Source organism: Mesorhizobium sp. LMG17149 (genome assembly GCF_024518695.1).
Lineage (GTDB): Bacteria > Pseudomonadota > Alphaproteobacteria > Rhizobiales > Rhizobiaceae > Mesorhizobium.
Genome location: NZ_JANIFL010000009.1, coordinates 222,334 through 277,352 on the forward strand (window position 1 = coordinate 222,334; position 55,019 = coordinate 277,352).

At 63.2% G+C, this 55,019-nt stretch carries 59 protein-coding genes and 1 pseudogene (2 of these 60 only partly in view); 34 read left to right on the forward strand and 26 right to left on the reverse strand.

Annotated elements, in window-relative coordinates; all coding sequences use genetic code 11:
- Positions 1-74 carry the beginning of a DUF3775 domain-containing protein gene (locus tag NP945_RS22215; protein ID WP_013530064.1) on the reverse strand. It extends 352 nt beyond the left edge of the window, so the window shows 74 of its 426 coding nt (coding positions 1-74); it begins with the start codon at positions 72-74; the stop codon falls past the left edge of the window.
- A gap of 141 nt (positions 75-215) precedes the next feature.
- On the opposite strand from NP945_RS22215, the gene NP945_RS22220 reads away from it, so the two are divergent.
- Together NP945_RS22220 and greA are read left to right on the forward strand one after the other, a co-directional pair.
- Entirely contained in the window at positions 216-755 is a 540-nt protein-coding gene (locus NP945_RS22220) for a tetratricopeptide repeat protein (protein ID WP_127270421.1), read from the forward strand.
- A 271-nt stretch (positions 756-1,026) separates the two neighbouring features.
- A complete protein-coding gene (greA, locus tag NP945_RS22225; RefSeq protein ID WP_013530066.1) occupies positions 1,027-1,500 on the forward strand; it encodes a transcription elongation factor GreA in 474 nt (157 codons plus the stop codon).
- Between the two features lie 241 nt (positions 1,501-1,741).
- Here the strand turns inward: greA and waaC are convergent, their stop codons facing one another.
- The 3 genes from waaC to rfaD are packed head-to-tail and all read right to left on the reverse strand — an operon-like array spanning position 1,742 to position 4,676.
- Positions 1,742-2,731, reverse strand: a complete 990-nt coding sequence (waaC, locus tag NP945_RS22230; protein WP_256747521.1) for a lipopolysaccharide heptosyltransferase I — start codon at positions 2,729-2,731, stop codon at positions 1,742-1,744.
- Positions 2,728-3,735, reverse strand: coding sequence for a lipopolysaccharide heptosyltransferase II (gene waaF, locus NP945_RS22235; protein ID WP_256747522.1), 1,008 nt, complete (start codon positions 3,733-3,735; stop codon positions 2,728-2,730). The genes waaC and waaF overlap by 4 nt, the downstream gene beginning before the upstream one ends.
- The gene (gene rfaD, locus NP945_RS22240) at positions 3,708-4,676 is read right to left on the reverse strand and encodes an ADP-glyceromanno-heptose 6-epimerase (protein ID WP_128309789.1); all 969 of its coding nucleotides are present in this window, start codon (positions 4,674-4,676) and stop codon (positions 3,708-3,710) included. Before rfaD ends, waaF begins: the two co-directional genes overlap by 28 nt.
- Before the next feature lie 149 nt (positions 4,677-4,825).
- Here rfaD and NP945_RS22245 point away from each other — a divergent pair, with 149 nt between their 5' ends.
- The 6 genes from NP945_RS22245 to NP945_RS22270 all read left to right on the forward strand — a co-directional run bounded on the left by NP945_RS22245 (position 4,826) and on the right by NP945_RS22270 (position 9,006).
- Entirely contained in the window at positions 4,826-5,062 is a 237-nt protein-coding gene (locus NP945_RS22245) for a type II toxin-antitoxin system Phd/YefM family antitoxin (RefSeq protein ID WP_127269900.1), read from the forward strand.
- The gene (locus NP945_RS22250; protein WP_236382885.1) at positions 5,055-5,468 is read left to right on the forward strand and encodes a hypothetical protein; all 414 of its coding nucleotides are present in this window, start codon (positions 5,055-5,057) and stop codon (positions 5,466-5,468) included. Before NP945_RS22245 ends, NP945_RS22250 begins: the two co-directional genes overlap by 8 nt.
- A 36-nt stretch (positions 5,469-5,504) precedes the next feature.
- A complete protein-coding gene (locus tag NP945_RS22255) occupies positions 5,505-6,137 on the forward strand; it encodes a LysE family translocator (RefSeq protein WP_256747523.1) in 633 nt (210 codons plus the stop codon).
- Between the two features lie 143 nt (positions 6,138-6,280).
- The gene (rfaE1, locus tag NP945_RS22260; RefSeq protein WP_256747524.1) at positions 6,281-7,774 is read left to right on the forward strand and encodes a D-glycero-beta-D-manno-heptose-7-phosphate kinase; all 1,494 of its coding nucleotides are present in this window, start codon (positions 6,281-6,283) and stop codon (positions 7,772-7,774) included.
- 7 nt (positions 7,775-7,781) lie between these two features.
- Positions 7,782-8,354, forward strand: coding sequence for an SIS domain-containing protein (locus NP945_RS22265; protein ID WP_127270425.1), 573 nt, complete (start codon positions 7,782-7,784; stop codon positions 8,352-8,354).
- The gene (locus NP945_RS22270; RefSeq protein WP_256747525.1) at positions 8,347-9,006 is read left to right on the forward strand and encodes an HAD-IIIA family hydrolase; all 660 of its coding nucleotides are present in this window, start codon (positions 8,347-8,349) and stop codon (positions 9,004-9,006) included. The genes NP945_RS22265 and NP945_RS22270 overlap by 8 nt, the downstream gene beginning before the upstream one ends.
- Positions 9,007-9,010: 4 nt before the next feature.
- On the opposite strand, the gene NP945_RS22275 is transcribed toward NP945_RS22270, so the two are convergent.
- Both NP945_RS22275 and NP945_RS22280 read right to left on the reverse strand, forming a co-directional pair.
- On the reverse strand, positions 9,011-9,805 hold the full coding sequence (locus NP945_RS22275; protein WP_127318541.1) for a glycosyltransferase family 2 protein: 795 nt from the start codon (positions 9,803-9,805) through the stop codon (positions 9,011-9,013).
- A gap of 250 nt (positions 9,806-10,055) precedes the next feature.
- The gene (locus NP945_RS22280) at positions 10,056-10,535 is read right to left on the reverse strand and encodes an Lrp/AsnC family transcriptional regulator (protein ID WP_013530077.1); all 480 of its coding nucleotides are present in this window, start codon (positions 10,533-10,535) and stop codon (positions 10,056-10,058) included.
- A gap of 247 nt (positions 10,536-10,782) precedes the next feature.
- On the opposite strand from NP945_RS22280, the gene trxB reads away from it, so the two are divergent.
- Both trxB and NP945_RS22290 read left to right on the forward strand, forming a co-directional pair.
- Positions 10,783-11,757 carry a thioredoxin-disulfide reductase gene (gene trxB / locus NP945_RS22285; RefSeq protein WP_127267436.1) on the forward strand — a complete coding sequence of 325 codons (975 nt, stop codon included), beginning with the start codon at positions 10,783-10,785 and terminating at the stop codon, positions 11,755-11,757.
- 79 nt (positions 11,758-11,836) lie between these two features.
- Entirely contained in the window at positions 11,837-12,733 is an 897-nt protein-coding gene (locus NP945_RS22290; protein ID WP_023809733.1) for a LysR family transcriptional regulator, read from the forward strand.
- Between the two features lie 24 nt (positions 12,734-12,757).
- On the opposite strand, the gene NP945_RS22295 is transcribed toward NP945_RS22290, so the two are convergent.
- Together NP945_RS22295 and NP945_RS22300 are read right to left on the reverse strand one after the other, a co-directional pair.
- Positions 12,758-13,255, reverse strand: a complete 498-nt coding sequence (locus tag NP945_RS22295; protein ID WP_256747526.1) for an isoprenylcysteine carboxylmethyltransferase family protein — start codon at positions 13,253-13,255, stop codon at positions 12,758-12,760.
- 720 nt (positions 13,256-13,975) lie between these two features.
- Positions 13,976-16,027 (reverse strand): elongation factor G, encoded by a 2,052-nt coding sequence (locus NP945_RS22300; RefSeq protein ID WP_256747527.1) that lies wholly within the window; start codon positions 16,025-16,027, stop codon positions 13,976-13,978.
- A 310-nt stretch (positions 16,028-16,337) separates the two neighbouring features.
- On the opposite strand from NP945_RS22300, the gene NP945_RS22305 reads away from it, so the two are divergent.
- Complete coding sequence (locus NP945_RS22305; RefSeq protein WP_256747528.1) at positions 16,338-16,742, forward strand: cupin domain-containing protein; 405 nt, start codon at positions 16,338-16,340, stop codon at positions 16,740-16,742.
- Between the two features lie 68 nt (positions 16,743-16,810).
- Here NP945_RS22305 and NP945_RS22310 read toward each other — a convergent pair whose 3' ends face one another.
- A complete protein-coding gene (locus tag NP945_RS22310; protein WP_256747529.1) occupies positions 16,811-17,854 on the reverse strand; it encodes a hypothetical protein in 1,044 nt (347 codons plus the stop codon).
- Positions 17,855-18,074: 220 nt separating this feature from the next.
- Here NP945_RS22310 and NP945_RS22315 point away from each other — a divergent pair, with 220 nt between their 5' ends.
- Positions 18,075-19,592 (forward strand): MFS transporter, encoded by a 1,518-nt coding sequence (locus NP945_RS22315; protein WP_256747530.1) that lies wholly within the window; start codon positions 18,075-18,077, stop codon positions 19,590-19,592.
- Positions 19,593-19,653: 61 nt separating this feature from the next.
- On the opposite strand, the gene NP945_RS22320 is transcribed toward NP945_RS22315, so the two are convergent.
- Complete coding sequence (locus NP945_RS22320; RefSeq protein WP_127270426.1) at positions 19,654-20,856, reverse strand: pyridoxal phosphate-dependent aminotransferase; 1,203 nt, start codon at positions 20,854-20,856, stop codon at positions 19,654-19,656.
- A gap of 207 nt (positions 20,857-21,063) precedes the next feature.
- Here NP945_RS22320 and NP945_RS22325 point away from each other — a divergent pair, with 207 nt between their 5' ends.
- From NP945_RS22325 to NP945_RS22335, 3 genes are all read left to right on the forward strand, one after another.
- Entirely contained in the window at positions 21,064-21,957 is an 894-nt protein-coding gene (locus NP945_RS22325) for an EAL domain-containing protein (protein WP_256747531.1), read from the forward strand.
- Entirely contained in the window at positions 21,954-22,802 is an 849-nt protein-coding gene (locus NP945_RS22330) for an EAL domain-containing protein (protein WP_127270428.1), read from the forward strand. Before NP945_RS22325 ends, NP945_RS22330 begins: the two co-directional genes overlap by 4 nt.
- Positions 22,803-23,094: 292 nt before the next feature.
- The gene (locus NP945_RS22335) at positions 23,095-23,703 is read left to right on the forward strand and encodes a glutathione S-transferase family protein (RefSeq protein ID WP_127270429.1); all 609 of its coding nucleotides are present in this window, start codon (positions 23,095-23,097) and stop codon (positions 23,701-23,703) included.
- Positions 23,704-23,734: 31 nt separating this feature from the next.
- Here NP945_RS22335 and NP945_RS22340 read toward each other — a convergent pair whose 3' ends face one another.
- The 3 genes from NP945_RS22340 to NP945_RS22350 all read right to left on the reverse strand — a co-directional run bounded on the left by NP945_RS22340 (position 23,735) and on the right by NP945_RS22350 (position 24,668).
- A complete protein-coding gene (locus NP945_RS22340) occupies positions 23,735-23,989 on the reverse strand; it encodes a hypothetical protein (protein WP_127270430.1) in 255 nt (84 codons plus the stop codon).
- Positions 23,986-24,186, reverse strand: a complete 201-nt coding sequence (locus tag NP945_RS22345) for a hypothetical protein (protein WP_027039317.1) — start codon at positions 24,184-24,186, stop codon at positions 23,986-23,988. The genes NP945_RS22340 and NP945_RS22345 overlap by 4 nt, the downstream gene beginning before the upstream one ends.
- 269 nt (positions 24,187-24,455) lie before the next feature.
- Positions 24,456-24,668: a cold-shock protein gene (locus NP945_RS22350; protein ID WP_010910991.1), complete on the reverse strand. Its 213-nt coding sequence runs from the start codon at positions 24,666-24,668 to the stop codon at positions 24,456-24,458.
- Positions 24,669-24,965: 297 nt separating this feature from the next.
- Here NP945_RS22350 and NP945_RS22355 point away from each other — a divergent pair, with 297 nt between their 5' ends.
- On the forward strand, positions 24,966-25,295 hold the full coding sequence (locus NP945_RS22355) for a hypothetical protein (protein WP_023809723.1): 330 nt from the start codon (positions 24,966-24,968) through the stop codon (positions 25,293-25,295).
- A 34-nt stretch (positions 25,296-25,329) separates the two neighbouring features.
- Here NP945_RS22355 and NP945_RS22360 read toward each other — a convergent pair whose 3' ends face one another.
- Positions 25,330-25,899: a methylated-DNA--[protein]-cysteine S-methyltransferase gene (locus NP945_RS22360; RefSeq protein ID WP_127381720.1), complete on the reverse strand. Its 570-nt coding sequence runs from the start codon at positions 25,897-25,899 to the stop codon at positions 25,330-25,332.
- A gap of 181 nt (positions 25,900-26,080) precedes the next feature.
- Here NP945_RS22360 and NP945_RS22365 point away from each other — a divergent pair, with 181 nt between their 5' ends.
- From NP945_RS22365 to NP945_RS22385, 5 genes are all read left to right on the forward strand, one after another.
- Positions 26,081-26,986, forward strand: a complete 906-nt coding sequence (locus NP945_RS22365) for a lytic transglycosylase domain-containing protein (RefSeq protein WP_256747532.1) — start codon at positions 26,081-26,083, stop codon at positions 26,984-26,986.
- A 5-nt stretch (positions 26,987-26,991) separates the two neighbouring features.
- Positions 26,992-27,480: a GNAT family N-acetyltransferase gene (locus NP945_RS22370; protein WP_256747533.1), complete on the forward strand. Its 489-nt coding sequence runs from the start codon at positions 26,992-26,994 to the stop codon at positions 27,478-27,480.
- A gap of 285 nt (positions 27,481-27,765) precedes the next feature.
- Complete coding sequence (locus NP945_RS22375; protein ID WP_256747534.1) at positions 27,766-29,034, forward strand: ABC transporter substrate-binding protein; 1,269 nt, start codon at positions 27,766-27,768, stop codon at positions 29,032-29,034.
- A gap of 116 nt (positions 29,035-29,150) precedes the next feature.
- Complete coding sequence (locus NP945_RS22380; protein ID WP_256747558.1) at positions 29,151-30,023, forward strand: carbohydrate ABC transporter permease; 873 nt, start codon at positions 29,151-29,153, stop codon at positions 30,021-30,023.
- A gap of 1 nt (position 30,024) precedes the next feature.
- Positions 30,025-30,849, forward strand: coding sequence for a carbohydrate ABC transporter permease (locus NP945_RS22385; RefSeq protein WP_256747535.1), 825 nt, complete (start codon positions 30,025-30,027; stop codon positions 30,847-30,849).
- Between the two features lie 11 nt (positions 30,850-30,860).
- Here the strand turns inward: NP945_RS22385 and NP945_RS22390 are convergent, their stop codons facing one another.
- Positions 30,861-31,196 carry a hypothetical protein gene (locus tag NP945_RS22390; protein ID WP_127399076.1) on the reverse strand — a complete coding sequence of 112 codons (336 nt, stop codon included), beginning with the start codon at positions 31,194-31,196 and terminating at the stop codon, positions 30,861-30,863.
- A 145-nt stretch (positions 31,197-31,341) separates the two neighbouring features.
- On the opposite strand from NP945_RS22390, the gene NP945_RS22395 reads away from it, so the two are divergent.
- Entirely contained in the window at positions 31,342-32,085 is a 744-nt protein-coding gene (locus tag NP945_RS22395) for a DUF899 family protein (RefSeq protein WP_256747536.1), read from the forward strand.
- Between the two features lie 211 nt (positions 32,086-32,296).
- Positions 32,297-32,851, forward strand: coding sequence for a DUF4142 domain-containing protein (locus NP945_RS22400; RefSeq protein ID WP_256747537.1), 555 nt, complete (start codon positions 32,297-32,299; stop codon positions 32,849-32,851).
- 290 nt (positions 32,852-33,141) lie between these two features.
- Here the strand turns inward: NP945_RS22400 and NP945_RS22405 are convergent, their stop codons facing one another.
- Entirely contained in the window at positions 33,142-33,462 is a 321-nt protein-coding gene (locus tag NP945_RS22405; protein ID WP_128309148.1) for a DUF1476 domain-containing protein, read from the reverse strand.
- A 221-nt stretch (positions 33,463-33,683) separates the two neighbouring features.
- On the opposite strand from NP945_RS22405, the gene NP945_RS22410 reads away from it, so the two are divergent.
- From NP945_RS22410 to NP945_RS22425, 4 genes are all read left to right on the forward strand, one after another.
- Positions 33,684-34,073, forward strand: coding sequence for a DUF6152 family protein (locus tag NP945_RS22410; protein WP_256747538.1), 390 nt, complete (start codon positions 33,684-33,686; stop codon positions 34,071-34,073).
- Positions 34,074-34,529, forward strand: a complete 456-nt coding sequence (locus tag NP945_RS22415; RefSeq protein ID WP_256747539.1) for a DUF6644 family protein — start codon at positions 34,074-34,076, stop codon at positions 34,527-34,529.
- Positions 34,530-34,755: 226 nt separating this feature from the next.
- Entirely contained in the window at positions 34,756-35,148 is a 393-nt protein-coding gene (locus NP945_RS22420) for a Rid family hydrolase (RefSeq protein WP_256747540.1), read from the forward strand.
- 164 nt (positions 35,149-35,312) lie between these two features.
- Positions 35,313-36,101: a type I restriction enzyme HsdR N-terminal domain-containing protein gene (locus NP945_RS22425; protein WP_256747541.1), complete on the forward strand. Its 789-nt coding sequence runs from the start codon at positions 35,313-35,315 to the stop codon at positions 36,099-36,101.
- A 147-nt stretch (positions 36,102-36,248) separates the two neighbouring features.
- Here the strand turns inward: NP945_RS22425 and carB are convergent, their stop codons facing one another.
- The 4 genes from carB to NP945_RS22445 form a co-directional block, all read right to left on the reverse strand.
- Complete coding sequence (gene carB, locus NP945_RS22430) at positions 36,249-39,740, reverse strand: carbamoyl-phosphate synthase large subunit (RefSeq protein ID WP_256747542.1); 3,492 nt, start codon at positions 39,738-39,740, stop codon at positions 36,249-36,251.
- A 270-nt stretch (positions 39,741-40,010) separates the two neighbouring features.
- Positions 40,011-40,805, reverse strand: coding sequence for an SH3 domain-containing protein (locus NP945_RS22435; RefSeq protein WP_306283247.1), 795 nt, complete (start codon positions 40,803-40,805; stop codon positions 40,011-40,013).
- A 300-nt stretch (positions 40,806-41,105) separates the two neighbouring features.
- Positions 41,106-41,870, reverse strand: coding sequence for a metallophosphoesterase (locus NP945_RS22440; RefSeq protein ID WP_256747544.1), 765 nt, complete (start codon positions 41,868-41,870; stop codon positions 41,106-41,108).
- A 76-nt stretch (positions 41,871-41,946) separates the two neighbouring features.
- On the reverse strand, positions 41,947-42,303 hold the full coding sequence (locus NP945_RS22445; RefSeq protein ID WP_127260980.1) for a helix-turn-helix transcriptional regulator: 357 nt from the start codon (positions 42,301-42,303) through the stop codon (positions 41,947-41,949).
- Between the two features lie 199 nt (positions 42,304-42,502).
- On the opposite strand from NP945_RS22445, the gene NP945_RS22450 reads away from it, so the two are divergent.
- Positions 42,503-43,681, forward strand: a complete 1,179-nt coding sequence (locus NP945_RS22450) for an MFS transporter (protein WP_256747545.1) — start codon at positions 42,503-42,505, stop codon at positions 43,679-43,681.
- Between the two features lie 24 nt (positions 43,682-43,705).
- Here NP945_RS22450 and NP945_RS22455 read toward each other — a convergent pair whose 3' ends face one another.
- Complete coding sequence (locus tag NP945_RS22455; protein ID WP_256747546.1) at positions 43,706-44,161, reverse strand: MarR family winged helix-turn-helix transcriptional regulator; 456 nt, start codon at positions 44,159-44,161, stop codon at positions 43,706-43,708.
- A gap of 207 nt (positions 44,162-44,368) precedes the next feature.
- On the opposite strand from NP945_RS22455, the gene NP945_RS22460 reads away from it, so the two are divergent.
- Positions 44,369-45,163, forward strand: coding sequence for an SDR family oxidoreductase (locus NP945_RS22460; RefSeq protein ID WP_128363756.1), 795 nt, complete (start codon positions 44,369-44,371; stop codon positions 45,161-45,163).
- Positions 45,164-45,483: 320 nt separating this feature from the next.
- On the opposite strand, the gene NP945_RS22465 is transcribed toward NP945_RS22460, so the two are convergent.
- On the reverse strand, positions 45,484-46,083 hold the full coding sequence (locus tag NP945_RS22465; protein WP_256747547.1) for a LysE family translocator: 600 nt from the start codon (positions 46,081-46,083) through the stop codon (positions 45,484-45,486).
- 98 nt (positions 46,084-46,181) lie between these two features.
- On the opposite strand from NP945_RS22465, the gene NP945_RS22470 reads away from it, so the two are divergent.
- Positions 46,182-47,051, forward strand: a complete 870-nt coding sequence (locus tag NP945_RS22470; protein WP_256747559.1) for a LysR substrate-binding domain-containing protein — start codon at positions 46,182-46,184, stop codon at positions 47,049-47,051.
- A gap of 346 nt (positions 47,052-47,397) precedes the next feature.
- Here NP945_RS22470 and NP945_RS22475 read toward each other — a convergent pair.
- From NP945_RS22475 to NP945_RS22485, 3 genes and pseudogenes are all read right to left on the reverse strand, one after another.
- Positions 47,398-48,047, reverse strand: a pseudogene (locus NP945_RS22475) (dihydrofolate reductase family protein).
- 108 nt (positions 48,048-48,155) lie between these two features.
- Positions 48,156-48,998 carry a protein-L-isoaspartate O-methyltransferase gene (locus NP945_RS22480; RefSeq protein WP_256747548.1) on the reverse strand — a complete coding sequence of 281 codons (843 nt, stop codon included), beginning with the start codon at positions 48,996-48,998 and terminating at the stop codon, positions 48,156-48,158.
- 81 nt (positions 48,999-49,079) lie between these two features.
- Complete coding sequence (locus NP945_RS22485; protein WP_127271218.1) at positions 49,080-50,444, reverse strand: Nramp family divalent metal transporter; 1,365 nt, start codon at positions 50,442-50,444, stop codon at positions 49,080-49,082.
- A gap of 232 nt (positions 50,445-50,676) precedes the next feature.
- Here NP945_RS22485 and mntR point away from each other — a divergent pair, with 232 nt between their 5' ends.
- Together mntR and NP945_RS22495 are read left to right on the forward strand one after the other, a co-directional pair.
- Positions 50,677-51,126, forward strand: a complete 450-nt coding sequence (gene mntR, locus NP945_RS22490) for a manganese-binding transcriptional regulator MntR (RefSeq protein ID WP_127271216.1) — start codon at positions 50,677-50,679, stop codon at positions 51,124-51,126.
- 90 nt (positions 51,127-51,216) lie between these two features.
- Complete coding sequence (locus NP945_RS22495; RefSeq protein WP_127321885.1) at positions 51,217-51,405, forward strand: hypothetical protein; 189 nt, start codon at positions 51,217-51,219, stop codon at positions 51,403-51,405.
- A 157-nt stretch (positions 51,406-51,562) separates the two neighbouring features.
- On the opposite strand, the gene NP945_RS22500 is transcribed toward NP945_RS22495, so the two are convergent.
- Positions 51,563-53,632 (reverse strand): hypothetical protein, encoded by a 2,070-nt coding sequence (locus NP945_RS22500; protein ID WP_256747549.1) that lies wholly within the window; start codon positions 53,630-53,632, stop codon positions 51,563-51,565.
- Between the two features lie 187 nt (positions 53,633-53,819).
- Here NP945_RS22500 and NP945_RS22505 point away from each other — a divergent pair, with 187 nt between their 5' ends.
- Both NP945_RS22505 and NP945_RS22510 read left to right on the forward strand, forming a co-directional pair.
- On the forward strand, positions 53,820-54,719 hold the full coding sequence (locus NP945_RS22505; RefSeq protein WP_256747550.1) for a neutral zinc metallopeptidase: 900 nt from the start codon (positions 53,820-53,822) through the stop codon (positions 54,717-54,719).
- A 156-nt stretch (positions 54,720-54,875) separates the two neighbouring features.
- Positions 54,876-55,019: the beginning of a TCR/Tet family MFS transporter gene (locus NP945_RS22510; RefSeq protein ID WP_127809605.1), read on the forward strand. It continues 1,122 nt past the right edge of the window; the window shows 144 of its 1,266 coding nt (coding positions 1-144); its start codon is at positions 54,876-54,878; its stop codon lies off the right edge, out of view.

Genomic DNA, 55,019 nt, shown 5'->3' on the forward strand with positions numbered 1-55,019 from the left:
GCCTTGAGGATGAACAGGCGCACAGTGTCGGGGCCGATCGAAAGCTCCCAGTCCTTTTCAAGCCGCCGCTGCAAGGGCCGTCTCCCTCAGGTCGTTTGCCGGATGATAGCGGATTTGCGGCATCCGTCACCTGATGTTCTCCGCACGCAATTTTCCGGGATGAAACGCAAGCCGACCGGCGTTAGTGTTGCATTCTCACCCTCCAGGAGGCTTCGATGCATAAAAGAGTGCTGATCCAGGTGGCGACTGCCCTTGTCGCGCTGCAGTTCCTTGCCGTTCCGGTGTTCGCCGCCGGCGGTGACAGTGGCGGCAGCGATCAGACGGTCACCCAATGCAAGAAGGGCGAAGTCTGGGACAAGAAGAAGAAAAAGTGCGTCGCACCCCAGGAGGGCATGCTCGACGACGACAGCATCTATGATGCTGGCCACGCGTTGGCGATGGCCGGGCGCTATGACGAGGCGATCGCCGTGCTCAGCCTTGCCGCCAACAAGCAGGATCCGCGCATCCTCAACTATCTCGGCTATTCGCACCGCCATTCCGGCCGCGTCACCGTCGGCCTCGGCTATTACGAGGAAGCGCTGCGCATCGATCCGAACTACACGCTGGTGCGCGAATATCTCGGCGAAGCGCATCTGCAGATCGGCGATCTGGCCGGCGCCCGGCAACAGCTGATGGAAATCGAGAAGCGGACCGGCAAGGGTTCGCGCGAATATGGCATGCTGGCCGAGCAGATCGACCATTTCATGAGAAGCTGAAAAGATCCCAGGGCTCTTCCAAGCGGCCGCGAGCGATCGCGGCCGCTTTTTGTTGCCCCCAGCCTCATTCACCGCCCTGGCTGATGAAAACGGGGATGATTTTAGCAAAACCGATTTTTGGGCGTGAAAAACCCGCTGACATTGCTATATTCAGGGAAATTGCGGTGAAACGGTTCCGTTAGCCCGAGGCTGCCGGACCCGTTTTCTTTTTGTACCCATCGACAAGGCTTTCCCCGAAACGCGGGGGTGGCAGCAGGAAAGGTCAGGCATCATGAACAAGGTCCCGATGACAGGCGAGGGGTTCGCGTCATTGAAGGAAGAACTGCGCTGGCGCCAGCAGGAAGAGCGGCCGCGCATCATCGAGGCGATCTCCGAAGCGCGCTCGCATGGCGACCTGTCCGAAAATGCCGAATATCATGCCGCCAAGGAGGCGCAGAGCCTCAACGAGGGCCGCGTCAACGAGCTTGAAGATTATATCGCGCGGGCCGAAGTGATCGACGTCAGCAAGCTCAGCGGCGACAAGATCAAGTTCGGCGCCACCGTGGTGCTGGTCGACGAGGACACCGAGGAAAAGAAGACTTACCGGATCGTCGGCGACCAGGAGGCGGACGTGAAGTCCGGCCGCATCTCGATCTCCTCGCCGATCGCGCGTGCGCTCATCGGCAAGGAAGTCGGCGACGCCATCGAAGTCAATGCGCCTGGCGGTGCCAGGGGATATGAGATCGTCCAGGTGCAGTTCATCTAGGGGATTTGAGGGGGCGCGGCTGCGATTTTTAAGCTGAGGTTTGCGCCGCCCCTCATCGCCCTGCCGGGCATTTCTCCCCGTATAGTGACGGGGAGAAAGATGCTCTCATCGACGATTTCGCCAATTTTCAACGTAGCAGAATAGACGCTGGCCTTGCGTTCAGCTCTCTTCTCCCCGTCGTTATACGGGGAGAAGGTGCCGGCAGGCGGATGAGGGGCAGCGCCAGCCTTTCCGATTGACTTCAATTCTTGCCAGCGTTGGCCTTACCAAGGACCTGGAGTCCCGCCAGCCTTTCTGCCTCCGCCACCACCTCCACCGGCATCACACGCTTCCCGGGCGCGGCCAAAAGCGTCGACGCATATTGCCCGCGCGGACCCGTCAACCCGGGCTCGGTCGCCAGGAACACCGCAACCGTTGGCAGGCCGAAGGCGCTGGCGAGATGGGTCAGCCCGGTGTCGGCGCCGATGACCAGTTCCGAGCGGCCGATGAACGCAGCGATGTCGGCCAGCGGTGACTTTGGCACCACAACTGTCGATGGCACTGCCTTGGCAATGGCTTCGGCCACGGCCTTCTCGCGCTCGTTCGACCAGGTCGTGACCGGCGTTATCCCCCGCTCAATCAGGAGGCGCGCGGTTTCAATCCAGTCTTCGGCCGGCCATTTCTTGTCTTCGCGGCTGGTGCCGTGCAGCAGGAAGGCGGTTTTTCCGGCGATGCCCGCCAGAGTGCCGACGGGCGGCACGATGCCGGAGTCCAGGGTCGAAAGATCGGGCTGATAGCCGAGCGCCAGCCCGAACAGCCGCCGTATCCGTTCGATGGCGTGCAGGTCGCGCGGCACGGGATAAGTGGCATCGTAGAACAGCGTCGCAGAAGGTTCGCGCGCGCTCGAACGGTCGAAGCCGGCAATGGGGGAGCCCGCCTGTCTTGCAACCAGAGCCGATTTCAGGAGGCCTTGCGCATCGACGACGAGGTCGTAGCGGCAATCTCGCAAGGTGCGGCGCAGGGCGGCCGCCTCGCGCCAGGTGCCGCCATCGAGCAGCGCCTTGCGCCAGCGCCGGATCGCCACCGTGTGGATACTGTCGATCGCCGGGTGAAGCGCGGCGATACCGGCAAATGCCTCTTCGACGCACCAGTCGAAGGACAGGTCCGGGCGGTGGCAACGGGCATCCTCGACGGCCGGAAAGGTGTGAATGACATCGCCCATCGACGACGTCTTGACGATCAGCACCTTCATGCCGCTGCCGGGATGTCCAGCAGCCGGTCCGCCGCTGCCGCGACTTGGCCGACTTCCAGCGTCTTCAGGCAGTTGAGGTGGCCGAGCGGGCAGACCTTCTGGTGGCATGGCGAGCACGACAGGCCAAGCCAGACCAACTCGCGGCGTTCCCCCAGCGGCGGCGTGTTCTCGGGCGAGGTCGAGCCATAGACGGCGACGATCGGCGTGCCGACGGCGGCCGCGACATGCATCAGCCCGCTGTCGTTGGACACGGCCAGCCTTGCGGCTGATATCAGATCGATGGCGTCCTCCAGCCGCGTCTGTCCGGCGAGATCGACGACGCCGGGGGCCAGGGCCGCGATCTCCGCCGTCACGTCGCGGTCGTTCTTCGAGCCAAACAGAGCAACCTTCAAGCCTTTGCCCATGAAATCGCGGGCAAGCCCGGCATAGCTTTCGCTGGGCCAGCGCTTGGCCGGGCCGAATTCGGCGCCTGGCATCAGGGCCACGAATTTCTGCGGCGCCAAGCCGAAACGGCCGAGCAGGTCGACCTGGTTTTTCGTGTCCACGCTAAGCCGTGGCGCCCGGAAACTACCGCCCTGGGCAAGGCCGAAATAGGCCTGCGCGGTGCGTCGTTTGATGCTGTCGGGCAATGGCACGATGTCGGTCAACAGGCCATAGCGCATCTCGCGCAAATTGCCGACACGGCGCGGAATACGGGCAAAGAACGGGATCAGCGCCGACTTCCAGCTGCCCGGCAGGATATAGGCCATGTCGTAGCGGCCGCGCAGCAGGCGGCCGAAGCGGCGGCGATGGGTGAATTCGAGCGCGCCGGGTTTGAGCGGAAAGTCGATCTGCTGGCGGATCTCGGGCATGCGCTTGACCAGCGGCGCGGCCCAGGCCGGCGCCAGCACATCGATAGCGGCGTTGGGATGCAACTCCTTCAGCGCCGAAAACAGGCACTGCGCCATCACCATGTCGCCCACCCAGCGTGGGCCGATCACGAGGATCGTTGGGCTTTCAGCCATTCGACATAGTCTCTGACACCGGTTTCCACTGTCCGGAATTGGCCGTTATAACCGGCCGCGCGCAAACGGGACATATCAGCTTGCGTAAAGCTCTGGTAGCTGCCCTTGAGATGGTCGGGAAAGGGGATGAATTCAATCTCCCCTTTCCCCAACGTGTCGATCACCGTTTCGGCTATGGCGCGGAAGGGCTGGGCACGGCCGGTGCCGCAATTGAAGATGCCGCTTGAGCCCCGTTTCCACAGCCACAGATTGACGTCGGCGACATCGCCGACATGGATGAAGTCACGGCTTTGTTCGCCGGGTCCGAACCCGTCATAGGCGCCGAACAGTTTCGGGTTCTCGCCTCGCTCGACCTGGTTGAACAGATGGAAGGCGACGGAGGCCATGGCGCCCTTGTGCGCCTCGCGCGGGCCATAGACGTTGAAGTAGCGCAAGCCCACGACCTGTGAATGGTCGGTATCGAAGGCGGTGCGCCCGGCGAACACGGTTCGCCTGACGTAGTCGTCGAACAGCTTCTTGGAATAGGCGTACACGTTGAGCGGCCGCTCGAGCGCGGGATCCTCGCGAAACTCCGAGCCGCTGCCATAGACGGAAGCCGAGGAGGCATAAAGGAAAGGCACGCGCAACGCCTGGCTTGCATGCAGCAGCCGTTTCGAGAAGGCGTAATTCACCTCCATCATGAATTTGCCGTTCCATTCGGTGGTGGTCGAGCAGGCGCCCTGGTGGAACACGGCCTCGATGCGGCCGAGCGAGCCGGCCTCCATGCGGTCCAGGAAATCGTTCTTGTCGAGATAGTCGGCGATCTTGAGATCGGCAAGATTGGCGATCTTGTGACCGTCGGTAAGGTCGTCGACGACCAGGATGTCGTCATGCCCTTCGGCATTCAGCGCGGCGACGATGTTGGAGCCGATCATGCCGGCGCCGCCCGTGACGATGATCATGAAGGGCCTCTGGTTGCTTGCGATTCCGGTCCTTATAGGGGAGGCTAGGCGGGCTGTCGACAAAGCCAGGCGCATGCGCCTGTCCTGCCACTTTTATGCGCTTGTCTGTTTTGTCTGTTTTGTCTATTATGGACAAAACAGGGTGTCCCATGAAAAACTATCCATCGACCGATCTGAAACAGAATCTTGGAGATGTGCTTGCAGCTGCCAGCCAGCAGCCGGTCTCCATCACTCGCCACAACAAGCCGAGATACGTCCTGATGAGCATCGAGACCTACGAAGCGCGCTTCGGCAACGACAGCCGCCGCGTCTACGCTGCGGAGGATGCCCCGACCGAACATGTCGAGATGCTCGAGGAGTACGCCGCGGAATTGGACCGTGATTAAACCCGCCGCTGCGGACGTCTGGCGATATCCATATCTTTGGCATCGTCAACACGGAGACGGCGAGACCGAAGGCCGGAAGTCACGGCCTGTGGCCTTTGTGGCTGTCCTTCCTGGGAAAGCCGGCGGTACGAACCTCTTCATCCTTGCAATCACTTCCACGCAGCCGGGCCGTGATCGCGTTGCCGTCAGCATCCCGGAAATTGAACGCCACCGTGCGGGCCTCGACCCTATGCCCCTTTGGGTCATGGTCGATGAGTACAATCATGATATCCTGGAAGCGTCGGCCTATTTCGAGCCGGGTGCGCGAATCGGCGCGTTCAGCCCGTCATTTCACAAGAAAATTATGTTCGCTTTTACTGCGGTTGTCCGCACGGGTCAGTCCAAAGCCATCCCGCGCGCGGACTGAATCGACAGAACAGAGCACGATCGTGAGGGACCAAAAATGCCATCGACCGAACTGCTCATCGCGTTTTTCGCCACCACGGCGATTTTCGCCTACATTCCAGGCCCGGCCATGCTCTATGCCGCCGCGCAGACGATGGCGCGCGGCCGCTGGTCCGGCCTGACGGCGGCACTTGGCATTCATCTGGGCGGCTACGTGCATGTTTTCGCCGCGGCTGCCGGGCTGTCGATGCTGTTTCATGCCGTGCCGACGCTGTACCTGGCGGTCAAGCTGGTCGGCGCGCTCTATCTGATCTGGCTTGGCGTCTCGCTGTTTCGCAAGCGCGTGGAGGGCGATGCGGCGCTGCCCGCGCTCGAGCGCAAATCGGCACGGCGTGCCTTTTTCGAGAGCATCACCGTCGAGGTGCTCAATCCGAAGACAGCGATCTTCTTCATGGCGTTCCTGCCGCAATTCATCGACGCCTCGGCGGCGTTTCCGGTCTGGCTGCAGTTCGTCGTGCTCGGCACGATCGTCAATCTGATGTTCTCTTCGGCCGATATCGTCTGTGTGTTCCTGGCGGGCGCCGTGATCGGCCGTTTGCGGCGTTCGAGCCGCGCACAGCGGCTGATGCAACGGGCGGGAGGGGCTGTGCTGGTCGGGCTGGGCGTCCATGTCGCCCTGCAGAAGAGCTGACCGCCCGAGCCTGCCGGGATCATGCCCTGCCGTTGCGCTGCGTGAATTTGCGGTATATCGGCTTTGGCCATGAACGATCCGACCAGTCGATTGATGAGCACTTATGAGTTTGAAATCGGCCTTTTCCCTGTGTTGCCAGTGACATGATCAAGCACAATCCGCCTTCTCCCGAACCGTTGCACCGCGCCATTGCGCGGTTCGGCCAGGCCACTGTGCTGGTGGTCGGCGACTTCATCCTCGATCGTTTCGTCAACGGCGTCATCGAGCGGATCTCGCCGGAGGCACCGATCCCGGTGCTGCACGGGCGCGGCGAGACCTCGACCATGGGCGGCGCCGGCAATGTCGTGGCCAACATCGTTTCGCTCGGCGCTGCCGCTATTCCCGTCTCGGTCATAGGCACCGATGTGGCAGGCGATAGCCTGGTGCGGATGCTCGGCGAGCTTGGCGCCGATACGGCGGGCCTCGCGCAGGAGCGTGGTCGCATGACCTCGTCCAAAAGCCGCTTCAGCGCGCTCAACCAGCAGGTGCTGCGTTTCGACGAAGAGGAGATCAAGCCGCTCGGCGCTGCGGAGCGAGCCGGCCTGATCCGGCATTTCCGCGCCGCGCTGGCGCATGCCGACATCGTCATCCTGTCCGATTACGGCAAGGGCATCCTGCTCGACGGTGTCGCCGGCGACTTGATCGCCATCTGCCGCGAGGCTGGAAAGCCGGTGCTGGTCGACCCGAAAGGCCGCGATTACGCGCGCTATGCCGGGGCGACCGCCATTACCCCCAACCGCAAGGAACTCGGCGAGGCCGTCGGCCATGCGGTGTTCGCCGATGACGAGATCGTAGGTGCCGCACGCGAGCTGATTTCGGCACATGGTTTCGATTTCGTGGTCGCGACGCGCAGCGAAAAGGGCATGAGCGTGGTCGGCCCCGACGAGGCGCGCCACATCGCCACCCAGGCGCGCGAAGTGTTCGACGTTTCGGGCGCCGGCGACACGGTGATCGCGAGCTTCGCGCTGGCGCTGGCCGTGGGCGCCGATACGGTCATGGCCGCTTCGATCGCCAATGCCGCTGGTGGCGTCGTGGTGGGAAAACGCGGCACCGCGCGGCTGACGGTCGAGGAACTCACCGGCGCGCTGTTCCGTTCGCATGGGCCGACGGCCCACAAGGACGCCATCCTCGACGCCACGTCGGCCGCGCGCATGGTGGCGGCGTGGAAGGAAGAGGGCCTGAGCGTCGGCTTCACCAATGGCTGCTTCGACATCCTGCATGCCGGCCATGTCAGCTTGCTGCACGCGGCGCGCAGCCAATGCGACCGGCTGGTGCTCGGCCTCAACAGCGATGCTTCGGTGCGGCGACTGAAGGGCGCCGGGCGCCCGGTCAACGACCAGCACGACCGCGCCTGCGTGCTGGCAGCACTTGCCTCGGTCGATGCGGTCGTGGTTTTCGAGGAAGATACGCCGCTGGCGCTGATCGAAGCGCTGCTGCCCGACATACTGGTCAAGGGGGCCGATTACACGGTCGACACCGTGGTCGGCGCCGATGTGGTGCAGAAGGCCGGCGGACGCGTCGTGCTGGTCGATCTGGTCGCCGGAAAAAGCACCACCAACACCATTGGCAAATTGCGCGCCGGCGGCACCACAAACTGAGGGTTTCATGTCCGAGTTGAACGATTACCTTGTCCGCTCCGTGGCTGCCATATCAGCCATGGTCGAACGGGACCTGACCGGTGAGATGGAGCGGGCAGCGAGCGCCGTGGTGACTGCGCTTTCGTCGGGGAAAGCTTTGCTCATCGCCGGCAATGGCGGCTCGGCCAGCGACGCCATCCACATTGCCGGCGAACTGGTCGGCCGCTTTCTCAAGGAGCGCAAGGCCTACAATGTCATCGCGCTGCCGGCCAATGCAGCGGTGCTGACCGCCTGGGGCAACGACTATGGATTCGACACGGTGTTTTCGCGCCAGGTCGAGGCGCATGGCGCTGCCGGCGGCGTGCTCCTGGCGATCTCGACCAGCGGCAATTCGCCGAGCATCCTTGCCGCCGCCGAACAGGCGCGGAGGATGGACATGACGGTGATCGGCATGACCGGCGACACCGGCGGCAAGCTGAAGCCTCTGTCCGATATCCTGCTCAACGTGCCGTCGACCTCGACGCCGATCATCCAGCAGGGGCATCTGTGCCTTTACCATCATCTGTGCGAGGTGGTCGAAGCGCGCCTCAGCAATGGCTGATCCCACGACCTCTGGCCGCTATCCGCTGGCGGAGCCTGGCCTATGGGTCGAGCAGGTCGGCTCACGGGTGTTCGCCGCCGGCTCGCCGGCGCTGTTCCTCGATCGCGACGGCACCGTCAATGTCGATACGGGCTATCCGGATGATCCTGCCGAAATGGTGCTGCGCGCGGACATAGCCGCGGTGATAGCCGCCGCCAACCGGGCTGGCATTCCGGTCATCATCGTCACCAACCAGTCGGGCATCGCGCGTGGCTATTTCGGCTGGGGCGATTTCGCCGCCGTCAATGGCCGCGTGCTCGAGCTGCTGCGCGCCGACAATGCGTTCGTCGATATGGTCGTCGCCTGCGCCTATCACCAAGCTGGCTCCGGTGTGCTTGCGGTTGCCGATCATCCGATGCGCAAGCCCAATCCGGGCATGCTGCTGGAGGCGGCAAGGCGCCTCGGGCTCGATCTGCGGCGTTCGCTGATCGTCGGCGACAAGGAGGCCGACATGGAGGCGGGACAACGCGCCGGCCTCGCGCAGGGCTGGCTGGTAGATGGGCAAGCAGCTGTCCGATCGGGCTTCACAATTCGGCCTTGGTGCGAGCGCGCGGATTTGGACGGCCTGCTCGCCGCAATAGGTGCACTTGGCGCCGCCTCGGGCGCGCCGTAACGGCTTACATCCGATCTTTGTCTCGCCAGGCTTCATAAAGCTTGGCCTCTGTCGCGAACGAATACAGCATCACCAGCATCGAATAGACGAACCCGTGCCGCCCGCACAGGAAGTAGCGCTTGGCCAAGTAGAACTTCAGGAAGTTGCCGAGCGGCGACAGCACCAGTCTTATCAGGCCGGGCTTCTTGGCTCGTTCGACCAGCGTGGCAACCTTGAGGCTGGAGTAGGTGTTGGCCCTTGCCAGATCCTCGGCAATAGTCATTTCGCGGCGATGCAGCAGCACGCCATTTTCTATCGTGCCGGTTTCGCCTGGCACCTCGAACGACTCATGGACCCGCAGATTGAGGTCCATCGTGGCCTTGTCGCGGCGGAAAAGACGCAGCAGCCTGTTGTGAAGCACCCAGCGGTGCGCATAGCCATAGCCCTTCAGCTTGTCGCGGCGTCTGATGTACCATCCGTCGAAGGCGTCATTCCCAAGCTGGGTCACATTCATGATTGACTGCCTGAGCACGTCGTCGATGGCCTCGTCGGCTTCAATCGAAAGGCACCATGGTTGCGTGGCCTGATCGAGCGCGAATTGCCGCTGACGAGGAAAGCCCGGCCAATCGTTGTGAAACAGCCTTATCGGGTAGCCTTTGGCGATGTACCCGTTGACGACGTCCAGAGTGCTGTCCGTCGAGCCCGAATCGACGACGATGATCTCGGCGCAGAAATCGACGCTTTCCAGGCACTCGCCGATCATGTCGGCCTCGTTCATGCAGATGACCAGCGCCGAAACCGGGCTAGAAAATCGAGTCATCGTCCCACCCCACGGCACACTGTTCTCGGAATTGGGCTGCCCTGCGCCCCTGTTTACGCAATCCCGAAAGCGCTATGCGCTTTACCCAGGAAAACCGTTACATACTTTTTCTGGAATTGCTCTAGGAAACCAACAAGACGGCTACGGCAGAAATTCCGGCTTCACAGGAGAGCTATCGAACGCCAAAGCGGCGCTGATATGGCGAGGCCTTCAAGCGACATCGGCGAAAGCTCGTTGCGGTTCAACCGGCTCAAGGCTGTGCGAACGAGACCAGCCCTTCGTCCTTGACCCGGCGGATGGTGAGCGCTGTTCGCACCGTGTCGACATTGGGGGTCGAGGTCAGTTCCTCGATGACGAAGCTCTGGAAGGCGCCTAGGTCGCTCGCCACGCAATGCAGCAGGAAATCGGATTCGCCCGACACCATCCAGGCGTCGCGTACGATCGGCCAGCCGCGGGTGCGCTCGGCAAAGATGCGCAGTTCGGCATCGGCCTGATGATGCAGGCCGACCAGGCAGAAGGCAACGACATCGAGGCCGAGCGCTGGTGCATTGAGCAAGGCACGGTAGCCACGGATGATGCCGGCTTCCTCCAGGCGCTTGACGCGGCGCAGGCATGGCGGCGCCGAAATGCCGACGCGGTTCGACAGTTCGACATTGGTCATGCGGCCGTCGCCCTGCAATTCGCGCAGGATCTTCCAGTCGATGGCGTCGAGGTCGGCCTTGAGCGGCATGGGGGCTCTCGATCATGAGGGGCAATACGCAAGAATCTTGCGTGATTTTGTAATTAAACGACTTCGCTGTCCATTCCATCCTTCGCCCGGATATTTCGCGGGATCAGCGGCCGACAGGTGCGACAAAGCTTTCCGGGGACGAACACCAACTTGCCTTGCTGGCGTCGTGGGCAACACTTACATTACGCGCGACAATGATCGAGTTTTCCATGCCGCAATTGCCGGCAGCCCTCCGCAGAGGCTTTAGATGACCACCAAGCACGCGCCCGTTCTCATCATCGGTTCCGGCCCGGCCGGCTATACGGCGGCGGTCTATGCCGCCCGCGCCATGCTGAAGCCGATGCTGGTCGCCGGCCTGCAGCAGGGCGGGCAGTTGATGATCACCACCGATGTCGAGAATTATCCCGGCTTCGCCGACCCGATCCAAGGTCCGTGGCTGATGGAGCAGATGCTGAAACAGGCCGAGCATGTCGGCACCGACATCATCAACGACATCATCACCGAGGTCGACCTCAACGTGCGACCGTTCCGCGCCAAGGGCGATTCCGGCACGACCTACACCGCCGACGCGCTGATCATCGCCACCGGCGCGCAAGCGAAATGGCTGGGCATCCCGACCGAGCAGGACTTCATGGGTTTTGGAGTCTCGGCCTGCGCCACCTGCGACGGTTTCTTCTACAGGGGCAAGGATGTCGCGGTGGTCGGTGGCGGCAATTCCGCGGTGGAAGAGGCGCTCTATCTGTCCAATCTCGCCAGGAGCGTGACGGTCATCCACAGGCGCAGCGATTTTCGCGCTGAACGTATTCTGCGCGAGCGGCTTCTGAAGAAGGACAATGTCCGCGTCATCTGGGACACGATCGTCGATGAGATCACCGGCCGGCCCGGCAAGACGCCGCTGCCGCCCTCGGTCGAGGGGCTGAAGCTCAAGCATGCGGTGACCGGCGAGGTGTCGCACCTCAAGATCGACGGCGTGTTCGTGGCCATCGGCCATGCGCCGGCGGTTGAACTGTTCGCCGGCAAGCTCAAGCAGAAGCCGAACGGCTATCTGTGGACAGCGCCGGATTCGACCCGCACCGACGTGCCGGGCGTGTTCGCGGCCGGCGATGTGACCGACGATATCTACCGCCAGGCGGTGACGGCAGCGGGGCTCGGCTGCATGGCCGCGCTCGAGGCGGAGAAGTATCTGGCCGGCATCGAAGTGCATCGCGAAGCGGCCGAGTAGAGAGTTCAGAGAGCGGCTTAGAAACGCCGTGTAAAAGCCTGATTTTTCATTCAGACGCCAAAACAGAACGAGGGGAATCATGGCGTTGGACTGGGACAAGCTACGCGTGTTTCACGCTGCGGCGGAGGCGGGGTCGTTTACCCATGCGGCCGAGACATTGCATCTGTCGCAATCGGCGATCTCGCGGCAGGTCAGCGCGCTCGAGCATGATGTCGGCGTGCCGCTGTTCAACCGCCACGCCCGCGGGCTGGTGCTGACCGAGCAAGGTGAGATGCTGTTTCGCACGGCGCATGACGTGCTGATGAAGCTGGAGACCATCAAGTCCCGGCTGACCGAGACCAAGGATCGCCCGTCGGGCGTGCTGCGGGTGACGACGACGGTGGGGCTGGGCGCCGGCTGGCTGACCGAGCGGGTGCAGGAATTCATCGAACTCTATCCCGAAATCAGCCTGCAGTTGATCCTCGCCAACGAGGAGCTGGATCTAACCATGCGCCAGGCCGATTGCGCCATCCGGCTGCGGCAGCCGCAGCAGCCGGACCTGATCCAGCGCCGCCTGTTCACCGTGCATTTCCACCTCTACGCGGCCCCATCCTATGTCGCCAAGCATGGCAAGCCGTCTTCCGTCGCCGAGCTGAAGGCCCATCGCATCGTCACCTTCGGCGTGCCGGTGCCGTCGCATCTGTCGGAGCTGAACTGGCTGGAAACGGTCGGTGATTTCGAAGGCGGACAAAGGGTGCCGACGCTGCAGATCAACGACATATTGTCGATCAAGCGTGCGGTGCAGGGCGGTGCCGGCATCGCCATGCTGCCCGACTATGTGATCAGCAAGGACTCCGATCTGGTGCAGCTGCTGCCGGAGACCGAGGTGCCGTCTTTCGACACCTATTTCGCCTATCCCGACGCGATGAAGAACCAGGCCAAGCTGCATGTGTTCCGGGACTTCATCATCGCCAAGGCCCGAAGCTGGTCCTTCTGATTTTCGTTTTCACGCCCTGCGGGATTATCCCCGCCAGGGCATCAGCCGAGGCAGCCAGCCGGGCACGTTGCGGCGGTAGGTCTTGTATTCGGCGCCATAACGGCGGCTAAGCGTCGGCTCTTCATAGAGCCTGACGAAGGCGCCCATGGAGACAGCGCTGACGGCGGCATAGGCGACAAGCGCCCAGCTCGAGAACAGCAGCGCCTGGCCGAGGATGATCGACAGCACGGCGACATACATCGGGTTGCGGACATGGCGGTAGATGCCGCCGATCACCAGCCTCTCGGTCGGGGCGACCGGTGCGGGTGTGCCCAGGCCCTCAAGCGCAAAACGGCCGAAGGCATGCAGGAGTGCCGCGCCCGCGGCAACAATCAGAAGCCCGCCAACAGGGGCAAAGCCCGGCAGGCCCGACCAGGGCAAGCCCCAGCGATCGGTCAACAACCAGGGCACCAGTCCGGCAACCACGCACGGCGCCGCGATGAAGAAGGCCGCACTGCCGGCGATCGCCGAAAACCTCCGCATTGGCTGCTTGCTCCGCGATTGCCTTAGAAATGCACGCCTGCTGCCCGCTTCCACATCATTGCCCAGTTTTGACATTTCGAGCCGAAAGCCAGCCGAGATTAGCGATTCTGTAGTTGCAATTGCCCGATTCAGCGCTCCATTTCGACGATTTTGCTGGTCCTATTGGCTTCTGGAATGGGTTAGACCACAGCCTGCGTCTTTTTGCATGTGTGTGTTGCAAAATAGATGCTTGTTTCTTGGGCATGATGAGCACATATATAGATCATCTCCTGGGCGCGTTCTCCTCCCATTAGCGCCCTTGAGTGTTCCCCTCTGGAGGTTAGCCTTAACAGGCACTCCAATCAAACTCAGCCGGATCTTCATTGATCCGGCTTTTTTGTTGCCTGTACCCTGCTGGGCCGGCCAAAAATTCCATCACAATTACCACGTAACGGTGACATGTAACCTCTGGTAACATATCCCGGACGCCCGCGACCTGCTATGTAGATCATAGGACGCGGTGTGGTTCGGACGGGAGATGGGGGCATCACTCGTACGGCCCGGGCTCAGGCGGCTACCGCGTCCGAACCGTTTTTCCGCCGAACTCGGCGGTACCAAATGCGGCGGACCTGACGTTTTACCTCCCAAGGAAACGGTCCGCGAACAAAGCGACGTCCGGTCCCCGCCGGACGTCGTTTTCTTTTGTTCCCCCGAATCAGGTTCGAGAGGAACGCCACGCCATCAGGCGGCCTTGCCGTTGGTGTTCATGGCGTCGTCGGCCAGACGGCCGGTGAGTTCGGCCATGTGGTCGAAGACGGCACGATAGCTGGCAACGCCCGCGGTCGCCGAGCGCAACTCGATGATCAGGTCGCCGATCTCGGCTTGCGGCATGGTTGCCTCGACGACATCCCATCCCGGCCAGTCGGGTCGCGCGTCGTAGCCGAGGATCTGGCCGCGCCGCTGCGGGATGAGAGCGATGATCTTCGAGGTGGCGTCGGAGGGGGTGACGATTTCGACCTTCATCACGGGCTCCAGGAGCACCGGCAAGCACGCGGCCATGCCTTCCTTCATCGCCAGCCTGGCCGCCATCTGGAAGGCCATGTCGGAGGAATCGACCGCATGATAGGAGCCGTCCGACAGGTTGACTGCGACATCCACGACCGGAAAGCCAAGCGGCCCGGATTTCAGATAGTCGCGGACCCCGGTCTCGACCGACTGGATGTAGGTCTTGGGCACGACGCCGCCGGTGATGGTGTCGGTGAACTGGAAGCCGGAACCGCGCGGCAGCGGCTTGATCTCGATCACCACGTCGCCGAACTGGCCATGGCCGCCGGACTGTTTCTTGTGACGGCCGCGCTGCTGCGCCGATTTGCGGATCGTCTCGCGATAGGGCACCGCCGGCGGATGACCTTCGACCGGTATCTGGTTCTTGCCTTCCAGCCGCTCGCGCACCACGCGCAGATGCATCTCGCCATGGCCCGACAGCACGGTTTCGGCCGAGTCCTGATTGTGGCGCAGGCTGAGCGAGGGGTCCTCCTCGGCCAGCCGCTGGATGGCAGCCGACATCTTCACTTCGTCCTTGCGCTCCTTGGGGCGGAGCGCGAAGGCGAAGACCGGCTGCGGCGGCTCGAACTGGACGAGCGGCTTGATGCCGCCCTTGGCCGAGCTCAGCGTCTGGCCGGTCTTGACCTCGTCCAGCTTGCCCAGTGCCACCGTGTCGCCGGCCTTGGCGATGGAGAGCTTGGACTGGTCCTTGCCGAGCATCCGGTAGATGCCGGAAACCTTGGCGGTGTCGCCGCCGGGCAGCCAGAGTTCGGAACCGTCGACGACCTGACCGGAGAGGATGCGCGACACCGACAGCTTGCCGCCATGCGAGGTGTGGATGGTTTTCATCACCTGGACCAGGGTAGCCGCACCGTCGGGTGCACCGAGCCGTTTGCGGGTCGCCTCGATGTCGGGCGCGTCGTGGCGGATCGCCTTCAGGAGGCGCAGCACGCCGTTGCCTTTCTCGGCGGTGCCGATCAGCACCGGGATCACCGCACCGTCACGCAGGTCGGCGGCGAGGTCGTCGAAGATCGCATCCTTGGGCGGCTCGATCTCCTCGAGCAGTTGTTCCATCAACTGGTCATCATGGTCGGCCAGCGTCTCCAGCATCGAGAAACGCGCTTCGAGCTCGCGCGCCTTGTCGTCGCCGGGAATCTGCGCCACCTCGCTTTCGGCATATTCGCGATAGATGTAGGCGCGCTCCAGCGCCAGGTCGATCGAACCAATGACGACGCCGTCCTTGCGCAGCGGAATCTGGCGCAGCAGCAACGGCACGGCACTGGCCGGCTGCAGCATCTTCAGCGTGTCGCGCACGCCGGTGATTGCCTTGTCGACCTTGTTGAGGAACAGAATGCGCGGCACTCCGAGATCGTCGAGCTTGCGCATGATCAGTTGCAGGGCAGGGATCTTCTTTTCATCGGCCTCGGCTACGACGACCGCGAGGTCGCAGGCGGCCAGCACCGGTTCGGCCTCGAAAGAGAATTCGATGGAACCGGGACAGTCGACGAAGGTGATCTGCTCGCCCATGAATTCGGTCGTGGCGACCGTCGCCTCGACGCTCATGGCGTGGGCGCGCGCCTCGGGCGAATCATCTGAAACGGTGTTACCTGATGAAACGGGATTTTGTCGGGGAATTGAGCCCGTACGGGCCAATATGGCTTCGAGAAGTGTCGTCTTACCGCTTGCGAAGGGACCGACTATGGCAATGCATTTCGGTCCCGTGCGTCGTCCTCCGGCGCGAGTACCCATGACTGACCTCCACTCAGGCGTTTCCCGTAGGACCGACTGGCATGTATGGTTCAGGCTTGGTCAATCGGTCCTGAGCGGCGGCCGGCCTGTTCGACCGTCGCGGGCGGGGTTCTTTTCAAGTGCCACCTGCCCAAAGCCATCGTCCCACTTGTTTGCCGGCAGGGCAAGAAAAATAGAAACCCTTTGCTCGGCAGTGGACCGTGCGGATCATATGCTGGGCTGGCAGCGGGAAGCTGTTGCACGTCGACCGATATCGGCCGAAACTGAAAACAGGCGACCCGTCGCCCGCTGTTTGAAGGACCATCGACCCATGAAGATCATCGCCTGCGGCAGCGTGCCGACCGTCATCGCGCCGGAAAAATACTTCACCGGCCGGGTGCTGCAGACGCCGATCATCGAGAAAGAGGCGCCGGCGCGGCTGCGGGCCACGCTGGTCAGCTTCGAGCCGGGCGCGCGCACCCACTGGCATACGCATCCGCTTGGCCAGACGCTGTACGTGACGGAGGGCGCCGGGCTTGCCCAGACGTGGGGCGGCCCGATCCAGGAGATCAGGGCCGGCGACGTCATCTCGTTCGCCCCTGGCGAAAAACACTGGCATGGCGCGGCGCCGAAATCGGCGATTACGCATATCGCGATGCAGGAGGCGCTCGACGATGTCCATGTCGATTGGCTGGAGGGGGTCACCGACCAGCAGTTTGGCGGTCGAGACACCTAAGTCGGCGGAGGGCAGGCTTCTTGCCGCAGCGATGACGATCGTCGCGCAAGCTCTAAAACCGCTGGCATTTAAACCACTCTGACGCCCAGAAAATTCAACCTCCGCCGGGCGCCTTCCCACGCCCTGATGCTGACATCGTTGAGATAGCAGTCCATCAAGACCCTGCAGCCCACCAAGATCTCGACCGGTTGTCCGGCAAAAACCATTGCGCCCGGCCGCCCAAAAAAATTGTGTATTGTTCCGTCGGCAAAGCCATTTTCTCCGAAATTGGCGAAATCCCCTACGTCCCCTTCAAACCAACGCTGAAAATCGACAAGGGTGCTGTTGCTTCGGTAATCTCGTCCCACGGCTTGATCGCCTGAAAAGGTGCCAAAAACGACATCGGTCGCCTGAAGGACCCTGGTGTGGCTGTAGCCGATTTCGTCACGCATCCACCTGTACCTTGTGTCGTAGGTAGAGACGAATTCCGCAAACAAGTCGAGCCGGCCGGTCTTCTTGGGAGTGTAGGTAAACCAGATGCCGCTTTCGAGCATGGCGTGCAGGTAATCTCTATCGCCGGCGCTGTTGTTTTCGAAAAACACCAAGCCGCCCAAATCCGGCGCCCCATCCCACTCGTAAGATTCGTCTCGCAGAATGCGTCCGTCCCCGGTCCGGTTGAACCAGCTGTATTTGTAGTTACCGAAGGTGCCAGGCCAAAAATGGAAATACTCATAGGGATCGCCTTGCAGTTGCCGCGTTTCCATCGGCATCGCCCCATCTTTGCGGCGCGGCAAGACAACCATTTCGGAGCGATCGAAACTGTTGCCTAGAATTCGCTTTCGATCGTTGCGATCGGCAAAGCGTTTCAGTTTTGCCCTGGTCCATTTTTCAGTTTCCTCGGTCCAGTAACAGCCCGACTGTGCTTTCAGGTAATCAATTTTTGCCTCGCCAAGAGCGGAGATCTGGCCCTCGTCGTTAGGGTCCGACTGCTTGAAATAGTTCATTGATGTGGCTGTCTGCTCGGCAAATGAAACACTGAGCGCCTGCTTGAACCGCTCGGTATTTTCAGTGCCCGGCCCGGACACTATGAATTCGCCGTCGTGATTGTTTGATGGATTGCCGCCTTTGGCCATGATGCATCTCCCTTCAGAGGCTTCATGGTTGATCGAATGCGGCCGGCTTCCTAGTCGTCATATGACGATGGTCCGCCGGTTCGCTGCGCACGTTTCCCGGATTGCAAGCTGGTTTCGCGCGTCTGGCTCGCACGCCATGCCGGCCGGCAACGTCCCTCGGAGCCACTTCGGCTTTGACTGTAGCACCTGCATGGCCTCTAACTCACGTCTGGATATAGCCATGTCAAAGCACCGTCTGCCGCTGGTCGCCGCTGTCTATCTTGGTTCGTTCGTGGCTCTGCTCGACGTCAGCATCGTCAATGTCGCGCTGCCGACCATACAGCAGGCGTTGCAAACCGATTTCGGCGGCCTGCAATGGGTGGTCGACTCCTACACGCTGTGCCTGTCCGCCTTCATGCTGTCGTCCGGCCTGATCGGCGATCGCTATGGCCGCAAGCGCTCGTGGCTGGCCGGCGTCGGCATCTTCGTGGCCGGTTCGCTGATCTGCGCCGTCGCGCCCAATCTGCCGGTGCTGCTGGCCGGCCGGGTGGTGCAGGGCATCGCCGGCTCGTTGCTCATTCCAGGCGCGCTGTCGATCCTGACGCAGGCCTTTCCCGATGCGCGCCAGCGCGCCGGCGTCATTGGCGGCTGGGCGTCGTTCGCCGCCATCTCTCTGCTCGTTGGTCCCGTCCTCGGTGGCATCCTGGTCGAGACCGTCGGCTGGCAAAGCATCTTCCTGATCAACCTGCCGCTGGGCTTGATCACGATCGCGCTCGGTGCTGCTTCGATCAATGAGACGGCGCATCCCGAACATGCCCATCTCGATCTCGTCGGCCTGGCTCTCAGCATCCTTTGGCTGGGGGCGCTGACCTTTGGCCTGATCTCGGCCGGCGAGAATGGCTGGGGCGAGCCAAGGACAGTCACGGCGCTCGTCGCCGGCGTCGTCGGCCTGGCTGCTTTCCTCGGCTTCGAGGCGCGCACGGCACGGCCGATGCTGCCGCTTGGCCTGTTCCGCGATGTCCGCTTCGCCGTCGCCAATGTCGCTTCGTTCGCGCTCGGCTTCACCTCCTATTCCAGCGTCTTCTTCTTCTCGATGTTCCTGCAGCAGGTGCAGGGCTGGTCGCCGACGCAGACCGGCCTGCGCATGGCGCCGGCCTTCATCGTCCAGATCGTGGTGTCGCCATGGATCGGCAGGCTGAGCGCGCGCTATGGTCACTCCGCGCTGATGACCATCGGCTATGTTGCTATCGGCCTGTCCATGCTCGGCATGTGCTGGGCCGGCCCTTCGACGCCCTATGCGATGCTGTGCCTTCTGTTCGCCATTGGCGGCCTCGGCAATGCGCTTGCAATCCCGACCGGCAGCGCTGCCGCCATGTCCTATGCGCCGCGCGAACGCTCGGGCATGGTGTCGGCGGTCATCAATGCCACCCGCCAGAGCGGCCTTGCCATCGGCATCGCCTTGCTCGGCGCCTTGATGAGCATGCGGGCAACCAACCTTTTGACCGGGTATCTCGGCGATGCCGGTGTCGCCAACGCGGAAGCGGTGGCTCGTGCTGCGATTTCACGGCATGATTTCGCAACCGATGCGGCGATGGGCGAAAGCGGCGTGCATGAACTCTATGCTGCCGCCTATGCCGGCGGCTTCCACGCCGCGATGCTGACGGCAGCGATCGGCGCGTTCCTCACCGCCGCATTGCTGGTTGCCGTGCTGGCGCCGGCCGAGGCGCGCTCGGCCAAAGAGACCAAGCACGAGGCGTGAGGCTGACAGCCCATTAAAAACCCGGCGGTGAAGCCGGGTTTTTGCGTTCATAGCGCGCCAGTCAGGTCAGCGAAGCCGTAAAACGCTGGATGCGTGTGCAGGCTTCTTCCAGAAGCGTCTCCGAGGTCGCGTAGGAGATGCGGAAGTTGGGGCCGAGACCGAAGGCCGAGCCGAACACCACCGCGACGCCCTCGGCTTCGAGCAGTTCCGAGCAGAAGGTCTCGTCGGTGTCGATCAGCCTGCCGGCCTTGGTCTTCTTGCCGATCAGCTGGGCGCAGGAAGGATAGACATAGAAGGCGCCTTCCGGCGACGGACAGGTGATGCCGCGTGCCTGGTTGAGCATCGACACGACAAGGTCGCGCCTGCCTTGAAAGATCGCCTTGTTTTTGGCGATGAAATCCTGCGGGCCATTCAGCGCCTCGACGGATGCCCATTGCGCAATGGTGCAGGCGCCCGATGTCTGCTGACCCTGGATCATGTCCATCGCCTTGATCAGTTGAACCGGACCCGCCGCATAACCGATGCGCCAGCCGGTCATTGCATAGGCTTTCGACACGCCGTTCATGGTCAGCGTGCGCTCGTAGAGCTTAGGCTCGACCTCGGCGATGGTCCTGAAGACGAAATCGCCATAGGTCAGGTGCTCGTACATGTCGTCGGTCAGCGTCCAGACATGCGGATGCTTCAACAGCACGTCGGCCAGCGCGCGCAATTCGGCTTCGGTATAGGCGGCACCCGACGGGTTCGACGGCGAGTTCATCAGCAGCCATTTGGTCTTCGGCGTGATCGCCTTTTCCAGCACGGAAGCGGTCAGCTTGAAGCCGTTGTCGATCGAGGTGTCGGCAAACACGGAGGTGCCGCCGCATATGGCCACCATCTCGGGGTAGCTGACCCAATAGGGGCGAGGAATGATGACCTCGTCGCCGGGGTTCAGCGTCGCCATGAAGGCGTTGAACAGGATCTGCTTGCCGCCGGTGCCGACTATGGTCTGCTCGGGCTTGTAGTCGAGATTGTTCTCGCGCTTGAACTTTTTTGCGATCGCCTCGCGCAGCGGCACGATGCCCGAAACCGGCGGATACTTGGTTTCGCCACGGCGGATCGCCTCGATTGCCGCATTCTTGATGTTGTCGGGCGTGTCGAAATCCGGTTCGCCGGCGCCAAGCCCGATAATGTCACGGCCGGCATTTTTCAGCTCGCGCGCTTTCTGCGTGACCGCGATGGTGGCGGAAGGCTTCACGCGGGAAAGGGTGTCGGCAAGAAAGGCCATGAGCTTGACGTCTCCATGGAAGATCGGCGCGGCCAGGAGCGACCGCGGCGCTTCTCATGTCGCATGATTTCGCGCAACGCAAGCATTGTCGGCTGATCCAGGTCTCAAGGAGCTGTGATCGGGACCCGGGTCGGCAACAATAAATTCATTAACGAGCGGTAGAGGCTTGAGTGGCAGGATGGCAGACCAATTGCGGAGCGAGGAACCGTGTCGCGCAGCGTCGGGCTTGCCCACATCATCCGTCAGGACGACGGCACCTCCACCGGTGTCTGGGGTATCTACACGCTGCAAAGCGCCTTCCAGCCGATCTTCGCTTTCAAGGAAGGCAAGCTGTCGGTGGTCGCGTTCGAAGGGCTGATCCGACCGTTCCGCGACGGCGAGCCGCAATCGCCGATGAATTTCTTCTCGACCTGCCCGGCCGCCGACCGGCTGCATATCGAGGCGCTGACCAGGACGCTGCATCTTCTCAACGCCGGTGCCTGCCTGCCGCGGGAAGCATCGATCTTCGTCAATTTCGACCCGTCAGTGTTCACCGAACGCGCCGTTGCCGACGCTGCCTTGCGCGAAATGCGGCTCGTGCTGCACGAGGCCGGCATCGACCCGCGTCGCGTCGTCTGCGAGGTGACCGAGCAGCGGTCGGCGTCGCAGGAAGCCTTGCATGGCTTCGTCGCGGCACTGAGGGCCAACGGTTTTCGCATCGCCGTCGACGATTATGGCGCGGACGATTCCGACATCAATCGGGTCAAGGAATTGAAGCCGGATATCGTCAAGTTCGATGCCTACTGGATCACGCAGCTGATGGAGTCCGGCGCCGGCTTCGCGTTGCTGACCACCATGGTGAAGAACTTCGAGGAGCAAGGTATCCATACGGTGTTCGAAGGCATCGAGGAGGGCTGGCAACTGGAGCTCGCCGAGAAATCGGGTGCGTCGATGGTGCAGGGTTTCGTGCTGGCGCGGCCCGAATTGGCGCCGACCAGCTTTGGCGTCTTCGACAAGGCCAGGCAGGCGCCTGTCGCTGCTGCCGTCGACACGTCGGCTCCTGCCGTGGCAACGCCTTCGGCGCGGCCGGTCAAGGCCTTCGGGCGCCGCGTGGCGACATGAGAGACGATCGGCGGCGCAATGTCGGCGATGCGATCCGGGTCGACGAAGTCGGCATCGAATACGGCATCCATGGCGAGTTCCGGCTGCGCAGCGCCTATCAGCCGATTTTCGCGCCGCGCGGCCGTTTCCTTCACGCGGTCGCGGCCGAAGCCCTGATCGAGCCGCACCGTGCCGGCCGCCCCGGCGCGCCGAAGGTGTTCTTTGAAAGCGTTGCCGTCTCGGACCGGCTGTTTGTGGAAACCATGTGCCGGGCGCTGCATCTCAGGAATTTCCGCAACATCGGCGTCGACGGGCTCGACCTGTTCTTCAACTACAACCCGTTGATCAACGACCATGCCGGGCGGGCATTGGCCGAGATTCGCCTGATGACCAGGCATCTCGGCGAGTTCGGCCTGGCGCCGGCCATGCTGGTCTGCGAAATCACCGAACAGGCGGCGGACGACGCGCTTCTCGTGCGGCTGGTGCGCGAGATGCGGCGCGACGGCATCCGCATCGCCATCGACGATTTCGGCACCGGGCACTCGACCGAGGAGCGGGTGAGCCTGCTCAAGCCCGACATCGTCAAGATCGACGGCACCTGGTTCGCGGAGTTCTGCCGCCACGCTGCCGCCGAACGGTTCTTCCGCCCGCTGGTTTCCAGCCTGCATGACCGCGGCGCCAAGGTGCTGGTCGAAGGCATCGAGCAGCCCACCCATCTGCGCGTCGCGCTCGAAGGCGGCGTCGACCTGCTGCAGGGTTTTCTCCTTGCCCGTCCGGCCTTGGCCGGCACGGTATTCGAGGAGAAACCGCTGGTCATCGATGCGCTGCTGGGCCGGGACAGCAAGGTCGTGCCCCTCTTTGGCTAGGGCATGTCGATATTCAGGTGATGCCGGCCTGCAAACGGCGGCTTCCTGCGCTTCCCTAGTTCTACTGCCACGCAGTAGAACTGAGCTCACGTACTTAAGTACGCTCCGCTCCGGTTCTCGGAACCCACCGTTTTCGGCTCGGCCTGACCTGAATCTCAACATGCCCTTCAACGGCCTCAGATTTTCGGCGATTCACATATCAGCGGCGCTGATCGTCGTACCAAAACAAATCATTGGTTGAGACCGCCGCCGCTGCGATAATCGCGCGGAGACAGTGCTCCGGGGAACAGCCATGATACTTTACGGCATGATCGACAGCGGCAATTGTTACAAGCCGCGCCTGCTGATGGCCAAGCTTGGCCTTGGCTTTACCAATGTCGAAGTGAGTTCGCACACCGGCGATACGCGCAAAGCCGACTTTGTCGCCAAGAATCCGAATGCTATGGTGCCGCTGCTCGAGTTCGACGATGGCCGGCGGCTGGCCGAATCCAACGCCATCCTGCTCTATCTCGCCGAAGGCACACGCTTCCTGCCGGCGGACAGGTATGAGCGTGGGCTTGCCTATCAATGGCTGTTCTTCGAGCAATACAGCCACGAGCCTTACATTGCCGTGCGCAAGGCGCTGCTGACCTTCCCCGAACGTGCTGGGGATGCGACCCCGGAGCGGCTGGCGGTGACGCTGGAGCGCGGCAACAAGGCGCTCGGCGTGATGAACAGGCATCTGGAAAACAATGCTTTCTTTTCCGGCAGCACGCTCAGCGTCGCCGACATCGCGCTCTATGCCTATACGCATACGGCGGAGCAGGGCGGCTTCCATCTCGACGCCTATCCGGCGGTGGCGGCCTGGCTTGGCCGAGTGGAAGCGGATCCGGGGCATGTGCCGATCGAGTGGATGGGGTAGTTTGTCCCGCGCCAGGTGGGCGGATGGGTAGCTACTTCAAGAGATGATCATAGTCCGCATGGGTGCCGATCCAGAACCAGATCACATCATCGTTGGTGCGGGTGGCAACAGCCCGGTAATTGTCGTCAACTCGCGCAGACCAGTAGCGTCCGACCTGTTTGAAATGCAGCGAGGGATCAAAAGGGTGGGAGCGGAGTCTTTCAAAACGCCTGTCCGCTTTTGCTCTGATCGCCGATGGCAGTTTTTCGTAAGCCTCCCAGAACGATGGGGAGGCGACGTGATTCACAGAGGCCGCGTCCGACCAGCGCGATGGTCCGTCAGTGCCTGTTCGGCAAGCTTATCCAATCGGCCGGCTTTCGCATCGGCCTCGATCTGCCGATCCCACATATCCTCCCGAAGCGCTTCGAACCAGGCAGCAAACGCCTTCAGTTCTTCAGGGCTCAGTTCCGCAACGGATTTTTCAATTTGCTCAAGCTTGGTCATGGCCGAATGATACCACTACTAGGCTAAAAGTACCACCGGTGGGACTGTAGCGCCCGTTGCAGCACCTAACCCCAGACAGCAAAAAGGCGGGATTAATCCCGCCTTCCATGCTTGGTAGCCTGATCGGGAACGTCCGGTCCGGGCTGGCAGCCATCTGCTGATCCAGCTTGTCGGGTCTTTCCGCTCCAGCGCGCTTCTCGCGCGACTGTCAGTACATCCGTGACTTGCCGCGCGCCCCGAGCTCTCGCCCGGCGCGCGCTATCGCAAAATCAGGCTGCCTTGCTCAGAGATCCAGCGGACGACTTGCCAGTGCGGCGGTCCTGCTCGATCTCGAAGTTGATCTTCTGGCCTTCGACCAGGGTCGACAGTCCAGCACGCTCGACAGCGGAGATGTGGACGAAAACGTCCGCGCCGCCCGCGTCAGGCTGAATGAAGCCGAAGCCCTTGGTGGCGTTGAACCACTTGACCGTTCCAGTTGCCATTTAGATAGTCCTTCACATTTGCTTTAGATTGACCGGACCGAGGTCCAGCCGGTGTGCATCGAGATTTTGGAGATAGACGTCAGCAAACGCGATTATCGCGAGGCCCGGATCGATCGGCCGAAATATCAATGGAAGGCATATAGGCTGCTTTCGCACGAAAAACAAGACTGCGTGAGAAAGCCGTGATGAGGGCGCCGCCCAATGGCCGCCCCAATCGCGTGAGAGCGTCGCGATGATCGGAGCCTGTGGGCGCTCGATCCACACCCGCTTGGGAGCGGATCTTGGGGGGAGAGGACCATGAAAATCATTCTGCTTGCCGCCTGCCTCACGCTAGTCGCCGCTCAGGCGCAGGCGATCTCGCGCTACGACCCGACGCGTATGAGCTGCGGCAAGGTTCAGGGGACGATCGCCCGGCAAGGGGCCGTCATCCTGCGCTACCAGTCGAAGCGGGTGCCGGGACTGCCGCTCTACGACCGCTATGTGCAGAGCCAGCGATTCTGCAGCATGGGCGAGGTGAGGACACGGGCCTACGTGCCGAGCGCCGACACAAAGTCCTGCCCGGTCTACAACTGCAAGCGGCCGGACAATGACCGGCATTTCCGCCGGCGGTTCTTCCACAACAACTAGGCACCTGCCTACAACAATTAGGCACCTGCCTACATCAAAACCCGAACGACACCTGCGCTGGTGGCGGGGGGCCGACGCGCACGCCTTCCATGGCCAGCATCTTCTCCTTGGTGATCGATCCGCCGGGCGCCGAGAAGCCGCCGATCTTGCCGCCGGCGGCAAGGATGCGATGGCAAGGGATGACCAGCGGCACCGGATTTGAGCCAAGGGCGGCCCCGGTTTCGCGGGCGAGGCCGGCATGGCCGGCGGTTTTGGCCAGCTCGCCATAGGTGGTGGTTTCGCCGAAGGAGAGTTTTCGCGCCGCGTCGTAAATGGCGAGGCGGAAATCGTCGACGCCGTCGAGATCGACCGGCACGGCGGAGAAATCGATGTCCTCGCCCGCCGCATAGGCCTTGATTGCCGCGATCAGCTCGACCACCCATGGCGGCTGCGCCGTGGCACTGGAAACGCCGCCATGGCGCAGCAGGCGCCGCTCCACCGCTTCGCGGCTGCGTTCGGGCAGGCAGAGCCGGATCAGGCCCTTTTCGCTCCAGGCAATGCCCATGAAACCGATCACTGTTTCTAACACTGCGTGGCCGGCCGTGATCGAAACTGTCGTGACCATGATGCGTTCCTTCCCGCAAAGTGGCGAAATCCGGGATTCGTTCCGGTACATATCCGGAACAATATGGCATCACCGCCTGCGTCTCGCCACCCGAAAACCACCTGAGCGCCCCGATTGCCCGGCCTGAATCGCTGGTGTAAGGAATTTCTTAACAACCCGACAAACCGGACCCGAGCGCGGCTTGCCAGCAAAACTCAACCTTATCGCGATCGGCGTGATCCTGGCCGCCGTCGGCATCAGCGGCTGCACGTCGACCTCGCAGATGAAGCCCGCGCCTGCTCTCACCGAAACAGCGACCGTCGCCGGCACTGACGCCGGTTTCACCGTGCCGCTGCCGGAGACAGTTTCGGTGCTGCCGGAATCATCAGGGATCGCCCCCGTTCAGACGGCCGAGCTGCCGCTCGATCCCGCCGCACAGCCGGCTGCGGCGACCGCCGCTTTTGCCGGATCGACACCGATGGCACCAGCCGTGCCCGCGGTGATGACCGCCAATGCCTGGCAGGCGCCGCCACCAGCAAATGCGAGCAAGCCGGTCAAGGCGGCCGAGACCTATACGACCGCGGGGCTGGTCGTGCCGGCAACCGCCAAGGGCGATCGCATGCCCGGCGTCCAGCAGGTCGCCTATGTCGTGCCGCAGAACCCGGCGGCCCTGGTCCAGTTCCCGGCAGGGCCCGTGCAAGAAGAACACGCGACGGGCGTGCGTGGCGATGTCGAGCGGCTGATCGAGAAATATGCGGCGATCTATCAGGTGCCGGTGGATCTGGTGCGCCATGTCGTCAACCGCGAGAGCACCTTCAACCCGAAAGCCTACAACAACGGCCATTGGGGGCTGATGCAGATCAAACACGCGACGGCGCGCGGCATGGGCTATGACGGGCCGGCCAAGGGCCTGTTCGATGCCGATACCAATCTGAAATACGCGGTGAAATATCTGCGCGGCGCCTGGCTGGTGGCCGGCGGCAACGCCAAGAAGGCCGACTGGCTCTACCAGACCGGCTATTATTACGACGCCAAGCGCAAGGGCCTGCTCGAGGCGACCGGCCTTGGCCGCGACCGCCAGCGCCGTCGCCTGCAGCCCGACGCCTGAGCGCGATGCCTGAACCGCGCCCGCCGGCTCTCAACGACATCCGGCTGCGCAAAATCCTCGACGAGACGCTGGTTCCGCCGCACTGGCCCGACGGCTTTGTCATGCGCAGCTTCGAGCCCGGTGATGCGCTGCCCCTGCATGCGCTGTTGATCGAAGTGTTCGACGACGGCGCCGACGGTCCGTTCGATGAGTGGTGGCCGCGCATCGCCGACGATCCCGAATTCGACCCGGCACTGTGCTTCCTCGTCATCGACGCCAAGGGCCGGCTGGCGGCAGCGGCACTGTGCTGGACCCGCGCCTTCGTCAAGGATCTAGCCGTTCATCCGGAGGCTCGCGGCAAGGGCGTTGCCGAAGCGCTGATGTGGCACGCCTTCGCCGTTTTTCGCGAACGCGGCGCCGATCATGTCGACCTCAAGACCAACACGGTCGAGAATCCCGCCGCCGTCCGGCTCTATGAGCGGCTGGGCATGATGCCTGTCGCCTGGGAAGGCTAGGGTGTGCTGATATTCAGGTGATGCCGGCCTGCAAATGATGGCTTCCTGCGCTTCCGGTGCTCACGTACCCAAAAGTACGCTCCGCTCCGGTTCTCGGAAACCACCATTTTCGACTCGGCCTGACCTGAATCTCAACACCCCCTGATGGGTGTCGCCTCACGCAGGAACGGCGCGATTTGGGAACCCAAAGCGCCGCTTCGCATTCAATGGGAGGTGAGGGCCTGACAAGCTGCCGGCGGGTGGGAGGAATTTTCCGCGGCCGGCCGCGGAGGGACATCCACCACCATGAAGTTTTCTCACGCATTCCTGGCGCTTGGCGTCGCCGCCATGCTGGTTGGCACGCAGGCGCGGGCCGTCGAGCTGTCGATGGTGTCGGGCGATACCGGCGACGGCATCAAGGTGCTGCGCGAGATCCTCGACCGTTACGAGAAAGACAGCGGCAACAAGGTCAGCATCGTCGTCATGCCGACGTCCGGGACCGACCAGTTCGGCCAATACCGGCTTTGGCTCGCCGCGGGAAACAGTGACATCGACGTCTACCAGACGGACGTGATCTGGGCACCGCAGCTCGCCAGCCAGCTCGTGGATCTGACCGCAGCGACCAAGGACGTCGTGGCCGAGCATTTCCCATCGATCATCCAGTCACAGACCGTCAACGGCAAGCTCGTCGCCTTGCCGATCTTCACCGATGCGCCGGCGCTCTACTACCGCAAGGATCTCCTCGACAAATATGACGCCAAGGTGCCGGCAACCTGGAAGGAACTGGCGGACACCGCCAGGCTGGTCATGGACAAGGAGCGTGCGGCCGGCAATCGGGATATCTGGGGCTTCGTCTTCCAGGGCAACGCCTATGAAGGGCTGACCTGCAACGCGCTCGAATGGGTGATGTCGAATGGCGGCGGCCAGATCATCGAGCCGGACGGCTCCATCTCCATCAACAACAGCCAAGCGGCGGCGGCGCTCGACATGGCCAAGGGCTGGGTCGGGACCATCGCGCCACCCGGCGTGCTCGCCTACCAGGAAGAGGAATCGCGCGGCGTGTGGCAGACCGGCAATGCGGTGTTCATGCGCAACTGGCCTTATGCCTATGCGCTCGGCAACGGCGAGGGCTCGCCGATCAAGGGCAAGTTCGACGTGGCACCGCTGCCGGCCGGCACGGGCGAGGGCGCCCGACCGGTCGCGACCCTGGGCGGCTGGAACCTCGCCGTCTCCAAATATTCGAAGCATCCGGATGCCGCGATCGGGCTGGTCAAGTTCATCGCCTCGCCCGCGATGCAGAAATACCGGACGCTGAAGACGTCCAACCTGCCGACCATACAGGCGCTGTATGACGATGCCGACATCGCCAGGCAACAGCCGATCGTTCCGCGCTGGAACCAGATATTTCTCAATGCGGTGCCGCGCCCGTCGGCCGCGGCCAGGATCAAATACAACGAGGCCTCGAGCCAGTTCTGGAACGCCGTTCACAACACGCTGTCGGGCGACGGCACCGCCGCCGACAATCTGGGCGACCTCGAAGCGATGTTGACCAAGCTGAAGGGCAACGGCTGGTGACCACAGTGCCGACAGGGACCGACGCCCGTGCGGCGTCGGAGACACAGGCTGTTCGCCGTCGGCCAGCGCCGTTGACGGCACAGCGCGTTCGCTCGGCGTGGCTTTTCCTGGCGCCGATGCTGCTGGTGCTCGCCGCGGCGGCCGGCTGGCCGCTTGCCCGCACGGTTTATTTCAGCTTCACCGACGCCTCGCTAGCCGACCTCGACGCGCGCCAATGGGTCGGCTTCGGCAATTATTTCTCGGTGCTGCACATGCCGAGCGGCCGGACCCTCTATGACGGGCTGCTCGTCGATCCGGTCTGGTGGCGTGCCGTCTGGAACACGGTTCGTTTCACGGTGATTTCGGTGACCTGCGAGACCATCCTCGGCACGATCGTTGCCCTGGTTCTCAATGCCGAATTCAGAGGCCGCGGCGTCGTCAGGGCAGCGATCCTGATCCCCTGGGCCATCCCGACGATCGTCTCGGCGAAGATGTGGCAATGGATGCTCAACGACCAGTTCGGCATCATCAATGTCGTGCTGCTCAACCTCGGCCTGATCAGCACCAAGATAGCCTGGACGGCCGACGCCGACACGGCGATGGCGGCCGTCCTCATCGTCGATATCTGGAAGGCGACACCGTTCATGACGCTGCTCATCCTGGCCGCGCTGCAGATGCTGCCGAGGGAGATCATCGAGGTCGCCAGGCTCGACGGCGCCAACCCCTGGCAGATCTTCTGGCGGGTGACCTTGCCGCTCATCCGCCCGGCGCTGATGGTGGCCGTGATCTTCCGCGCGCTCGATGCGCTGCGCATCTTCGACCTGATCTATGTGCTGACGCCGAACAATGTGCACACCAAGTCGATGTCGGTATTCGCCCGCGAGAACCTGTTCGAGTTCGACAAGTTCGCCTATGGCTCCGCCGCCTCGACCTTGCTCTTCCTGATCCTCGCTCTGCTCACCATCGTCACCATCCGGATCGGCCGGATCAGGCTGGACGGAGGCCGCTGACATGTGGATCGTGAAGCGCACGGCCTTTTACCTGCTGGTCGGGGCAATCGTCTTCGTCGCCGTGTTCCCGTTCTACTATGCCATCGTCACCAGCCTGAAATCGGGGACCGACCTGTTCCGGACCGATCTGTGGCCGACGACGATCAGCCTCGCCAACTACCGGAATGTGCTGACCGAAGGCAGCTTCGTGCGCAACTTGCTGAACTCGCTCTTCGTCTCGGGCGCGGTGGTTGCCCTTTCGCTGTTGCTCGGCGTCACATCAGCCTATGCGCTGGCGCGCATTCGATTCCGCGGCCGCTCGGCCCTGCTGTTCATCATCCTGTCGGTGTCGATGTTCCCGCAGGTGGCGCTGCTGGCCGGTCTGTTCGAACTGGTCCGCCTGTTCGGCCTCTACAATTCGCTGTTCGCGCTGATCTTCTCCTACATGATCTTCACCTTGCCGTTCACCGTCTGGGTGCTCACGACCTTCGTCCGGGACCTGCCGGTCGAGGTCGAGGAGGCGGCGATCCTAGACGGCGCGACGCCATGGATCATCGTCACCCAGGTCTTCCTGCCGCTGATGTGGCCGGCGCTGGCAACCACCGGCCTGCTGGCCTTCATCGGCGCGTGGAACGAGTTCCTGTTTGCCCTGACCTTCACCTCCAACAACGCACAGCGGACCGTGCCGGTGGCGATCGCGCTGCTCTCCGGCAACTCGCAGTTCGAGATCCCATGGGGCAACATCATGGCCGCCTCGGTGATCGTCACCGTGCCGCTGGTGGTGCTGGTCCTGATCTTCCAGCGCAAAATCGTCTCCGGCCTCACCGCGGGCGGGGTCAAGGGGTGAGGGACGAGTCCTCAGATGTCCGGCGCGTTGCCGATCTTCTGCTTGAGCTCCAGCGCCCAGGCGCGGCCTTCGTCGCCGCCCCACAGCAGCCAGGCAATATAACCGGCCGAAGGGTTTTGCTCATTGCCGTAGTTCCTGCCGCGCTTGTCGATCTCGTGGCGGGCGAAATAGCTGACCATGCGGCGGATGGTGGAGGGCGCGAGCTTTTCCCGGTTCTTCAGCTCGGTGGCGCGGGCGACGCCGATCTCGGTGCCGCCGCGGCCGAACTCGCCGCGCAGCCTGAGGCCCTTGGCGGCATTGTCGGCCACCACTTGCGGGCAGCGCAGATCGATCTCGTCGTCGTGCATGTTGTTCCCCAGATCACGCTGCCCGAACAGGTATTACGACATCTCACCATGCGCAATAAATGTCGGGACCGATCGCCGCCAAACGTCCTTGGGTCGCAGAGCAACCGCGCCGGGACGCCGGCGCCGCGACTTGAAGGAGCCGATCATGATCACCTTTCCCAATGAATCCGCCAAATACCGCACCGCGCGCGAAAAATTGCTGAAGAAGGAAATCGAGCTGCGCCGCGCCATGGAAGAGGTCGCCGAGGCCCGGCGCGCGCTGCCGCCGGGCGGGCTGATCCGCCAGGATTATGAGTTCGACGGGCTGGACGGCGATGGGAGGCCTGCAAAGATAAAGCTGTCGGAGCTGTTCGCACCCGGCAAGGACTCGCTCATCCTTTACAACATGATGTTCCCGCGCCATCCGCAGGAAAAGCGCGAGGTGGCGACCAGCGGCGGCACGGCAAAGCTCGCCCGGCAGGACCAGCCATGCCCCTCCTGCACGGCGCTGCTCGACCAGTTCGACGGCGCGGTCGGGCATCTCCAGGCGGCCGGCTTCAATTTCGCGGTGGTGGGCAAGACCGCGCTCGAAAACCTGGTCACACTCGGCCGCGACAGGGGCTGGCGCAACATGCGGTTGGTCTCGTCGGCCTCCAACAGCTTCAAGCGCGACTACAATGCGGAGGCGGCCGACGGCTCACAGATCCCGCTGCTGTCGGTGTTCCATCGCGACCCCGACGGCATACGCCATTTCTGGAGTTCGGAACTGGATTTCGCGCCGACGGAGCCGGGCCAGGATCCGCGCAGCCTCGGCACCTGCGAAACGCTGTGGAACCTGATGGATTTCACGCCGGAAGGCCGCCCGAACTGGAACGAGCAGCTGCAATATGGCGAGGCGTGTTGCCACTGAAAGGCAGCTCTGGCCAGCCGCCGCGTTTCAGTTTTCGGAACATGAGTCCCATGGGCTGGCTCGAACGAGGGCATCGGCGAGCGTTCGAGTCAGGCACGGATACGGTGGGGCAATTGAGGCGACATGCGCAGGCTTCTTCCTCAAGAGCTGCAACCGGAGTGCCCAAGCGACGTTGGATTGTCCGAGGGACAATTCCAACCGGAGACATGCCATGAAAATGCTTACCATTCTGACCGCAGCAGCATTGCTTGCCGGCGCGCCCGCCTTTGCCCAGTCGAACACGACCGCCACGACCACGCCGCTCGCCACGACGACGAAGGTCGATACTTCGACCTTCATCAAGACGGTGCCGAGCGCCAATGAGTTCGAGATCGAGTCCAGCAAGCTCGCCGAGCAGAAGGCGACCGATGCCGACGTCAAGGCGTTCGCCAAACAGATGATCGCCGACCACACCAAGGCCGGCGAGGAATTCAAGGCGGCGCTTGCCCAGGGCCAGACAACCTCGGCCACCGCATCGTCCGGTCCAGCCCTGCAGCCCAAGGAGCAGAAGATGCTCGATGAATTAAAGGGCGCCAGCGGCGATCAGTTCCAGGCCAAATACATCGAGATGCAGACCAACGCGCACAAGGAAGCCGTCGCGCTGTTCAGCGGCTATGCGCAATCCGGCGACGACCCGGCGATGAAGGAATTCGCCAAGAAAACCCTGCCGACGCTGCAGATGCACGAAAAACACGTGAAAGAACTGGCCGCAGCGCATCAGGGGTGAGGGCGGTTCAAGGTCGACGCTCTATGGCGCCCCCCTCTGTCCTGCCGGACATCTCCCCCTCAAGTGGGGAGATTGGCCGTCGTCACTGTTTTCGCCAATTTTCAACGTTGCAAGGTGAAGGCCGGCCCCAAAGCTGCCAATCTCCCCCTTGAGGGGGAGATGTCCGGCAGGACAGAGGGGGGCGCCGTAGAGCGCTACGATGGAAGTCAGCCCGCTGGCAAACCAACACCACAATGTGGCCCTGTGCCTCAAGGACGGCACGCCCTATCCCGATCAAGGCTGAGCGGCGCTCAGGTCGACCTGATCTGCTCGACCGCGGTCACCAGCAGTTCTTCCATGGCGGTGCGTATCTGAGCATCCGACTGGGCGATGCCTGCCGCGTCGAAATCGGCGCGTACCTTGCGGAAGACATCGTTGTCGCCTGCCTCTTCGAAATCCGCGTGCACGACTTCCCTGGCATAGGCGTCGGCGTCGGCACCGGATTTGCCGAGCTTTTCGGCGGCCCACAGGCCGAGCAGCTTGTTGCGGCGCGCCATGGCCCTGAACTTCGTATCCTCGTCCATCGCAAACTTCTTTTCGAAGCCTTCCTGACGGTCTCTCATGCTGCTCATGGTATGCCTCGTTTCGGGTTGAGTCCGGTCTTCAGCCCAAGGGAAGAGCGGGCAGGGAAGGCGAGAGTGGCGTGCATGGATGTCATTAGCAAGGCCGGATCGCTCACGCCGGCAATTGAGCGGGGCGCCTGGCGGTTCCGGTCTTTTGGCCGATGTGATTTGACGTTGCCGCGCCGTGTCCTACTCTCGAATGCATGGTGGACGAACCGAGGAGACGAGCGATGCAGTCGCCTTTCAATGGAATTCACAGCGTCGCGCTGACGGCGGCCGTGATGCTAGCCGCCGGCACCGCGGCCTATGCCCATCATGGCTGGTCGTGGACGCAGGACGGTTTTTTCGAACTCAGGGGCAAGATCACGGCCATCTATATCGGCAATCCGCATGCCACGCTGGATGTCGACGCCGAGGGCGAGGCCTGGCGGGTGGAGATGGCGCCGCCGTCCCGCACGATCGCCGCCGGCTTCACGGAGGAGGTGGCCAAAATCGGCGACGAGGTGACCGCGATCGGCAACCGCTCGGTCGAGGCGAGCGAAAAGCGCATGAAAGCAGTGCGCCTCATCGTCAACGGCAAGACATATGATGTCTATCCCGACCGCGTGCCGCCGGCGTAAATGGCTGAGCTTCTCGCCGGCATCGAGCAGCTTGCGTTGGCGCGGTGGCTGAAGGGCTCCTTCATTGCCTACCCCGTGGTCAATGCGCTCCACATCATGTCGATCGGCGCGCTGCTGACCAGCGTCCTTCTCATGGATCTGAGGATCTGCGGCGCTTTCCGTTCGCTGCCGCAGGCGGCGTTCGTCGCGCTGCTGCGCCGCGTTGCATTGGGCGCGTTCGCGGGTGCGCTTGTCACTGGCTCGCTGCTGTTTTCGGTCAAGGCGAGCACCTATGCGGTGATGCCGATTTTCCTCGCCAAGATGGCACTCATCCTTCTCGCCGGCGTTAATTTTTTCGCCTTCCTGCGCTTCGCCAGAGGCGGTGACGAGCCGGCCGGCAGCGCCATCCTGGCTGTGCTCTCGATACTGCTGTGGACTTCGGTGCTGTTCGCCGGACGGTTCATCGGTTTTCTTTAGCGCCGCATCTTCCTTCTCCCCCTGTGGGAGAAGGTGTCGCCGAAGGCGACGGATGAGGGGTGTTCCAGGGAACGCCAACGTCTCACTCCGCTGGACCACCCCTCATCCGTCTCGGCGCTATCGCGCCGATCCACCTTCTCCCACAGGGGGAGAAGGGAAGAACGGCGCTGGCGTTCCGCCAGTGCAGGGATAAGCTCCCTGCAAATGCAGGAGAGGGAGATTTGCCATGAAGAAACAAATCATCGAAGTGCCTGTCATGTCGGCCAAGGTGCGGGCGCTCGGGCTGCCCTGTTCGACGGCTGTCAGGGCCAACGGCTTCGTGTTCATCTCGGCGACGCCGCCGGTGGACATGGTGACCGGCGAGATGGTGCGCGGCGACATCGAGGTGCAGACCGAGGCGTCGCTGAAGGCGCTGAAACACTGCCTGGAAGCGGCCGGCACCTCGCTCGACAATGTGGTGATGGTGCGCATCTACGCCGTCAATTCCGGCTTCTACAACGCCATCAACCGGGTCTATGCCAGGTATTTTAGCGTCAACCCGCCGGCGCGCAGTTTTGTGCCGGTGGCGTCTTGGCCGATGGAGTTTGATATTGAGATCGAGTGTGTCGCGGTGGCGTGAGGGGTGAGAAGCGGTCCGCGTAGCGGACGAAAAGCCAATTGCTTGGCTTTTCGAGCTTCGAACGCCCTGAGCCTGCGAAGGGCCGCAATCTCTAACATAAGTTTTTACTTGTCTTTCAAGTAAACTCGTCCTCAATTCATATTGGGGATAGGGAGGGCGAGTCATTGAACAAATTGCCGAAGAAATTCGTCGAACGTGTAGCGTCGAATCTCAAGAAATATCAACGGATCACGCTGGCTCAGCAGAAATCCGACGTGGCGGAGGCCGACACGGTTACGTTGATCAAGGACATTTTGGCCGAGGTGTTTGGCTACGACAAATATGACGAACTCACATCAGAACATCAGATCAAATCCACATACTGCGATCTTGCTATAAAGATTGGTGGAAAACTGCGGCTGCTCGTCGAAGTGAAATCAGCTGGCAGCGGGCTTGCCGACAATCATCTACGGCAAGTCATCGACTACGGGGCTCATCAAGGCATTCACTGGGTGATCCTGACCAATGCGGTCGAATGGCGGCTGGTCCGTATCTACGTGGCAAATCAGATCAGCCACGAAGAAGTTTGTCGCATTGTCCTTGCCGACATGAATCCCAAGAATGAGGATCATCTGCAGTGCCTCTTCCTGTTTGCTAAGGAAGGGCTGACGACGGATGCAATGGATGCCTTTCATCAGCAGGCCCAGCTGTTTAACAAGTTTACCGTTTCCGCGATCATCCGTTCCGAGGCAGTGATTTCGGTGGTGCGCAGGGAAATCCGTAAGCTCTTTCCAGACATCAAGGTCGGCAACGAGAACCTATCGCTGCTCATCGAAAATGAGGTGATCAAGCGTGACACGGTTGAAGGCGACAAGGCGAAAGAAGCTGTGGCCAGGATGCGTAAAGCATTAAACAAGCTGGAGAGAGCGAAGAACAAAGTTGCGAAAGCAGTTGTTGTCGATGTCTCGAACTGACTGCCGGTTTTCTGTTTACAATTAAAACAGAAATCGTGGTGTCCAGGCTTAAGCGATGCCACAGCACGCAGCCTCGGCGGGACAGCGCCCCTCATCTGCCTGCCGGCATCTTCTCCCCGTTGAACGGGGAGAAGGGAGCTAATCACCTCAGGCAAAATACTCCTGCAGCGGCCGAACCTCCAGGCTCCCCGCCTTCAGCGCCGCAATCGCCTCAGCAACCGCGGCCGCACCCGACAGCGTCGTGTAATACGGCACCTTCTGCATCAGCGTGGCGCGGCGCAGCGACTTGGAGTCCGACACCGCCTTCTGGCCGTCCGTCGTGTTGAAGACGATCTGGACCTGGCGGTTGCGGATGGCGTCTTCGATGTGGGGGCGGCCTTCCAGCACCTTGTTGATCTTCTGGGCGTCGACGCCGTTTTCGGCGAGGAAGCGGGCGGTGCCTGAGGTGGCCAGCACCTTGAAGCCGAGGCCGGCGAGGCGCTTCACCGCCGGCAAGATGCCCTTTTTGTCTTCGTCGCGCACCGAGACGAACAGTGTGCCGGAGCGCGGCAGGTCGACGCCGGCCCCCAGCTGGCTCTTGGCGAAGGCCAGCGCAAAATCGCGGTCGAGGCCCATGACCTCGCCGGTCGAGCGCATTTCCGGTCCGAGCAATATATCGACGCCGGGGAATCGGGCGAAGGGGAACACGGCTTCCTTGACCGCGATGTGGCCGGGATTGCGCGGGTCGGGCATGGCGCCGTAATGGGCGAAGGCGTCTTCCAGTTTTTCGCCGGCCATGATGCGGGCGGCGATTTTCGCGATGGGCCGCCCGATGGTCTTGGCGACGAAGGGCACGGTGCGTGACGCGCGCGGGTTGACCTCCAGCACATAGACCGTGCCGTCCTTGATCGCGTACTGCACGTTCATCAGCCCGCCGACATTGAGCGCGCGCGCAAGGGCCGCCGTCTGGCGCTCCAGCTCGTCGACCAGTTCGGAAGGCAGCGAGTGCACCGGCAGCGAGCAGGCACTGTCGCCGGAATGGATCCCGGCTTCCTCGATATGCTCCAATATGCCGGAGACGAAGGTCGACTTGCCGTCGCACAGGCAGTCGACATCGACCTCGATGGCGCCACTGAGATAGGTGTCGAACAGCAGCGGGTTCTTGCCCAGCAGCGTGTTGATCTGGCCGGTCTTGTCGTTGGGGTATTTCTGCTTGATGTCCTCCGGTACCAGGCCGGGCACGGTGTCGAGCAGATAGGATTGCAGCATGCTCTCGTCATGGATGATCTGCATGGCGCGGCCGCCGAGCACATAGGACGGGCGCACCACCAGCGGAAAGCCGAGTTCGCCGGCGACGAGGCGGGCCTGCTCGACCGAATAGGCGATGCCGTTCTTTGGCTGGCTGAGGTTCAGCTTGTGCAGCAGCTTCTGGAAGCGGTCGCGGTCTTCGGCCAGATCGATCATGTCGGGCGAGGTGCCGAGGATCGGGATGCCGGCCTTCTCCAGCGCATCCGCCAGCTTCAGCGGCGTCTGGCCGCCGAACTGGACGATAACGCCGACCAGCTCTCCGGACGCCTGCTCGGCGCGCAGGATCTCCAGCACGTCTTCCGCCGTCAGCGGCTCGAAATAGAGCCGGTCTGAGGTGTCGTAGTCGGTCGAGACCGTCTCCGGGTTGCAGTTGATCATGATCGCTTCATAGCCGGCGTCGCGCAGCGCAAAGGCGGCGTGGCAGCAGCAATAGTCGAACTCGATGCCCTGGCCGATGCGGTTGGGGCCGCCGCCGAGGATGACGACCTTCTTGCGCGATGAGACCTGCGCCTCGTTGGCCAGCGCGCCGGCAAACGGCACTTCATAGGTCGAGTACATGTAGGCGGTCGGTGAGGCGAACTCGGCCGCACAGGTGTCGATGCGCTTATAAACAGGATGAACGTCGAGCTTTTCGCGAGCTTTCTGAATCACTTCGGCATCGGTCTTCGTCAGCGACGCGAGGCGGGCATCGGAGAAGCCCATGGCCTTCAGCATGCGCAGGTTGACGGCATCCTCGGGAATGCCGTGCTCGCGGATGCGGGCTTCCATGGCGACGATGCCGGCGATCTGTTCGAGGAACCACGGGTCGATCTTGCACATGGCGTGCACGTCTTCCAGCGAGGTGCCCATGCGGATCGCCTGCGCCACCATGCGCAGCCGGTCGGGCGTCGGCGTGCCCAGGGCTGCGCGAATGGCGTTGCGGTCGTCGGCATGGTTGGCGGAACCAAGACCGGGGATCTCGATCTCGTCCAAACCGGTGAGGCCGGTCTCAAGTCCACGCAGTGCCTTCTGCAGCGATTCCTGGAAGGTGCGGCCGATGGCCATGACTTCGCCGACCGACTTCATGGCGGTGGTCAGCACCGGCTCGGCGCCGGGGAATTTTTCGAAGGCAAAGCGCGGGATTTTTGTCACCACGTAATCGATCGACGGCTCGAAGGAGGCTGGCGTCGCGCCGCCGGTGATGTCGTTCTCCAGCTCGTCCAGCGTGTAGCCGACGGCGAGCTTTGCCGCGATCTTGGCGATCGGGAAACCGGTCGCCTTGGAGGCAAGTGCTGACGAGCGCGAGACGCGCGGGTTCATCTCGATGACCACCAGGCGGCCGTCGGCCGGGTTGACGGCGAACTGGACGTTGGAGCCGCCGGTCTCGACGCCGATCTCGCGCAGCACCGCGATAGAGGCGTTGCGCATCATCTGGTATTCTTTGTCGGTCAGCGTCAGCGCCGGGGCGACGGTGATCGAGTCGCCGGTGTGCACGCCCATCGGGTCGATGTTCTCGATCGAGCAGACGATGATGCAATTGTCCGCTCTGTCGCGGACGACCTCCATCTCGTACTCCTTCCAGCCGAGCACGCTCTCCTCGATCAGCACTTCGGTGGTCGGCGAGGCGTCGAGGCCGGACTGGACGATCTCGTAGAATTCGGCGCGGTTGTAGGCGATGCCGCCGCCGGTGCCGCCCATGGTGAAGGACGGGCGGATGATGGCGGGCAGGCCGACATGGTCGAGCGCTTGTGCTGCGATCGCCATGCCATGGCTGATGTAGCGCTGCTTGCGGTCGCCTTCGCCGAGGTTCCAGCGGGTTTCCAGCGCGTCAAGCGCGGCGTCGAGATCGGCAGGCGCCTCGGCCTTGACGGCGGCGCGTTCGGCCTCATGCATCTTGCGGTCGGTGTTCTTGACGTCGGTGGCGTTGGCCAGCATCGACTTCGGCGTTTCCAGCCCGATCTTCTTCATCGCCTCGCGAAACAGCGCGCGGTCCTCGGCCTTGTCGATGGCCGTGGCATCGGCGCCGATCATCTCGACATTGTAGCGCTCGAGCACTCCCATGCGGCGCAGCGACAGAGCGGTGTTTAGCGCGGTCTGGCCGCCCATGGTCGGCAGCAGCGCGTCGGGCCGCTCCTTGGCGATGATCTTTGCGACCACTTCGGGCGTGATCGGCTCGATATAGGTGGCGTCGGCCAGTTCCGGGTCGGTCATGATGGTGGCCGGGTTGGAATTGACCAGAATGACCCGGAAGCCTTCCTCCTTCAACGCCTTGCAGGCCTGCGTGCCGGAATAGTCGAACTCGCAGGCCTGGCCGATGACGATGGGGCCGGCCCCGATGATCAGGATCGACTTGATGTCAGTGCGTCTTGGCATGTCAAAGGTCCGTTCGGCGGGCGGCTTGCACAAAAAACCGGGACGGGAAGACCCGGCCGGTTGTGCTCGCGATTCTGGTATCAGGCTAGGAGGGCCTTATAGGGAAGAGTTTTGACTGATGTAACCCCGAAAATGCGAGGTAGGGGAGTAGGGGAGTAGGGGAGTAGGGGAGTAGGGGAGTAGGGGAGTAGGGGAGTAGGGGAGTAGGGTGGGTTCGAAGGCATTCCAAACATACTCCCTTATTCCCCTACTCCCTTACTCCCATAAATTCTAATTCCCCAGCGCCAGCTGATCCGTGATTTCAAACCGCTCGGCGTCGCCGATGCGGATCATGTTGAGGCTGCCCTCGCGGGTGAAGCGGAAGTCGCCGGGTGCGTCGGAACCGGCCGGCCGGCCGCCGCGGAAGGAAATGACGCGCGTGCCGCCATCGGGCCAGGTGATCGTGACGTCTGCCTTGTCGGCGGTGCGTACGACGTTGACCTTGCAGCGCTCCATTGGCTGGCCGACATAGCGGGCGCAGGGAATCTCGGGATCCGGCGAGACGTCAGGCGCCGCCAGCGCCAGTACGTACGCATCCTGCATGGCGGCGCGTCCGATTTCGGCGGCGGATTTTGGCGTGCTTTCGGCTGCCGGGCCGGCGCCGCCAAGCCGCGCCGTCAGGTCGGGCGGCGGGACCGGCGTGCTGTTGGCTGAGCCAGTAGCCTGCGATTGATCCGGCGCCAAGGCGTGCCCGGCGTCATTGGCGCTGCCGGTGGAGGCAACCACCGGCGCATCGGCCGGTCTTGTCTCGCCTTCGACATAGGGGGCCGGATTGAGGGGGATGAGATAGCGCGCCGGCGCCCAGCCGCTCAGCTTCTCCTTGCCCGTGCTTTCGACCTTGCACCATTTGTAGCCGTTGATGTCGTTGCAGCCGAGATTGGTGACCATGTCGCCGCTGCTCAGCCGCGCCTCGACCGTGGCGACCGGCGACGCGGTGGTGCGGACTTTGAGAAGGTCGTCCGGCGCCAGGCCGGTGACGACGGAGATAACGAGCTCCGGCGCCTCTTGGGCCATCTCTTCAGCCATAGCGGGGGCAATCACCGGCCACGCCGTCATCAACAGCGGAGCCGCAATCAGCGCATGGAGGGTTGTTCGGAGCGTAACTGTGCGCCTCATCGTTTGGCCGTGCGCTGATACCGTGCCGCGGCGGATCGAGCCCGCCGCAAGCCCGGCCGGTTTTATAAGGGACGACGCGGCGCCATGTAAGCCCGAAAATTCGGCTCGCCGTTTCGCCAGCCTCAACCCGGACCGCCGGGCCGTGAGGCAGCTCAGCTGGACGGGCGTGAACGCGCAAGAGCGTTCAGCCGGGCATGAACGCAAGAGCGTTCAGCCGGGCAGGGGCATGAACCCGGTTCTGAGCGCGTGAGCCCATTCCGGCCGGCCCGCCTGTTCGGCCTGCCTGGCGGCCGCCTCGTGGTCGTAGTCGACGGCGATGGCCTCGAAGCGGTCGGGCTGGCCGTTGCTGCCCAAGGTGACGATGCCGTAGCGCGCATGCGCCGAGCCCTGCTCGGAGACATGCGCCGGCGGCGTGGAATCGTCATAGGCAGGGCAGCCGATGCTGCCCGGATTGAAGATGACGGGACCATCGGGGACGCGGATCAGTTCCGCGCGGTGGCTGTGGCCGCACAGCGCGATGCGGCAAGCCGGGTCGAGCGCCTTCAGCCGCCGCCGGATCGCCGCCAGCGGCGCGCGCACCAGCTGGCCATTGACGATCGTATCGGCGAGATATTTCTCGTCATGGTCGGGACGGGCGTGGAAAGCGATGATTCCGGGTGCGATCTCCAGCGTCAGCGGCTGGGCGAAAAGCACCTGGCGCTGTGCCTCGGTCAGCCGCTCCTGCGCATAGACGTCGGAGGGCCACATGGTGTCATCAGCGGGGTCGGCGGCGACACGGCGGTCGTGGTTGCCGCGCACCGTCGGCAGGTTCAGCGCCTCCAACCGCGCAAACGTCTCGCGTGGCCAGAGCGGGCCGGAAACGCTGTCACCGAGATTGACGGTCAGGTCGGCGCCGCCGCGCCGGCGAAGGTCATCAAGCACGGCGTCGAGCGCCAGCACATTGCCGTGGATATCGGCGAGTACGGCGATGCGCATTTTCGGAAGGCTCCTGTGTGACGCCGCTTTTCCTTTTGCCCACGTCCGTGGGGCGAGGAACCCAAGTTCTGCAAGGTCAGGCGTGGATTTCGATGTCGTGGCCGCCGACCGCCGGCAGTGCCGGATCGTCGCCGGCGGCGGCGATGACGCTGTCGAGCAGGCCGGGGAAGCGGGCGTCGAGATCGGCGCGGCGCAGTGTGATCATGCGGTTGGTGCCGACCACCTCGGCGCGGGTGACGCCGGCCTCGCGCAATTTGGCCAGGTGGTAGCTCAGATTGGTCTTCGAGCCGAAATCGAGGAACTGGCTGCAGTTCAGCGGCACGCCTTGCTTGCTGGCGAGATAGCGCACGATGGCGAGCCGGGTCGGGTCGCCGAGCACGCCAAGCACGATCGGCAGGCTGATCTGGTCCGTATTGGGGTGTGGCAAGGTCATGGCTCGAAACTAAGCACAGTCGGGTCCGATTTCAACGCATCCATCATTGTTGGCCCGCACGCGGCCTTTCTCCGTCTCGCGCCGACCTGTGCTGACACAGGGCTGTCAGGAAGGTTAAGCTATTTTTCCCTGGCTTCATTGACATGATGCCCTATTATGTCCAATTGTTCAATAACTTTTGAACTAAGGACATCCCGCCATGGACAAGCGCCTTTTCTGGCTTGCGCTCGGATCGTTCACGATCTCGACCGAAGGCTTCGTCATCTCCAGCCTTCTGCCCGACATCGCGGCGGATGCCGGCATCTCCATTCCGCTGGCCGGCACGCTGATCACCGCCTTCGCGCTCGCCTATGCGATCGGCACGCCGATCCTGGCGACGCTGACAGGCGAGTGGGACCGGCGCCGCGTCATCCTGTGGACGCTGGTGTTCTTCGTGCTCGGCAACATCGCCGCTGCCTTGAGTTCCTCCTTCGAACTGCTGCTGGTCGCGCGCATCGTCATGGCGCTGTCGTCGGGCCTGTTCGCCGCAACAGCGCAAGGCACGGCGGTGGCGCTGGTCGATGATCATCACCGGGCGCGTGCCATCGCCGTCGTCGTCGGCGGCACCACTGTGGCCGTTGCGCTCGGTGCGCCACTGGGCGCGCTCGTTGCCACCGTTGCCGGCTGGCGCGGAACCTTTTTTGCCATCGCCGGCCTTGGTGCGCTTGCCGGCGCGATCCTGTGGTACCGGCTGCCGCGGGGCATCGTTGGCACCAGGCTGCCCTTGAAGCGCAGGCTGGCGGCAGCGCTGCGTCCCGGCGTGATGCCGATCCTGTTGACGACAGTGCTGGCGCTGATCGGCGCCTTCACCGTCTTTGCCTATGTCGCGCCGCTTGCCATCGAGGGCGGCGGTCTCAGCCAGATCGCGCTGCCCGGCATGCTGCTCGCCTTCGGCGTCGGCGCCGTCATCGGCAACATTGGCGGCGGCCAGGCTGCCGACCGGTTCGGCGCGACCCGCACCGTCGGCTGGTCGTTGGCGCTGAGTGCCGGCATGCTGGTCCTGCTGTCGGTCATCCCGACCTTTCTGCCGCCGCACATTGCCGGACCGGCGCTGATGGCGATGATGGTGCCGTGGGGCATCGTCGGCTGGGCCTTCCCGCCGGCGCAGGCCAGCCGCATCATCAAGCTGGCGCCCGACGCCGCCCCGATCGTGCTGTCGCTCAACGCCTCGGCGCTCTATCTCGGCGTGGCGCTGGGCGCCGTGGTCGGTGGCGCCGTGCTGCGCTACGGTGCGCCGGCCGATCTCGGCCTGGTCGCCGCGATCTTCCCGATCATCGGGCTTGGCATCGTGGTGGCCGGCCGCCGGGCGGCTCGGCCTGTAGAGATGCCTGCCGAGTGATCTCTTTGAAAGCCGTTGGCCGGCTCAGCTGGCCGGCGGCAGATCGAAATCGAGCGCGGCGACGTCATCCAGCGCCGCGCGCAGCTTTTCAGCCTTGTCCCTTCCGACGACATCCTCGAAACGCTGCTGGGCGATCTGCCACAGTTTCATCGCCGCCTCGAGCTTGGCCAGCCCCTGCGGCGTCAGCCGCACACGCTTGACGCGGCGGTCGTCCGGGTCGGCGAAGGTCTCGACATAGCCGTCGCGGATCAGTGGTTTCAGCGTATGGCCGAGCGCCGACAGGTCCATGATCAGCGACGCGGCGATGGCCCCCATCGCCGGCTCGTCGCCGATATGGATCTGGTAGAGCAGGCCCTGCTGTGTCGCCTTGAGGCCTGACGGCTCCACCACATCATCATAAAACTTGCCGAGCTTGCGCGCCGCGCGGCGCAGCGCGGCGTTGTTGCAGAGCGTGAGGCCGGGCAAGCTGTCCTTTGACATGATGGTCCTTGGCGCCGGCGAATGAAGCTCCGGCTGCTACCCTCAAATAATCCCCGTCCGTATCATTGACAAGATAGTGGCATATGCCTACTTCCCAATTAGTGGTATATGCCACTAAATCAATCAAGCGGCTTTCGGTAGCGCGGCAGATGCCACGGCGCCGGGTCAGTCGAAACGAACCAGATCAGTCGAAGAAGGAACAGGACAATGAGTGGACAGGGCAACAAGGGCACGGCGGTCGTCACCGGTGCTTCGTCGGGCATCGGCGCGGTCTATGCCGACCGGCTGGCGGGGCAGGGCTACGATCTGGTGCTGGTGGCGCGGCGCGCCGACCGGCTGGAGGAACTGGCCGGGAAGCTGCGCCAGACCTATGGCCGCAAGGTCAGCGTGATCAGCGCCGACCTTTCCAACGACGGCGACGTCCGCCGCGTCGAACAGGCGATCGCCAGCGACGACAGCGTGACGCTGCTGGTCAACAATGCCGGCCTTGGCGGCCAGTCCGTGGTGGCAATCGCCGATGCGGACGCTGCCGAACGCATGATCAAGGTCAATGTCATCGCCCTGACGCGGCTGACCCGTGCCGTGCTGCCGGGGTTTTTGGCGCGCAACCGAGGTGCGGTCGTCAACATCGCCTCGGTGCTCGCCTATGAGACCTCGTTCGGCGGCATCTACAGCGGTACCAAGGCCTATGTCGTCAACTTCACCGAGGCTCTGCACCGCGAGGTCGAGGGTACGGAGGTGAAGGTGCAGGTGGTGCTGCCGGGCGCGACACGGACGGATTTCTGGGAGCTTGCCGGCAGCGATATCGACCAGCTTCCGAAGGAAATCATCATGAGCGCCGACGATATGGTGGATGCGGCCCTTGTCGGCCTTGCCAGGGGTGAAGCCGTCACCGTGCCGGCGCTCGCCGAGCCGGCCAAACTGGACATTTTCCTCGGTGCCCGGCAGGCCTTCTACGGCAGCCTGCACGCCGACAAGCCGGCGGCCCGCTACGCGGCTTGAGGGCCACCTCTGTCCCCCGCTCTGTCGCTACGCTATGCACACATCTTCTGTGACTGGCGTGACTGATCGGTGTGAGGCTTGATTGCCACGTGGTTCCCCCAATCCGTCGCTGCTTCGCAGCGCCACCTTTCCCCCCTCCGGAGGGAAAGGAAGGGAGCTTTGCTGGACGAGCGTTGACGGCAAAAAGCCTGGCGCCTTTCCTCTACCCCGTCGATCGGGGGAGAGGTGGCTCGGCGAAGCCGAGACGGAGTGGGGGTCGACCAGCGCCGCATAAGAGCTTTGTTGGGGCAAGCCCCAGGTTCTGCAAGGCCGCCGCGTCCCTACACCGTCCGCCACATCGGAATGATCGAGGCGGCCAGCACCAGTGCCAGCACGATGTTGAGCGCGCGCCATTGCCATTCGGTCTTGAGCAGCCGCGCCAGCACCATGCCGGCCACGCACCACAGTGAAAGCGAGGCGGCGGCCGCGAGGCCGAAGGTGACGCCGAGCAGCAGCGCGAGCTGCACCGGTCCGCTGGCCAATGCCGCGAACGAAGCCGCGGCGCCCAGTCCCATCGCCCAGCCTTTCGGGTTCATCCATTGAATGCCGGCGCCGCCCAGAAAGCTGTTCGGCCTGGCCATGCTCACATCCAGATTGGGCGGTCCGCTGCGGCCGATCTTGATCGCCAGCCAGAGGAGATAGAGCGAGCCGATGACCTTCATGGCCAGTTGCAGCGAAGGCACGGCAAGCAGCAGACCGGCAAGCCCGGCGGCAGCGGCACCCGTGACGGTGGCGAGGCCGGCGGCGCTGCCGACCAGCAGGGGCACGGAACGGCGAAAGCCGAACTGCGCGCCGGACGCCGTAGACAGGGTCGTGGCGATGCCGGGCGTGGTGGTGGCGACGATGGCAAAAAGGATGAGTGGGAGAATGGGCTCGAGCATGCGGCGTCCTCTGTCAGAGGGCTGCGATCGTAGCTGCGTGCGAACTTCAGTAAATGCAATGTTTGCCATGATCAGCATTAGGATAGATAATGCCACCCATGATCCGAAATCTCGACATGGCGCTGATCCGCACCTTCATCACCGTCGCCGACAAGGCCAGCATGACGGCGGCGGCCAATGCGCTGCACCTGACGCAAGGTGCTGTCAGCCAGCAGGTCAAGCGGCTGGAGGAGGCGCTCGGCTCCAGCCTGTTTACGCGCGACCGGCGCGGCTTGCGGCTGACGCGCGCCGGTGAACAGCTGTTCGGCAGGGGCAAGCGGTTGCTGGCCTTGAATGACGAGATCTGGGCCGAGATGGCTGGGACTTTGGTGGCCGGCCAGGTGCGGCTCGGCGTGCCCTACGACCTTGTCGGCACCTTGCTGGCGCCGGTGCTGAAGACCTATGCCGAGACCTATCCGCAGGTCGAGATATCGCTGGTCTGCGCCTCGTCGCCGGAATTGGCGGCCGCCCTTGCGGCCGGGACCATCGACCTTGCGGTGATCGAGGAACGCGTCGGCCCGTCGGCCGGTGAGTGCCTTGCCATCGACCGGCTGGTCTGGGTCGGTGCCAAGGGCGGCATTGCCCGCGCCAAGCGGCCGCTGCCGGTCTCGATCGTCGCCGACACCTGCGCCTTCCGCCCGGCGGTGCTGGCGGCGCTCGGTGAGCACGGGCTGGAGTGGCGCACCGTGTTCGAAAACGGCAACATCGACGCGACGACGGCGACGGTGCGGTCGGACCTCGCCGTCACCGCCTGGCTGGCCACAACCGTGCCGGCGGATCTCGACATATTGCCAGCGGAGTCCGGCCTGCCGCCGCTGCCGAATTTTGCCATCAATCTGCATCTGCCGAGGCACGGTGTCGGGCCGGCCGCGCAGGAATTCGCGCGGCACATCCGCGATGGCCTGGCGCGGCGGCCGGTGGCTGCTTGAGCCAGGCAGAACTTGGGTTCCTCTCCCCCGTCGATCGGGGGAGAGGTGTCGAGTTGTCCGAACCGGATAGATAGGTAACAGAATGGACCGATAGCATGGGTGACAGTTTTCTTGCTGGTCGGGTATGTCTGTCTTGCGGCGGCGGCGCGATTGACGAGCGGCTTCCCCCACTCCGTCGCTGCTTCGCAGCGCCACCTCTCCCCCCTCCGGAGGGAGAGGAAGGGAGCCAACCTTTCTAAAGCTCGCGCCTTTCCTCTACCCCGTCGATCGGGGGAGAGGTGGCTCGGCGAAGCCGAGACGGAGTGGGGGTCGATCTTTCATCGTGGGGCGAGGAACCCAGGTCCTGCTACTTCCAGTTCTTGCGCCGTTCGAGCTCGGCCTCGGATGGCTCCCCTGTGACAAACGAGCCGACCTTGATCTCGCCTGATCGTTCGTAGGTCGCCATGATGACGCCGGTGCTGGTTGCCTGCGACTTGATGAGCTTGAAGGCGGCCGGCATCGCGCTGTCGCCGAACAGCCGCTTGCCCTTGCCCAGCAACAGCGGGAAGATCATCAGCCGAATTTCGTCGATCAGCCCGTTGGCGAGCAAGGTCTGGATCAGATCGCCAGATCCCTGGATGAGCAGGTCAGGGCCATCCTCCTGCTTGAGACGGCGCAACTCCGCAACGATATCAGGCCCGAGCGATTGCGTGTTCTGCCAGGTGAGGGTGTCAGGCCGATGCGTCGCCACATATTTGGTCGCGGGGTTGAAGGCATCCGCGATCGAATCTTTCTGATACGGCCAGTAGGCGGCGAAGATGTCGTAGGTTCTGCGGCCGAGCAGCAGGGCGAAAGGCTTGGAGAACAGTTCATCCATCGCCGCGCCCCCCGCCTCGTCAAATAATGGAAGGTCCAGCCGCCGAACTTGAAGCCGCCGACCGGATCCTCTTGCGGGCCGCCGGGCGCCTGCATGACGCCGTCGAGGCTGACGAATGTCGCAGAGATGATCTTTCTCATTCCAATGCTCCCGTTCTTCGGTCCACGCCGTCGTGGCCGGACTTCAGCCCAAGGACGGGCGACGAGCCACCGGTCCGACAGGACATATGAAATTTTGGTAAACCACCATCATTTGCGAGGCCCGGGGTGGAGATCTTCCGACGAGAACCAGACATCGCCCGATATGGCGGTGGCGGTGTCGTCCGGCGCCCTGTCCTGGACCAGCCAGATCGAGCGGCTGCGCGCGGCCTGCTCGCGCGTCGGGATCCTCGACGCTGAGTCTGCGAGCGAGGCGCCGACGCAGGGAATGAACCACGACCGCATGAACGGATCGCAGGCGAAGCCTTTTTCGGTGCGGATCACCATCACCGCCAGCGGGACGCGCTCGGCCGGGCGCCAGGGGAAGATCATGCGGCCGCCGGGCCGCAGCGCCTTCAGCCACCCTGCTGGTGGCGCTGCGACGCCAGCATTGACGTAGATGATGTCGGATGGCGGCAGGGGCGTCGTCACCGCATCGCCATGGACGACCGTTGCATTGCCATATGCTTCGAGATTTTTGCGCGCCAGATCGGCCAGTTTTTCGTCGAGTTCGAAGCCGGTGACGGTGCCGCCTGGTAAAACCAGCTTGGCCAGCACGGCGGTGTAGTAGCCGGTGCCGGCGCCGATATGAGTGACGGCCTCGCCAGGTTTAGCCGCAAGCTTTCCGATCCACATGGCATGCAGGAAGGGCTCGCCATTGTTGATGCCCTTGTCGTCGTCGAGCGTCACCAGCACGTTCTGGTAGACATGGGCCGGGTCGGCGCTCGGCGTCGTGACCTTGCCGTTGCCGGCGATGACCGTCCACGGACCGGGACCGAGAAACGCTTCGCGCGGCACCTCGGCGAAAGCCGCTTCCAGGCGTGGGTCGGGCGAGCCGGCATGGGCGACCAGCAGCCGCGCGTAGAATTTCCTGATGTCTTCGATCTGGGCCATGCTGCGGGACAACATAGCGCGGATTGCCGATTTGTCGCGAGACTACCCTTTGCGCACGGTAGTCGATTTTCGAAGCGGAGCTTAGCCGATGCCGAACATGGTGTCGTAGAGCAGCTTGAAGTTGAGCCCCAGGATGACCGCGGCGACTACCCAGGCAAGGGCGGCGACGCCGCGCGGAATGGCGAGATTGCCCATCTTCTTTTTGTCGGAGACGAACTGCACCAGCGGGACGACCGCGAAAGGCAACTGCATCGACAGGATCACCTGGCTGAACACCAGCAACTGGCCGGTGCCCTTTTCGCCATAGAGCGCGGTGACGACCACCACCGGGATGATGGCGAGGCCGCGCGTCAAGAGCCGGCGTGCCCAGTTGGGGATGCGCAGGCGCAGGAAACCCTCCATGACGATCTGGCCGGCAAGCGTTGCGGTCACCGTCGAGTTCAGGCCGGACGCCAGCAGCGCCACCGCGAACAGGATCGAGGCGATGCCAAGGCCGAGCAGCGGCGACAACAGCTCGAAAGCCTGGCCGATCTCGGCAACATCCTGATGGCCGGTGTTGTGGAAGGCGACCGCCGACACGATCAGGATCGCGGCATTGACGAACAAAGCCAGCATCAGGGCGATGGTCGAGTCCGTCGTTGCCCATTTGATGGCGTCGCGCTTGCCCTTTTCGGTGCGTTCATAGGCGCGGGTCTGCACGATCGAGGAGTGCAGATAGAGATTGTGCGGCATGACGGTGGCGCCGATGATGCCGATGGCGATGTAGAGCATCTCCGGGTTGGTGACGATCTGCGACGATGGCACGAACATGGCATGCAGGATCGAGCCGGCCGGCGGGGCGGCGACAAAGATCTGGATGGCGAAGCAGCTGAAGATGATGATCAGCAGCGCGACGACGAAAGCTTCGAGATAGCGGAAGCCCTTGTTCATCAGCAGCAGCACGAGGAAGGCGTCGAGCGCCGTCAGCATGGCGCCGCCGATAAGCGGAATGCCGAACAGAAGTTGCAGCGCGATCGCGGTGCCGATGACTTCGGCCAGGTCGCAGGCGATGATGGCCAGTTCGCAGGCAATCCACAGCACGAAGTTGACTGGACGGGGATAGTAGGCGCGGCAGGCCTGGGCGAGGTCGCGGCCGGTGGCGATGCCGAGTCGTGCCGCCAGCGCCTGCAAAAGGATCGCCATCAGGTTGGACAGCATGATGATGAACAGCAGCGTGTAGCCGAACTGCGCGCCGCCGGCGAGGTCGGTCGCCCAGTTGCCCGGATCCATATAGCCGACCGAGACCATGTAGCCGGGACCCATGAAGGCGAACAGGCGGCGGAACCAGACCCCCGAACTCGGAACGGCGATCGACGCGTTGACCTCGCGCAGGCTGGGCTCCTCGTCCTCGTCGGGCCTGGCGAACCGCCATGAGGAACGGGAGGCTGTGGCTTCGACTTCGGACATGGGGGAGGGCTTTCCGGGAGACTGGGCGATGTTCCTTTAAGCTATGCCATGGCTCAACATTATGCAATATGCTATATTTCATTGTCGGTGCTTTTTATTCTGCTGGCGGTATCGGGCGAACCCGCAATCGGAAGTCCGGTTGCACCTGTTGCGGAATGCAAATAAACGGCCTGAAGAATCAGAGCCCGTGCTATGAAAGCATGGATGGCAATAGTCCTGGGAGGAGCGCGTATTGGCGCTGAAGAACAGACCGGTCCCGCGCGAGCCGCTGCTCGACGCCGAAATTCATTCGGAGGGCTTCCGGCAGCAGCGCGAAGCGCGCCGCAGCGCGCTGGTCGAGGATTATGTCGAGCTGATCGCCGACCTGATCGAAGACGGCAACGAGGCGCGCCAGGTGGACATCGCCGCACGCCTGGGCGTCGCCCAGCCGACAGTGGCCAAGATGCTGACCAGGCTGTGCGCCGACGGCCTGGTGTCGAGAAAGCCCTATCGCGGCGTGTTCCTGACCGATGCCGGCCGCAAGGTCGCGGAGCAAAGCCGCATCCGCCATCAGACGGTGGAAGCCTTTTTGCGCTCGCTTGGTGTCAGCGCCGAGACGGCGCGCATCGACGCCGAAGGCATCGAGCACCATGTCAGCGCCGAGACGCTGGAAGCTTTCCGCAAGGCGATGACGGCGCGCTGAGCCGCCAGATTTCCGGCGCTGCCGGAACCGTCGCACGCCGGGCACGTTGCTCCCGACAGCGCGCGTTTTGTCGCGCGAACGGAGGAAGCGATGGGCATCGAACAAGCACCGACCGCAAAGGGCAAGCAGGCGGCCGCGGGACTGAAACAGGCGGCGGCGAGGGACGAGCGCAAGACCGAGGCGGAAACCGGCCGTCCGCTTAAAAAGGGCGCGGCGCGTTTCGAGGAACGGTCGAAGAGCTCTGACGGCAAGAGCGCCGGCGCCAAACAGGAAGATTAGGCGTCTGACGTGATTGGCTGCAGGCCAAGGCCGCTGTTGGACGTGGTTTACGTCCTTTCTTGCGGCAGTGTCTATCGCCCTCCGCTATGGCTGCGGGCGTTCGAGCCTTTTGAAAGGTCCAGTGGACCTTTCAATTTGCCTGCGGCAAACCGTTCCCTCACTCCCTGACATCCTGCACCCAGCTGCGCGGGTGGCCGTCGACGCGGAACTGGAAGATGAAATAGGGCGGGATGCAGGTGCCTTTGCCGGCTTTTGCCTGCACCAGATCGTCATAGCCTGCGGTGCAGATATAGTCCTCGCGGCAGGGATGCGCCTTGTCGCAGGCGCGCAGGCCGGCGGTCTTGGTGAATTCCTTCGTGCAGAATTTGTGGTCCTTGCCCGACGCGATGCAGTCGTTGAAGCCGGTCTTGGCCAGACGTCCGCACGTCGCCTCGTCGGGAAGCTTGTCGCAGCTCGCCTTGCGCAGCATGCCACCGGGAAAGCCGCCGGTCTTCTGCTGCGGATTGTCGTAGCGCTGGCGCGCCGCGCCATAGCCGGCGAGCTTGACCGGCGGCTTCTTGTCCCGCGCCGGGTCGATGGCGCAGGCCTTGGCGGTGGCCGGGGAGAGGCGGCAATACTGGTCGTTGCCCCAGGTCGACATCCTGATCTCGCCGAACTCGACCGGGTCGCCGACGGCCGTGCCGGCCTCGCTGACGCAGGTGCCGAAGCCCGGATGGATGGCGCTTTCATGGACGCCAGCGCAGCGCAGGCCGGTGCCGCAGGTCCAGTCCTTGAAACTTGGGTCCTCGCCGCGATAGCAGATCGAGCCCCAGCCATTGTAGAGGTCGGTGCCTTTCAGCGCCTCGGCATATCTGGCGTCCGGACGGGCGGCGAAGCCGCGCGTAAAGTCCGGGTGACTGCCGGCGGCGAACTGCTCGACGATGGCGCGGCGGCGCGGCAGGTCGGCGAAGAACACAGCCGAGCCCGGCACGAAGACGGCGTTGCGGCGCGGCTCGCTGGCCGGATCGGCGCCGGTGTAATGAAAGCCGGCAATGCCATGCGTCTGATGGCAACCGGTGCAGCTCATCTCGTTGAGCCGCAATTTGAAGCCGGCCGCCGACTTGATGGTGGCGAGCGTATTGCCCCTGGCGACGTAGTCCTTCAGCGCCTTGTCGATGTCGGCGTCGTCGACCAGCCCGTAGACGATGTTGTTCTGCGACCGGCTGAGGCCGCCGGGTGCGACGGAGACGGCGCTCCTGGCCAGGAATTTTTCATCGATGACCAGCCGGCCATGGTCGAGGTCGTAGATGTTGCGGTCGGTGAGCAGCCATTTGGCGAAAGACGGCTTGTCGGCCAGCACGGTGGCGCGGTCGATCTGGTTTTCCATCTTCGCTTCATAGAAGCTGGACGTCGCCGGATCCCATTTGAAGATCTTCAGGAGGTATTCGGCATGACCGCCGAAATCGCGCCGCGTCGAGGCAGACAGGCGCAGCACCTGCATGTTGAGTTCGAGTCGCATGATCTGCGACGAATTGAGCATGGCGCCCGACAGCGGCCCCTCGTCGGAGCGCAGCCAGGCGGCAAGCTGGTCGGGCGGCAGGTCCTTTTTTCCGGCTGCCAGCCAGCGCTGGGCAATATCGGCGCAGGACACATCGGTGGCGCTTGGCAGATCCTTGGAGGCGCGCGCTTGTGCCTGCCTGGGTTTGGCGTTGAACACCAGGCTCATGGTCAACGGCAGCCGCGAGGAAATGCGCTGGCCCGCCTTTCCCTTCACCGGCTTTTCAGCGATCGAATAGTGGAAGCGGTAGATCAGCCGGGTCTCGCCGCATTCGGTGTGGCCGAGATAGCCGCGGTCCATGCGGTTGACAACGCCGGTGAGGTCCAGCGTCGAGCCGTCGTCGTCGATGTATTTTGGATTGAATTTCTGGCTGGTGTCCTTCGATCTGGCCATGTCGGCGACATAGGGGTCCGGACTGGTCTTCGGCTCGTCGGCGATCTGCTGCTTGACTGTGTCGCGCACCGTCGCCAAAGCCGGTACCGAGAACAGACCGCGATTGTCGACCTCGCGGGTCAGGCCGAGCGCTGGCCCCAGCAGGCGGCTGATCGACAGTCCGCCGCGTTCCAATGCCTGCAAGGTGGCGGGGTCGGTGACGGCAACGCTGGAATCGAGCGTCACCGCGCCGGCTACCGGCGTGCCGAGGCAAAACAACGCCGCAATCAGCGACAGGAACGAACCGATCGTCTTCAAGCCCAATACATCCCCCATCCACGAGCAATGCTACAGGCCTTGCGCACTCTCGGCCAGAGCGGTGAGGCCGTCATGCCAGAACCGCCGCGGTCTGGAAAAATGCTGTGACTTGGAGCAACCATTGAGATAGTTGTTTGTTGGGTTGAGCCCCGCAACAACGGGGAAGTTTGCAGCGCGAGGAGTTGCCATGCTCTGGAGAGGCCGTCGTCAGAGTGACAATATCGAGGACGACCGCAGCGGCGGTGGCGGGCTCGGCGGCGGCGGTGGCCAGTTCCGCATTCCGATCGGCGGCCGCACCGGTGGCGGCGGCAGCATCTTCCTTGTCATCCTGGTGGTGCTGGCCGGATGGTATTTCGGCTTCGATCCGTCGACGATCCTGGGTGGCGGCGGACTGGCGCCGGGCGGCGGCGGCCAGATTACCGAGGACAGCGGCTCTGCTACGCCGGCCAATGATGAGATGAAGCAGTTCGTGGCGACCGTGCTGGCCGAGACCGAGGACACGTGGACCGGGATCTTCAAATCGCAGGGGCTGACATATGAGGACCCGAAGCTGGTGCTGTTTTCCGGCCAGGTCCGCTCGGCCTGCGGCTTTGCTTCAGCGGCGGCCGGACCGTTCTATTGTCCCGGCGACCACAAGGTCTATCTCGACATGACCTTCTTCCAGCAGCTCGACCAGCAGTTCGGCGCCTCGGGCGAATTCGCCCGCGCCTATGTGATTGCGCATGAGGTCGGCCACCACGTGCAGAACCTGACCGGCATCATGTCCAAGTTCAACCAGATGCGGCAAAGCATGGGTGAGGTCGAAGCCAACCAGATGTCGGTGCGAATCGAGCTTCAGGCCGACTGCTTTGCCGGCGTGTGGGCGCATTACACCGGGCAGAAAGGCATATTGGAGCAGGGCGACATGGAGAGCGCGCTGAACGCCGCCAAGCAGATCGGCGACGACACGCTGCAGAAGAAGACGCAGGGCTATGTCGTGCCGGAAAGCTTCAACCATGGCACCTCGCAGCAGCGGCAGACCTGGCTGGCGCGTGGTTACAAGAGCGGCAAGCTGTCGGAGTGCAACACGCTGAGTGGGCCGATCTGACCAGGCCGTTTTCGAGCTTCACCTGCCGGCGATGTTGCCGTCAGGGGCTGTCAGGATGAACGCATCCGGATTGTTCCCTTATTGTTCCTTGCCGCGAGCTCGCCTATAAGCTGCGTCCGCCTAAGCCTGAGGGCGAGCAGAGGAGCTTGACCCAGCATGATCGATCCCAAAACCGCCAGACGGGGCCTTGCGCTCGTCTTCACCACGCTGCTGCTCGACATTATCGGCTTCGGCATGATCATGCCGGTGCTGCCGGCCTATCTCAGGGAATTGACCGGGGTCAGCATCAGTGGCGCGGCG

Coding starts and splice junctions, on each gene's coding strand:
- NP945_RS22220 (WP_127270421.1), top strand. CDS start 216: ATGCATAAAAGAGTGCTGATCCAGGTGGCGACTGCCCTTGTCGCGCTG.
- greA (WP_013530066.1), top strand. CDS start 1,027: ATGAACAAGGTCCCGATGACAGGCGAGGGGTTCGCGTCATTGAAGGAA.
- waaC (WP_256747521.1), bottom strand. CDS start 2,731: ATGAAGGTGCTGATCGTCAAGACGTCGTCGATGGGCGATGTCATTCAC.
- waaF (WP_256747522.1), bottom strand. CDS start 3,735: ATGGCTGAAAGCCCAACGATCCTCGTGATCGGCCCACGCTGGGTGGGC.
- rfaD (WP_128309789.1), bottom strand. CDS start 4,676: ATGATCATCGTCACGGGCGGCGCCGGCATGATCGGCTCCAACATCGTC.
- NP945_RS22245 (WP_127269900.1), top strand. CDS start 4,826: ATGAAAAACTATCCATCGACCGATCTGAAACAGAATCTTGGAGATGTG.
- NP945_RS22255 (WP_256747523.1), top strand. CDS start 5,505: ATGCCATCGACCGAACTGCTCATCGCGTTTTTCGCCACCACGGCGATT.
- rfaE1 (WP_256747524.1), top strand. CDS start 6,281: ATGATCAAGCACAATCCGCCTTCTCCCGAACCGTTGCACCGCGCCATT.
- NP945_RS22265 (WP_127270425.1), top strand. CDS start 7,782: ATGTCCGAGTTGAACGATTACCTTGTCCGCTCCGTGGCTGCCATATCA.
- NP945_RS22270 (WP_256747525.1), top strand. CDS start 8,347: ATGGCTGATCCCACGACCTCTGGCCGCTATCCGCTGGCGGAGCCTGGC.
- NP945_RS22275 (WP_127318541.1), bottom strand. CDS start 9,805: ATGACTCGATTTTCTAGCCCGGTTTCGGCGCTGGTCATCTGCATGAAC.
- NP945_RS22280 (WP_013530077.1), bottom strand. CDS start 10,535: ATGCCGCTCAAGGCCGACCTCGACGCCATCGACTGGAAGATCCTGCGC.
- trxB (WP_127267436.1), top strand. CDS start 10,783: ATGACCACCAAGCACGCGCCCGTTCTCATCATCGGTTCCGGCCCGGCC.
- NP945_RS22290 (WP_023809733.1), top strand. CDS start 11,837: ATGGCGTTGGACTGGGACAAGCTACGCGTGTTTCACGCTGCGGCGGAG.
- NP945_RS22295 (WP_256747526.1), bottom strand. CDS start 13,255: ATGCGGAGGTTTTCGGCGATCGCCGGCAGTGCGGCCTTCTTCATCGCG.
- NP945_RS22300 (WP_256747527.1), bottom strand. CDS start 16,027: ATGGGTACTCGCGCCGGAGGACGACGCACGGGACCGAAATGCATTGCC.
- NP945_RS22305 (WP_256747528.1), top strand. CDS start 16,338: ATGAAGATCATCGCCTGCGGCAGCGTGCCGACCGTCATCGCGCCGGAA.
- NP945_RS22310 (WP_256747529.1), bottom strand. CDS start 17,854: ATGGCCAAAGGCGGCAATCCATCAAACAATCACGACGGCGAATTCATA.
- NP945_RS22315 (WP_256747530.1), top strand. CDS start 18,075: ATGTCAAAGCACCGTCTGCCGCTGGTCGCCGCTGTCTATCTTGGTTCG.
- NP945_RS22320 (WP_127270426.1), bottom strand. CDS start 20,856: ATGGCCTTTCTTGCCGACACCCTTTCCCGCGTGAAGCCTTCCGCCACC.
- NP945_RS22330 (WP_127270428.1), top strand. CDS start 21,954: ATGAGAGACGATCGGCGGCGCAATGTCGGCGATGCGATCCGGGTCGAC.
- NP945_RS22335 (WP_127270429.1), top strand. CDS start 23,095: ATGATACTTTACGGCATGATCGACAGCGGCAATTGTTACAAGCCGCGC.
- NP945_RS22345 (WP_027039317.1), bottom strand. CDS start 24,186: ATGACCAAGCTTGAGCAAATTGAAAAATCCGTTGCGGAACTGAGCCCT.
- NP945_RS22350 (WP_010910991.1), bottom strand. CDS start 24,668: ATGGCAACTGGAACGGTCAAGTGGTTCAACGCCACCAAGGGCTTCGGC.
- NP945_RS22355 (WP_023809723.1), top strand. CDS start 24,966: ATGAAAATCATTCTGCTTGCCGCCTGCCTCACGCTAGTCGCCGCTCAG.
- NP945_RS22360 (WP_127381720.1), bottom strand. CDS start 25,899: ATGGTCACGACAGTTTCGATCACGGCCGGCCACGCAGTGTTAGAAACA.
- NP945_RS22370 (WP_256747533.1), top strand. CDS start 26,992: ATGCCTGAACCGCGCCCGCCGGCTCTCAACGACATCCGGCTGCGCAAA.
- NP945_RS22375 (WP_256747534.1), top strand. CDS start 27,766: ATGAAGTTTTCTCACGCATTCCTGGCGCTTGGCGTCGCCGCCATGCTG.
- NP945_RS22380 (WP_256747558.1), top strand. CDS start 29,151: ATGCTGCTGGTGCTCGCCGCGGCGGCCGGCTGGCCGCTTGCCCGCACG.
- NP945_RS22385 (WP_256747535.1), top strand. CDS start 30,025: ATGTGGATCGTGAAGCGCACGGCCTTTTACCTGCTGGTCGGGGCAATC.
- NP945_RS22390 (WP_127399076.1), bottom strand. CDS start 31,196: ATGCACGACGACGAGATCGATCTGCGCTGCCCGCAAGTGGTGGCCGAC.
- NP945_RS22395 (WP_256747536.1), top strand. CDS start 31,342: ATGATCACCTTTCCCAATGAATCCGCCAAATACCGCACCGCGCGCGAA.
- NP945_RS22400 (WP_256747537.1), top strand. CDS start 32,297: ATGAAAATGCTTACCATTCTGACCGCAGCAGCATTGCTTGCCGGCGCG.
- NP945_RS22405 (WP_128309148.1), bottom strand. CDS start 33,462: ATGAGCAGCATGAGAGACCGTCAGGAAGGCTTCGAAAAGAAGTTTGCG.
- NP945_RS22410 (WP_256747538.1), top strand. CDS start 33,684: ATGCAGTCGCCTTTCAATGGAATTCACAGCGTCGCGCTGACGGCGGCC.
- NP945_RS22415 (WP_256747539.1), top strand. CDS start 34,074: ATGGCTGAGCTTCTCGCCGGCATCGAGCAGCTTGCGTTGGCGCGGTGG.
- NP945_RS22420 (WP_256747540.1), top strand. CDS start 34,756: ATGAAGAAACAAATCATCGAAGTGCCTGTCATGTCGGCCAAGGTGCGG.
- carB (WP_256747542.1), bottom strand. CDS start 39,740: ATGCCAAGACGCACTGACATCAAGTCGATCCTGATCATCGGGGCCGGC.
- NP945_RS22435 (WP_306283247.1), bottom strand. CDS start 40,805: ATGGCTGAAGAGATGGCCCAAGAGGCGCCGGAGCTCGTTATCTCCGTC.
- NP945_RS22440 (WP_256747544.1), bottom strand. CDS start 41,870: ATGCGCATCGCCGTACTCGCCGATATCCACGGCAATGTGCTGGCGCTC.
- NP945_RS22445 (WP_127260980.1), bottom strand. CDS start 42,303: ATGACCTTGCCACACCCCAATACGGACCAGATCAGCCTGCCGATCGTG.
- NP945_RS22450 (WP_256747545.1), top strand. CDS start 42,503: ATGGACAAGCGCCTTTTCTGGCTTGCGCTCGGATCGTTCACGATCTCG.
- NP945_RS22455 (WP_256747546.1), bottom strand. CDS start 44,161: ATGTCAAAGGACAGCTTGCCCGGCCTCACGCTCTGCAACAACGCCGCG.
- NP945_RS22460 (WP_128363756.1), top strand. CDS start 44,369: ATGAGTGGACAGGGCAACAAGGGCACGGCGGTCGTCACCGGTGCTTCG.
- NP945_RS22465 (WP_256747547.1), bottom strand. CDS start 46,083: ATGCTCGAGCCCATTCTCCCACTCATCCTTTTTGCCATCGTCGCCACC.
- NP945_RS22470 (WP_256747559.1), top strand. CDS start 46,182: ATGATCCGAAATCTCGACATGGCGCTGATCCGCACCTTCATCACCGTC.
- NP945_RS22480 (WP_256747548.1), bottom strand. CDS start 48,998: ATGGCCCAGATCGAAGACATCAGGAAATTCTACGCGCGGCTGCTGGTC.
- NP945_RS22485 (WP_127271218.1), bottom strand. CDS start 50,444: ATGTCCGAAGTCGAAGCCACAGCCTCCCGTTCCTCATGGCGGTTCGCC.
- NP945_RS22495 (WP_127321885.1), top strand. CDS start 51,217: ATGGGCATCGAACAAGCACCGACCGCAAAGGGCAAGCAGGCGGCCGCG.
- NP945_RS22505 (WP_256747550.1), top strand. CDS start 53,820: ATGCTCTGGAGAGGCCGTCGTCAGAGTGACAATATCGAGGACGACCGC.